The sequence below is a fragment of the Streptomyces sp. NPDC059866 genome (assembly GCF_042731325.1).
Taxonomy (GTDB): domain Bacteria; phylum Actinomycetota; class Actinomycetes; order Streptomycetales; family Streptomycetaceae; genus Streptomyces; species Streptomyces flavusporus.
Window position 1 is genome coordinate 1 of sequence record NZ_JBHWJT010000017.1, and the last position, 53353, is coordinate 53353.

The window sequence follows — 53353 nt, forward strand, 5'->3', positions numbered from 1 at the left end:
ACACGCGCGCCGAACCGAAGACCACCTTCGCCCCCGACTCACCGATCCGATCATGGACTCATTACCCGGCCAAGGCTGCGTGACGAGCCACTAGCACTGCCAGGCGCAGCGTCAGCTCGCGGCCGGGCAGCTGACCGTGCCGTATGGCGTTGGTGACGAGCTCCGAGACGACGAGCGCAGCGTTGTCCACGTCGCCAGCCCACCGCATGACCGTCAGCTGGCGGCGGGTGTGGATGCGGGCCAACCGCACCACGCCTGCCACCATCGAATAGTGCAGCGTCCACTCCTGCACGGCAGGGGCGGCTGTTAGCTCCTGCTGTGCCTCGACGTCCGTCGTGTTCACGGTCGCTGGTCCCCTCATCGGCGGCAAGTCCGGCGCCTGTGTCTGAGCAGCGGCGCATGTCGACCAGGTAACCGCCGCAAAGGGAGCGCAGCCAGGTAATCCCGGAAGCCGTCGTCTCGCCAACAACCGGTAATTTTTGCTCGCCTGATGAGTAGTCATCTCATGCAGCCGCTACCGTTGGGACATGGTGGACAACGTGTTACTCGCTGCCCGGATGGAGTCCGCGGGGCTCAAGCAGCACGAACTCGCCGAGGCCCTGAACCAGCGCATCGCGTCCTTCACCGGCACCCACGGCACACTCCAGGACCGTCACATCAGGAACTGGCTCACCGGAAAAACACGGTGGCCGCAGGCGCGACAACGACGCGCTCTCGAAGAAGAATTCGGATGCCCCGTGGAGGAGCTCGGGTTCATCAGACCCAAGCGCCGAACCACCGCCCCACCTGCACCATCGGAGGACCCCGTGCGGCGACGCACTTTTGCCAGCACCGCGGCCGGCCTGGTCGCAGCAGCTGCACTCCCTGCGGCTTCAGCCAGCGCCTACCGGCGCATCGGTATGTCGGATGCGGACCGTCTAGAGACCGCCTTCACCGAACTCGTTGCAGCCGACAATGCGCACGGCGGCACCATCAGTCTGGAGACCCGCGCGCTCGCCTTCGCCCACCATGCGATGGAACTCCAGTCCGTTGCCGCCGCCAGCCAACGCGTCCGAGCCCGCCTGTACTACCTGGCAGCTGCCTTCACTGGCACCGCCCTGTGGGCGGCCATCGACGACTACGCCCCCGATCGGGCCGCTCGACACCTCGACCGTGCCATGACCCTCGCTGGGCTTTCCGGGCACGCCGACATTATGCTGCGCCTGTGGGGGCACGCCGCGATCCTCACCCACCAACAGCAGCGCAACCACGATGCCCTGGCTGCCGTCCAGGCCGGGCGGGCCTCCGCCGCATGTCGTCGCGATCCGCTGTACCGCTCGCTCGCCGCCGCCCGTCTCGCGGGCATCCAGGCCATCGTCGGGGAGCGCAGCTCCGCGCTCCGCAGCGTCGAGCATGCCCGCTCCGCCTTTGACGCAGCTGACCCGGATGAGCGGCGCCCGGCGTGGACCGGGTTCTTCGACGCGGCGGAGCTCACCGGGCTCGCCGCCCTTACCTACAGCCGTCTGGGGATGCATGACGAGGCCGAGGCATGCCTGCACCGCACGCTGTCCCGGCTCCGGCCCGATTTCACCCGCAACGCCGTTTACTACCGCACGCACTTGGCTCTCGCCCAACTTCGCCAGGACGATGTCGAGCAGGCTTACACCACGGCCCTTTCTGTACTGCCAGCCAAAGCCAGTGGTTCACTGACCGGACGCACCGCCCGGCTGCTGGACGGCTTCACCCGAGAACTGCAAGCTGCCGCTCCAGCAACGCGGTGGACCGCTGATTGGACCGAACAGTACGTAGGAGGCACCCTGTCGTGACGGTCGAGATCAGGCACTACACCGCCGAGCAGCTGCCCGAGTTTCGGCAGACCCTCCTCGACATTCACGCCGAGGTCCGCCACCGTGACTTCGGGCTCATCGGGCCGTTCTATGAAGTCGAGCGCTTCGATGAGCGTTTGTCGTCCTACGCATCCCGGCCCGGCTGGAGTGCCGTCGTTGGCTACGAGAGTGGCGACGCCGTCGGTTTCGCGTTCGGTGTCCCCCTCGGCAGGGACACCCGCTGGTGGTCCGCCATGATCACCGAATTGCCGCAGGGGTACACCGAGGAGGACGGCAAGCGGACGGTGGCGCTCAACGAGATCGTGGTCCGCAAACCGTGGCGAGGGCGCGGCATCGCCTGGCAGATCCACGAGGAATGGCTCTCGCAGCGCACCGAGCAGCGGGTAACCCTTCTGGTGAACCCGACCGCCGGCAACGGCGCAGTGCAGGCGGTGTATGAGGCATGGGGCTACCGGGCCGTCGGCCGTCAGCAGCCGTTCCCCGACTCCCCGGTGTTCACATCGATGACCCGCGACCTGCGCTAGCCGGTCGGCCAGTCATCGCCCCCACCGGGGACTCACCCTGTCGCGCTGTCCCTGGCAGGCAGTACTCCCGTGGCGGCACCGCTCATGCACGATCAGCGCGTTCGCGGGCAGGCCCGATTCGTGGCGGGGCGGGTGGGAGGCGGCATCCGGACAGGGAAGCAGGGAATATGACGGAGTCGGTCAGGAACGTGTCGGTCTTCTCCCTCGGCGGCACGATCGCCATGACCACGGATCCCACCACCGGAGGCGTTGTACCCGCGCTCTCGGCCCACGAACTCATCGCCGCGGTACCCGCCCTGGCCACGAGCGGTATCGGCCTCAAGGTTCGGGACTTCCGGCGTCTGCCTGGCGCCTCCGTGACCTTCGAGGACCTCACCGCACTGTCGGCCGCGATCACGGCGGAGCTGGAGACCGGAGACGTCGACGGCGTCGTCATCACCCAAGGCACCGACACCATCGAAGAGACCGCCTTCTTCCTCGACCTCTACCACGGTCACGAGCAGCCGGTCGTCGTCACCGGCGCGACGCGGAACCCCACCCTGCCCGGTGCCGACGGTCCGGCCAACCTCTATGCCGCAGTCCTGGCCGCCGCCGCTCCCGGACTCAGCGGCGCCGGCTGCCTCGTCGTCCTTGGTGACGAGATCCACTCGGCCCGGACGGTCCGCAAGTCCCACACCACCAGCCCCGCCGCCTTCACCTCACCAGCAAGCGGCCCGATCGCGCGGATCGCGGAGAATCGGGTGCGGATGGTGGGCGGCCTGCCGTCCCGCGGACCGCTGGTCGGCGCCCCCGACCGTGAGGCGCGCGTCGGGCTCTACACCGTCACCCTCGACGACGACGGCACCCTGCTCGACCTGTGGGACGGCAACTGCGACGGACTCGTGGTCGCGGCCTTCGGCGTCGGTCACGTCCCGGAGCGCCTCGTCGAGGGGCTCACCAAGCTCGCGTCCCGCATCCCCGTGGTCCTCGCCTCCCGCATCGGCAACGGACCCGTCCTGTCCGACACGTACGGCTTCCCCGGCTCAGAGAAGGACCTCCTCGGACGAGGACTCATCGGCGCAGGAGACCTCGGCCCGTACCAGGCGCGGCTCCTCCTGCACGCTCTGCTCGCCCAGTAGGTGAGCGGCTTGTCCGGGCCGCGGCGGGTGCGGAAGACCGGCTCGTGCGGGGCGGGCATGCCCATCGCGTCGAGGTAAGCGGCCAGCACCACCAGAGCCTGCGGGCTCGCCGGGATCGGCTCGCGCAGTTTCGTGCCCTTGGAGACGACGTAGACGATCTGGGCCGGCCAGTCGACGTCGGCCGGGGTGACTCCGAGCAGCTCGGAGGCGCGGGCGCCGCTGGAGACGTAGAGCAGCACCGCGGCGCGGTCCCGGTCGTGGTTCATGGCCGCGAAGAACTCGCCCCACATCGCGTCCGGGATGGCCCTGGGCTCGGTGGCCGGGACACGCTGACGGAGACGGGAGCGGCGGAAGGCCGGCGTGGCCTCCGCCGGGCTGCGGTGGGCCAGAGCCCGGCGCCGTGCCTCTGAGACCGGCACCGGATTCATCAACGGTCCGTTGCCCAGGTCGCGGTGGAAGTCGTAGAAGCTGGCCACCACGGTCAGGGCGTGGTTGATCGTCGCTGGGGCGTAGCCGGCCTTGAGGTACCGCTTGCCGGTGCGGGGGTTGACCGAGCCGGGCTGCGGCGCGTCCGGTCGGGTGCGGCGGCGCTGCGGATTCGGTGCTGTACGAAGCCATCCCACTATCACTGCCACCTCCCCTTCCGTCGCCTTGTCCCAGGTTACGTTCAGCACCCACAGGAACCGGAACCACCGCAGCAGGTCATTGGCATAACTACGGCTGGTCGCTGGGCTGTTGTCGTTCAGAGCGAGATCCCGCAGGTAGGGCGTCACCGACTCGACCGGCTGTCCGTCAGGGCCAAGTACGGCGTACGGCGGGTGCTGGGTCTCCAGCTGAACGACCGAGCCGGTGCGGGGCAGGACGGCCCGCCCCTCCATCAGCTCGTTGCGTAGGTGTGCGGTCACACAGAACTCCTTGGGCAGTCGGACATCGCAATGCCCAACGACCGCAAGAAGGTGCAGTTAACTCACCATGCCTGTCACCAGGGACACGAGCCGACGGCGGACGTGGTTCACTCCGCCCCTGTGGAGCGGCAGTTCTCGAATGCCGGGGGACCGCCCTCCGCCGCTCGCCCCCGGCGTACCTCCTTGCCTTCCGGCGGGCCAGGCCCTCAGCCGGTAGGCGGGCGCACCTTGTTACGTGAAACAGGGCGTACATGGCATGCCCCGCCAGACACGATCACGTGCCTGGCGTGCGGGCGATGGCTGGTGCATGTCTCTGATGATGCCGGTGGACGACGTTGCCGGCGCTGGCCGGCGGCTCGTCGCCCCAGCCGGGGCAGAACAATGCCGTTGCGTACGTTCACGGCGCCTGGAAGAGGACAGTCACCGCCTGCAGCGCCGTCCGTCTCCCTGGAATGGGGTGTCATGACCGTCGGCGCGGACGGCACCGCGCGGCCATCGCCGGTTCCGGCGGGTGAGGGCCACGGGGGGGCATCGGGAGGCACTGGTCGAGCGTGCCCGTGCCGCCCTCGTCGAGCGCGCCTGGGCGGGTGTGAACGTGTGCTTGTCCGCCGGTGAGGGCCCTCGATCAAATTGTCGAGGTAGTTCGCTTGTCAAGGAGGTTGGTAGTGGGATATTTGTGTGCAGATTCTTCTTCGGTAATGTGTCAGGCTCGCAAACTCACCCACGACCCATGCGGGGCAATGCGCAGAAGCGATGACATCCCCGCTTCGTAGAAGGCCAGCTCGAGATCGGCGAGTCCCTCGGAAAAATGGGTCCAGCCGTCGTAGTGGGCGGGTACGACGATGTCCGCGTCCAACACCGCGGCCGCCGCGGCGGCCCGGCGGCTGTCCATGGACAGGGGCCGCCCGTCGAACTTCGCGGGTACGCGCGCCGCTCCGGCATGGAGCAGGGCGGCGCCGATGCCTGGGACGCGGCGGGACACCTCCGACACCGTACGGATGGAGGCGTTGTCACCGCTGATGTAGACCGTGGGCAGTCCGCTCCCGGACAGGACGAACCCGGTGACCTCGCAATTGACGTTGCCGTCGGCGTCCCGCTCCCCGTCCTCGGGACCGTGCACCGCCGGCACCGCGAGGACCGTGAGATCGCCGCCGCCGTCCCGGCGCGGGACGCGGTGGCTGGTCCAGGGAGACAGGCCGACGGCCGCTGCGCCGAGCCGCGCAGCGGAGAGCGGGCCGGTGACGACCACAGCGGCGGCCTGCGCGAACGCCCGTCCGCGGTCGTCCAGGTTGTCCGGGTGCTGGTCATGGCTGACCAGTACGACGTCGACGGGTCCCAGGGAACTCTCGGCGACGGCTGGACCTGCCGTCTTGGTCAGGTACCCGTGCGGGCCGGGCTCGTCGAAGGTCGGATCGCTCACGAGGCGGAGGCCACCGATGTCGATCACTGCCGTGGGGCCGCCCAGTACGGTGACCGCGCACTCCTGTCGCGCCAGCTCTGTGCTCGTCATTCGCCACCCTCGCTGATGCATTCCTTCATTTCGGACACGTCCACGCTAATGATGTGGGTCCGGTTCGGAGAAATGCCTTCGGCGAGGCATTCATGCCGAGTGCGCATCGGCACTGGTCACTCGTGCGAGAGCACGCATTCAGGCGGCACCGCCGCCACGGCGGCTTCCAGGAACCGGCGGATGAGCGTACGAGGACCATCCGGCAGGTGGATGAGGCTCACCGGGATCGGTGGCGCATTGGTGAGGTCGACGAATCGGAGAGCGGGGTGCGGGGTGCGGTGCCGCGCCACCTCCGGCACGATGCCGATTCCCCGGTTGGCGGCCACCGTCTCCACCCACTCGTCGAAGTTCGCGGTTTCGACGATCTGTTTCGGTCGCTGATCCGCCGTCCAGGAGTCGGGGCGGGTGGTGCCGCTCACGGTGTTGACGACCAACGGCCACTCTTTGACCTCGGTCCAGTCCAGCCGGTCGCGCTCGGCCAGGGCGCACTGCCGGGCACATACGGCGATGCGGGTTTCGTCGTACAGGTGGACGGTCCGTACGGGGCGAGGAGAGGTCACGTCGCCGCGGAGCACCGCGACGTCGACAGCACGCCCGAGCAGGGCCTGCACCGGATCGTCGCTGCGGACGAGAGTGACGGTTGTGTGCGTGGCCGTTTCGAAGCCGCTCACGGCCTGCTGCGCCCAGGGGTCCGGAAGCAGCCAGCTGAAGCCCAGCCGGAGTGTGACCGTCCGCCGCGCGGCGGCCAGGGCCTGGCCGAGGGTGGAAAGGACCCGCTCGGCGTGCGGCAGGAACTCCGCGCCGGCATCCGTCAGATCGACGCGGCGCGCCGTACGGTCGAGCAGACGGACGCTCAGCGCGCCTTCCAGCTGGGCGATCGTGCGGCTGAGGGCCGGCTGTGTGATCGACAGTTCCTGGGCGGCACGGGAGAAGGAGTGGAGACGGGCCACAGCGGAGAAGGCCCGCAGGTGACGCAGTTCGACCTCCATGTCTGCGCTATCCCTCGGCGGCCCATCGATGCCTGTTGTGCATAGATCCAGCCTAACCGGCATTTCACAGGCCTACGCGTATCGCCTAGCGTCTCTGCACGCCGTGACGAGGATGCCGGCGCTCGCCGAACGACGGGGGCGTTTGCGCCGTACGACAGGCCGGGGGACGGCACGTGACGGTTCGTTGCAGGAGCGGAAGAGGAGCTGAGCATGAGCCGACTGCTGTCCGACATCGGCGTCGAGTTGCCGGTACTGGCCGCGCCGATGGCCGGCGGCCCGAGCAATCCCGGACTCGTCACGACGGCGGCCCGTGCGGGCAGTTTGGGCTTTCTGGCCGGCGGCTACAAAACCGCGTCGGCCCTCGCTGAAGAGATACGCGCCGCCCGGGCACAGGACGTTCCCTTCGGCGTCAACCTGTTCGTGCCCGGTCCGATGCCCATCTCGTCCGAGGCCTACCGCCAGTACGCTCGCACGTTGCAGCCAGAGGCCGACCACTACGGGCTGACACTGAACGACGTCACGCCGGTGCAGGACGACGACGACTGGGCGGCGAAGATCGACGTAGTCACCGGGACGCCGGTCCCGTGGGTCTCGTTCACCTTCGGCATCCCCGACCGCACCGTCATCGAGGCACTGCGCCGATCCGGCACCGTGGTCCTGCAGACCGTCACATCGGCCGAAGAGGCCGACCGCGCGGCAGAGGCGGGAGCGGACGCGCTGGTCGTGCAGGCAGCCACGGCGGGTGGGCACTCGGCCACGCTCACCCCCGACCGCCCGCCGAGCTCCGCCTCGCTGCCCGACCTGGTCGCAAGCGTCCGGCGCACCACCGCACTTCCGCTCGTCGCCGCCGGCGGCATAGCGACCGCTGCCGACGTGACCGCCGCGTTGCGTGCGGGCGCGGATGCCACGATGGTCGGCACCGTCCTGCTACGCACGGAAGAGAGCGGAGCATCCGCCGCTCACCAGCGGGCCCTGGCGGACCCTGCCTTCGACACCACCGTTCTGACCCGCGCTTTCACCGGTCGGCCCGCCCGTGGGCTGCGCAACTACTTCACCGACCGCTACGACCCCGTGGCACCGGCCAGTTACCCGGCGGTCCACCACCTCACCGCCCCACTGCGCAAGGCCGCCAGTGCGGCGGGCGACACCAGGCTCATCCACCTGTGGGCCGGTACGGGGTACCGCCAGGCGAGGAAGGAGTCCGCCGCCCGGACTCTGCATCGACTCTCCGGTCTGTCGTGAGCCGGCGTGAGTGGCCCGCCGGAGCGCGGTGGGACGTCGGTGCCTCGGATCAACCGCGCACATACCCAGGGCACCGCACACTCGCGGCGCCCTGGGGACGTGGCCCTCAGTGGCCGGCGCTCTGCCCGCCGTCGACGTGGAGGATCTCGCCGGTGACGAACGGGGCCTTCTCCAGATAGAGAACCGCGTCCACGACATCCTGGATTTCGCCCATCCGGCCCATCGGGTGCATCGCCCCCAGCGTGTCGTGGTACTCCTGCGGGTGCATGGGCGTCTTGATGACACCGAGTGCGACCGCGTTGCTGCGGGTGCCGCGGCCGGCGTACTCGATGGCCAAGGACCTGGTCGCGGCCTGCAGGCCACCCTTGGTCAGCGAGGCCAGAACCGACGGGAGGGCCGAGCTGGCGTGGTCGACCAGGCTGGTCGTGATCTGGACCGTGTCGATGCGGCCGAAGCGCTCGATCGCGGCGCTTGTCACGCGTTCGGCGGTGGCGGTGTCGGCGATGTCGCCCTGAACGGTGATGACGTTGGGGTCCTGTGAGGGCGTGATGCTGCGTGAGGTGGCGACGACCGCGTAGCCGAATCGACGGTACGCGTCGACCAGGCCGGTGCCGATGCCCTGGGATGCACCGGTGATGACGGCGACCTTCTGATCAGGGGTGCTCATTGTGACCCTCCAAGGGGATGTCTGGTCCGGCGTTTCCGTCTGGTGAGAGCAGACCCCGCGGAGGCGTGTGTTCCGTTGAGCAGGCGGATGGCGAAGCTGGTACAGGCCGCGACGGGGAAGCTGAAGATCCACAGGCCGGGATGGAACGAGGGCTGGCGCAGCTCGGGGACAAGGAAGGCGACGAGGAGCAGGGTGAAGAGAAGGACACCGGCGAAGCCGTGGGCGACTGCGTCGACGGCTCCCTGGTGGGCTGGAATCCAGGCGATGCCTCCGGTTGCCGACGGGATGGTCAGCACGGTGAGCGCGGACCGGCCGGCTGGCAGCCCGGTGGTGACGAGGCTGCCGAGTATGACGCTGCCGAAGGCCGGCCAGTACAGCCGTCCGACGGCGAATGCGCGTAGTCGCCGACGGTGGGCACCCCGAGCGTCGAGGCGGTGGCGCCCGCGATGAACGGAGCGGAGGGGACGGGCGGCAGGTAGCCGGGGTGCAACACAGTCGTGGTGAGTCCGCCCGTGAGTCAATGGGCCTGCAGCCGGACGGCGATGAGGGCAGCGAGGAGGACCAGGACCGCGTATGCGCCACGAGCCGCACCGGTCCCGGCGCGGGAGAAGTGACCGGTGATCAGCATGCCGATGAGGGGAAGGTAGGCGAGGGCGAACCTCCGGCCGGGATGGCGGAGGTGGTGCCACCTGGCTTCGCCGTGCCGCAGGTACGGAAGCAGCAGCACCGGCCAGACAAGACCCCTGAGGGTGAAGAACGGGTCGCTGACCGGCAGCGCGGCCGGGTGCGTCGTCGCCGCTGCCTGCCATGCGCATCCCAGACCCGCCGTGCCGAGGGAGATGGACATCAGGCTCATCCGGGCCGCGCGGATCTCGTGACTGCCGGCGAGACCCGCCAGGTCGGTAGCGGCCTGGCGCGAACGCACGTCGTGTCGCGCCACGACGGTGCCCTCTTCGGGGACAGTCATGGTCGTGAAGTTCTGGGGGGCGTCGAGGAGCGGGATGAAGGTGGTGCGGGATGTGTCCCGTGTCGCGGACGGGCGGAGGGGCGGGCCTGACGCCGGTCCGCACGGCGGTGCCGGGTGGGTTGTGTCCCGCCCGGCACCGCCGTTGCCTCAGGCCGCTACGTCGAGCACCACACGGAAGCGGGCCTCGCCCGACAGCATGCGCTCGTAGGCCTCGGGCGCCTGGGAGAAGGGCATGACCTCGACGCTGGGGCGGATATCGTGGGCGAGGCTGAAGGCAAGGTTGTCCTCGTTCTCGATGGACGAACCGGTCAGGCTGCCGACGACGGAATGAGTGCCGAAGATCAGGTCGGGGGTCGAGATCGTCAGGGGGTCGGGCGCGGCACCCACCACGACGAGCTTGCCGTTCGGGGCGAGGCCGCGGACCAGCGGGTTCATGGAGGCACCGTTGGACGCCGTGGCGATGATGAGGGAAGCGCCGCCCAGGGCGCTCAGGGCGGCACCGGGATCGGTGCTGTTGCTGTCGATGTACTCGTGGGCGCCCAACTGCCGGGCGGACGCCTCCTTCTCCTTGCCCCGCGCCACGGCGACGACCCGGTAGCCGAGACTGCGCGCGTACTGCAGGGCCAGGTGTCCCAGACCGCCGATGCCCTGTACGGCGACCAGGGCGCCGGCCCGCGTCGGCCCCTGCTGGAGTGCGGTGAAGGTGGTCAGACCGGCGCACAGCAGCGGAGCGGCGTCGATCGCCGAGATGCCCTCAGGTATACGCACCAGCCCGCTGGCGCGGGCGTACGCCACCTCTGCATATCCACCGTCGATCGTGGTCCCTGTCTGCTGCTGGTTGCGGCAGTTCACGAAGTCGCCTCGGCGGCACGGCTCGCATTCCCAGCACTGGCCGTTCAGGAAGCCGACGCCGACGCGATCGCCGGGCTGCCAGGTGGTGACGCCGGCCCCGACGGCGTCGATGACGCCGACGATCTCATGCCCAGGGACGACGGGCTGCGAGGGGTCCTGGCGCAGGCCTTCCACGGCCAGTACATCGGTGTGGCAGACCCCGCAGGCTTCGACTCGCAACCGGACGTGTCCCGGTGCGGGATCGACCAGATCACGCTCGACAAGCTGCAGGTTGTGAACGCCGGTGGCCTCGAAGGCCTGGTACGTGGACATGACTGCTCCTGAGTGTGGTGCTGCCCATACAGGCAGTGGGCCCCTCCTGGGCGACCGCGGTTTGCGGCACACCGTGTCTGCGTGAGGCCCGCGTGGGTGAGGATGGCAACCGTAAAAATGACCGGTCGTCTTAACCGAGGTTAACCCATCGTGCTCCGCAGTTCTTCCACGGACGAGACGGCGCAGCTGACCGGCGAGCAACGTGTTGACGCGAGGTGGCATGGCGGAGGTGAGAGCGCCGGCGTGCGGACTGATCAGGACGCCCGGATCGGTCCACAGGGGATGCCCTTTCGACGGCGGTTCGGGATCGGTCACATCGAGGGCTGCGCGCGGTCGGCCCTCCTCCATGCCGGGGAGCAGTGACATGGGGGTCAGTGGCCGCAGCGCCACGGCGGCGTCCTTGGTGAGCGGGGGAGCCCAGAAGTCGACGAGGGCCGGATCCGTGGGACAGCCGTCGCGGCCGTCCTGTTCACTCCTTGCGATGGGGGCGCGCAGAACGACCTCGTCGCACGTCATCGAGGGGGCAACCGATGCGCGCAGCGGGCCACGTCTCAGCCAGGAGGGCTCATGCGGCTCTCGCGTCACCGGGCCGGGGAGGCCGCAGGACCTTATGCACCGGACTACAATATGGTCGGTCATTTCACTTCCGGAGCCAGTGCGTCCGTCACATGTCACTCGTCGATCTCCGCAACACGCGTCCGCGAAGGTCCGGCTGACTCGCCGCAAGGAGCCCGGGACATGTCGGACGGAGGGTGAGGGAGATGGGGCGAGCATCCAAGCGTGAGGACATCGCGCAGGCGGCTTTCCGGCAGTTCCACGCGCGGGGATTCAACGCCACCGGCATCAACGACATCACCCAGGCCGCGGGAGTCCCCAAGGGCTCGTTCTACAACCACTTCTCCAGTAAGGAGGAGAGTGCCGTGGAGGCGCTGAACCGGTACGCCGCCACGTTGCGCTTCGACATGCTCGCGGCGTCGGACAGGCCGCCGTTGGAGCGGCTTCGCGCGCACTTCGAGTTCTTGAGCAAGGACACGGTGGAGAACGGGTTCGTCCGCGGCTGCCTGGTGGGCAATTTCGGCGCGGAGGTGGCCGACCACAACGAGGAGATCCGGGCCGCGGTCAACCGTGGTTTCGGCCGGTGGGGCGAGGGTATCCAGCACGTGCTCGTCGAGGCGCAGGAGGCGGGTGACCTGGACGGTGAGCTCGATGCTGAGGCCACCGCGCTGTTCATCCTCAGCGCCTGGGAGGGGACACTGATCGCGGCGCGGGCCGGCAAGTCGGCGGCCCCCGTGGACGCGTTCTTCCGCACGGTGTTCGACGTGGTCCTCGGTTAGGGCCACTGTCGTTCGGATCACTTCGTTGTCGCGCCCGGACCAGGGCGACTGTGACGTACGGCATCCTTCAGTCGAGTCGAGTCGAGTCGAGTCGAGTCGAGTCGAGTCGAGTCGAGTCGAGCGACGCCGACCCGATCGGAGCGGCGCCTGGTTCGTGTAGCTGCACGCGGGGAGCGGGTCAGGGGGTGGGTCTGTGTCGCTCCCCACAACCGGATGCGTTGACGCTAGCCGACCGGTCACCTAATTTAGATGACCGGTCGGCTAGTCGCCACCGCCCATGTACTTCCCGCGAACGGAGCACTCCCATGGCCACCCCAATAAAGCTCGCCATCATCCACTACTCGTCCACCGGCACGATTGCGGAGATCGCCAAGGAGCTGCACGACGCGGGCGTCAAGGCCGGCGCCGAGGTCCGTCTCCTCAAGGTCGCCGAGCTCGCCCCGCAGGCAGCCATCGAGTCCAACCCCGCCTGGGCTGCCCACCACACGGCCAGCGCAGACATCCCGGAAGCCACCGCCGAGGACGTCGAATGGGCCGATGCCGTGCTCTTCGGCACGCCGACCCGCTTCGGCAACGTTTCGGCGCAGCTCAAGCAGTTCATCGACACGCTGGGCGGCCTGTGGGCCGAGGGGAAGCTCGTCAACAAGGTCTACAGCGGCTTCGTCTCCAGCGCCACGGCTCACGCCGGCCAGGAGTCGACTCTGCTCGCGCTCTACAACTCGATCCACCACTTCGGCGGTATCACCGTCACTCCCGGTTTCACCGACCCGCAGAAGTTTGTCGACGGCAACCCCTACGGCACCTCTCACGTCGACGGCCAGGGCACCACTCCCGTGGACGACGTCACGCGTGCCGCCGCCCGCATCCAGGCCGAGCGAGTCGTCCAGATCGCCGGCGCGCTGAAGACCGCGGCCTGACGACCGGCGGCGTCAGCCCACGCTCGTGAGGGCGACCCCCGTACCGATCCGAGAGAGGACAAGGCCATGAAGGAATTCCTGGTCGAGTTGGCCACCACAGTGCCCGAGGGCACCGACCAGGCAGAGGTCGACAGGCGCCGTGCCGCCGAAGCCGTCCGGGCCAAGGAACTTGCCGCCCAAGGACACTTGTTCCGGCTGTGGCGTCCGGTCGGAGAGCTGCGCAGCATCGGGGTGTGGCGTGCCGACGACGAGGTGGAGCTGCGTGAGAAGGTCCTCGGGAGTCTGCCGCTGTGGCCCTGGATGGTGGCCGTGGTCACCCCTCTGCAGTCGCATCCCAACGACCCCGGTCGAGCGAGCTGAGTTGCCGGTGTTGCACTGTGTTCGGGAGCGGTGACGCCCGCTCCCGAGTGCAGTGTGCAGCCCTCTCCCGCGAGATGAGGAACTCTTCATGGAGACTGCGGAAGCACAGCTGACCATCCTGCGCCGTGTCATGGACCGTTGGAAGACCGCCGTCGATGCACATGAGCCGCAGCAGGTGGCAGGGTGTTTCACGGAGGACGCGATCTTCCAGGGACTTCGGCCCTACAGCGTCGGACGCCCCGGGATTGCCGAGTACTACGACTCCCAGCCACTCGGGCTGGTGGCCGACTACGAGGTACTCGAAATCCGTACCCTCGCCGAAGATGTCCTGCTCGGTTACCTCAGCGTCGCTTTCCCCTTCACCGACCGGCCGGCCATTCCGGTCACTCTCACGGTCGTGCTCCGTCGTATGGACGGTGAGTGGTGCATCGGCCACTACCGGGTCAGCAGGCGTGACTGACCGGTTCCCGGACTGAGTGGGGGATGTGACGACGTCACCGCCGAGCATCTGGGTGGTCGGCACCACTGACCTGTGCTGTGGACGAGCGGAGTGATGTGGCCGTGCCCATGACTCCGCCCGATCCACCGACGGCCTGCTGCCTCCCGTGCGACGGGGAGGCAGCAGGCCGTCATGATGTGCGCGCCATCTCCGCGCGGCGCCGGGCTTCAGCGAGCGGCTGCCGCAGGAGCGGTCGCCTTGCGGGCGCGGTAGGCGGCTGCCTTGAACTTGTTCCCGCAGGAGGTCATGCCGCACCACTGCCGGCGCACACCACGTGAGCGGTCGACGTAGACGCGAGTGCACTCAGGATTGCCGCACTCCTTCATCAGGGGCACATCCGGACCGCTGAGCAGTTCAATGGCATGCCGGGCGACGGTGGACAGGGCTTGTTCGTGGGTCGCCTCGGTCCAGCGTCCGGTCGGTGTGAGCTGAGGCGCTGCCGAAGGTTTGCGCGCGGCGCCGTTCAGCAGGCGCAGGGCCTTCTCGTCGTACTCCTGACCGAAGCGGCGGGCCGTGCTCAGGTCGTAGATCGCCTCCTGCACATCCTTGGCGTGTTGGACGTCGGCGTCGTCGGCGGGGTCGATCCGGTCAACGAGTCCGGACTCCAGGTACCAGGCGTCCAGCCGGTCCGGCGTCGCGAACATCTCGAAGCGCACCGAGCGTCGCGCGCGCAGGGTCGCGGCGAAGTCGAGGGCGGGGTTGCCACAGACGAAGACATGAGCGTGATGCACGTCACCGTTTTGGCGGGTTACTTACATGGCGACAAGAGCCCCCATTCCCTGACGGCTGAGCCGACGGCCCGGTGTAGCTGTGCAGTTCATCCCGTCCAGACGCCTGTCGTTGACGCCGTCCGGAGGGCCATGCCAGTATCGTCACCACTTGAACCGGTGATATTCTCGGGGTCGGCGCAAGTCCAGGACTTGAGCAGCCTGTGCCGACACGACGCATCCGGAGCGAACGCTCCGGTCCCTGCCCGTAGTTGTCACCGGCCCATCCGTGCAGTCCCGGGCTTCCCGTCCCTCGCAGAGCAGACGCGGGCCGCGCGGTGGCGGACGACGTCTCCGTTACGGCGGACACCACCTTCGGCTGCATGAACGCGACCGTCATCAACGACGCGCGTGCCTGGAGCAGTTGCGACATCGCAGGAGGACGGAACATGGCAGAACAGCCGAGGCGGAACACCGACGGCGCACCGGTGGGGCGGCGCGCCATGCTGGGCATGCTCGCCGCGGGTGCCGCGGGCCTCGCCGCCGCTCCCTATCTGCAGCGGGGCTGGGAAGGGTTCCTGGGTGCCGCTTCCCAAGTCGACGCGACGGGTTTGACCGGGTTGCTGCCCAATCCGGGCGGCTTCCGGTACTACAGCGTCGTCGGCTCGGTACCGCGCAAGGACGAGACGAACTACGAACTCCGGATCGACGGCCTGGTCGACCGGCCGAAGACCTACACCCTGCCCGAGCTGCGCGCCATGCCCCAGACACGAGTCGTTGCCGACGTCCTCTGCACGGACGGATGGCGGGTGGACGACACGCCCTTCGAGGGCGTGAAGCTCGCGGACCTCCTCGACGCCGCCGGAGTGCGTTCCGAGGGCGCGGCCATCCGGTTCAAGTGTTTCGACGGCGTTTACACCGAAAGCCTCACCCTCGAGCAGGCACGTCGCTCGGACGTCCTGGTTGCACTGAACATGCAGGACAAGCCCATCACCCACGAGCACGGAGGGCCGGTGCGCCTCTACGTGGCTCCCATGTACTTCTACAAGTCGGCCAAGTGGCTGTCCGGCATCACGGTCACCAAGAAGGTCGTCCCCGGCTACTGGGAGGAGCGCGGTTATGCGGTCGACGGCTGGCTCGACGACGCCGACCGGGGCAATGCAACAGCCTGAGCGGAGCGGGCGCATGCGCCGGTTCAGCCCGGCCGAACGCATGGTCCACCGGGCGACCGGCTGGCTCATGCTGATCTGCCTGGTCACCGCGGCCTGCTTGTATCTCGGCCCGCTGGCCCAACTCGTCGGCCGCCGCCACCTCATGGCCACCGTCCACGAGTGGTCGGGCATCTGTCTGCCGATCCCCTTCCTGCTCGGGCTCTTCTCCCGGGACTTCCGCGCGGACCTGAGCCGGCTGAACCGCTTCGCGGTGTACGACCGACGGTGGCTGAGGGCTGCTCGCAGACGGCTCACGTCGCCGGAGGCCCGCCCAGCCGGGAAGTTCAACGCGGGTCAGAAGCTCTTTGCGGGTTGGATCGCCGGCGTGGTGCTGGTGATGATGTTCACCGGACTTCTTATGTGGTTCATGGACCTGCTGCCGTTCATCTCCCGCACGAGCGCCATCTTCATCCACGACTGCCTCGCCTGGGCGATCACGATCGTTCTGATCGGGCACATGCGCAAGGCGTACCAGGATCCCGAGGCGCGGCTCGGGATGCGTACGGGATACGTGAGCCGGTCCTGGGCGGCGCGGCACCACTCCAAGTGGGTGCGGCACGACGACGCGGATACTGCGGCCCACGAGAGGGACAGCGGCTGACATTGCGGTCGATCACCCAGTGGCTCCTGGCCCAGGTCCACCGTCCGCATGTGGGCACGTCGACGTGCACGTGCCACCGATGAGCCGGACATGTCCCGGCGCAGGGCGGGAACGAGGTGTGAAAGGGGCCGCACCTCCGCTCACATGCGCGGTGACCTGGCTGCCAGGACCGGTCCAATCCGTCGGCGCGGCCGGACCGGCGCCGCAGGTTGGTGACCGTTGCAGGAGCCGTCCTCCCGGACAGAGCCGGTGCGGTGATGGCCAGTCGTTCCGCTGTCCTGTGAGTGCGTCTCCGGCTAGTGCTCTGACCGCATAGGTTCGCCGGGTCGGTGGTCCGGGCGGTTGGATGTGCGGTGACGTTCGATCCGACTGCTGGGGGTGCGGTGGCTGAGCCTGTCCGTGTGCGCAGGTTGACCGACCAGGAGGGGCAGAAGCTGCAGCAGATCGTGCGCCGGGGAAGCACCAGTTCGGTGCGGTTTCGGCGCGCGATGATGCTGCTGGCTTCTGCGGGCGGGAACCGGGTGCCGGTGATCGCGAAGCTGGTACAGGCCGATGAGGACACCGTCCGCGATGTGATCCACCGGTTCAACGAGATCGGCCTGGCCTGTCTGGACCCTCGGTGGGCGGGAGGCCGTCCCCGCCTGCTCAGCCCTGACGACGAGGACTTCGTCGTCCAGACGGCCACCACCCGCCCGACCAAGCTCGGCCAGCCCTTCACCCGCTGGTCGATCCGCAAACTCGCCGCTTACCTGCGGAAAGTGCACGGCCGCGTGATCCGGATCGGCCGGGAGGCGTTACGGTGCATGCTCGCCCGCCGCGGCGTCACCTTCCAGCGCACCAAGACGTGGAAGGAGTTGCCCGACCCCGAGCGCGACGCCAAGCTCGACCGCATCGAGGAGGTGCTGGAGCGCTTCCCGGACCGCGTGTTCGCATTTGATGAGTTCGGTCCGCTCGGCATCCGGCCCACCGCCGGGTCGTGCTGGGCTGAGCAGGGCCGGCCCGAGCGGCACCCCGCGACCTACCACCGCACCCACGGAGTTCGCTATTTCCACGGCTGCTACTCGGTCGGCGACGACACCCTGTGGGGCGTCAACCGCCGCAAGAAGGGCGCTGCGAACACCCTGGCCGCGCTCAGATCAATCCGCGCGGCCCGCCCGGACGGCGCCCCGATCTACGTCATCCTGGACAACCTGTCCGCCCACAAGGGCGAGCAGATCCGGCGCTGGGCGAAGAAGAACCGGGTCGAGCTGTGCTTCACCCCGACCTATGCGTCCTGGGCCAACCCGATCGAGGCCCACTTCGGACCGCTGCGGCAATTCACCGTCGCCAACTCCCACCACCCCCACCACACCATCCAGACTCGGGCCCTGCATGCCTACCTGCGCTGGCGCAACACCAACGCCCGCCACCCGGACGTCCTCGCGGCCCAGCGCAAGGAACGTGCCCGGATCCGCAGCGAGAAGGGCATCCGCTGGGGCGGCAGACCCATCACCGCCGCGGCCTGAACGAACGAACAGCACAGCCGCACCACAACCTGCCTTGCGAGGAGCACTGCATGGACCACCAAGACGTTCAGGCCGCCGTGGCGGAGATGCTGGAGGTTCTGGGGCCTCGCACGGGCGAGGACTGGACGGTTTCGGCCGGCCCGCTGGAGTGGAGCTGCCAGCAGACGGCCGCGCACATCGGCCACGACCTGCTGGCCTACGCGGGCCAGCTCGCCGCGAGCCCGGCCGACGCCTACCTCCCCTTCGATCTGCGTGTGCGACCCACCGCCTCGCCTGCCGAGGTGCTGCAGGTGGCCGCCGCCTGCGGCGGGCTACTCGGCAGCGCGCTGGCCACCGCCGACCGGTCCCTGCGGGCCTGGCACTGGGGCCCGTGCGATCCGACGGGGTTCGCGGCGATGGGCGTCGCCGAGATCCTGCTGCACACCAACGACATCACCCGCGGATTGGGCGTGGACTGGCTGCCGCCGGCACCGCTATGCGCGGCCGTGCTCGACCGACTGTTCCCCGACGCCCCGCCCGGCGAGCCCGTCCGAGTGCTGCTGTGGTGCACCGGACGCGGGGACCTGGACGGTCTACCCCGCCGGACGTCGTGGGTGTGGAAGGCGGCACTGCTCGACTGAGCGCACTCAACTCGGTGAACCTATGCGGTCACAACACTAGATCCATACGGAGGTCGGGCTAATACTCCAGTTGCACTTCGCTATTGCCGCCGGTCAGGGGCCGGTTTCTGAGCATACTCAGCTGACGCCTCGTCATGTGGCGGGAGTTCGTGACCGGCGGTCCTCAATCACTGTTGTTCTGATCGTGCAAGATGATGTGTGCCCTGGCGTGTGGGCGGGAGAGCTGGACGAGGTGCTGTTGCGGGTTGGCCACCGGTTCGGCCGAGCCGATTCGGCTGGTGCGTTCGCCGAACGGGTGAGGGCGGCGCCTTCGGTGAGGCCGTCCGCGGTGTCTATTCGGCGAGGCGGCGGCCGAGGTCGAGTTCCACGCCGTCGGGGCGCTGGAGTCCGCGCTCGAACAGGGAGCGGACGCGGTGGGCGTTCTCAGGGCGTCCGGAGGTCTGGAAGAACGCCTGCAGGCCGGCGCCGTAGGACTCCTCGGTCGGCAGGGATTCGACGTCCACCAGGGCCTTGGTCCGGGCCACAGCGGTCTTGTCGAAGCCGGCGATGCGGCGGGCGAAGCCGTCGACGAACTGCTCCAGTCCGCTCTCCGGCACGACGCGGTTGACGTAGCCGTACGCCGCCGCCAGCTCGGCGGGGAAGTCGTCGGCGCCCAGCAGGATTTCGAGGGCTCGCCCTCGGCCCACGAGGCGGGGCAGTCGGCCGGTGGGATTGCCGCCGGGCACCGAACCGACGCCGACCTCGAACTGCCCGAGGACGGCGCCCGGTCCGGCGAAGCGGATGTCGGTGGCGAGGACGAACTCACTGCCGGCGCCACGGGCGCGGCCGTTGATTTCGCTGATGGTGGCGGCAGGTACCTTCCCGAGCCGGTACAGGTTGTCGGCGAACGGGTGGAGACCTGAGGGGGCCGGCTTCATCGCGGCCACGCGGGTCCGGTCGGCCAGCATGTCCCAGTGCGCCATGAAGAAGTCCGGGTTGGCGCTGCGGAAGACGACGACCGTCAGATCGGGGGCCTGCTCGATACGGGTGATCAGCTCCGCGAGCTGTTCGATGGTGTCGGGGTCGATCAGGTTGATCTCACCGTTGGAGAAGGTCACCCTCCAATAGGACGGGCTGACTTCTTCGACGGCGAACTGCTGGTGCGTGCTCATGGGAGTTCCTTCGGGTGCTGGTGCGCCGCTGTCCGGTGGAAGCGGTGTCGGGGAGTGGAGGTGGTCGGGGGGCGGTGGCCGTCACGCCCCGGACGGGTGGTCGAGACCGGGCAGGTACTGCCCCATGTGCATCTCGAAGTCGCCGGGCCGGCCCAGGCCCTGTTCCTGTGCGGCGTCGATCCGCTGCCGGCCGGCCGGGCGGCGGAGGCCCAGAACGCGCGGCTCGTGCAGGCCTGGAGGTCGTGGGCGGGGAGCGAGACCTCACCGACGAAGGCCTTCACCTCCGTGAGCGCGGCCTTGTCGAACGAGGCGATCCGCACCGCCATGTCGGCGACGAATCCGTCGAGGGCGGCGTCCGGGACCGACCGGTTGACATAGCCGTAGCGCTCGGCGAGGTCGGCGTCGTAGTCCTGGCCGGTGAGCATGATTTCCAGCGCCCGGCCGCGTCCGGTGAGGAAGGGCAGACGGTGGGTGGGGGCGCCGCCCGCCACCAGCCCTAGACCGATCTCAGGCTGGGACAGCACCGCGTGCTCCCGGCTGGCGAAGCGCATGTCGCAGGCCAGGGCGAACTCACTGCCCGCGCCCCGTGCACGCCCCCGGATCTTGGCGATCGACACGAACGGGCCCTCCGCGATCCGTGCCAGCACGTCGAGCCATGCCGACAGGCCCGTGGGCGCCGTCGACGTAGCGCTCCGGGACGGCGCCGCTGCGATGTCGTAATGCGCCAGGAAGAAGTCAGGAACCGCACTGTTGAAGACCACCACGCGTACCTCGGGGTCCTGCTCCAGTGCGCCAAGACGCTGCTGTGCGTTAACGGTGACCTCCGAGGAGCGGGTACCTGAAACCTGTCTGCCAATCTAGCACCTGGATTGGGAATGCCGTCTCAGCGGTAGGCTGGCGGCATGCCGAACAGAAGTCAGCAACCCGCCGCAGGTCAGACGCGTTGCTCGATCGGCCGCGCCCTGGAGATGGTCGGCGACCGGTGGAGTCTGCTGATACTGAGGGAGGCGCTGAACGGGGCGACGCGTTTCTCGGACTTCCGGGACCGTCTGCACGTGGCGAGCGACGTTCTCACGCAGCGGCTCGGCGTGCTGGTGGACGGTGGAGTACTGGACAAACGGCCCTACCGCGAGGCGGGCAGCCGGTCGCGGATGGCCTACCACCTGACTCCCGCAGGGCGGGATCTCGTCGTGGTCTTCGGCGCCCTGCAGCAGTGGGGCGACCGGTACTGCCCGCACCCCGACGGTCCGCTGGTACGCCGGGGCAGCAGGACGAGTGGCCGCGCCCTGCGGGTCGCCTTTGTCGACGAGGAAGGCAGGGAGACGCCGCTCGACGACGTCGACCTGGGCGCTCCGATGGATGCAGTGGAGGCGGGCGACCCGCCCCGTGGCATGGCAGAGTAAGGGGGCCGGACGCTACGCAGCGCAAGTTGCCGGCCCCGGATCCGACGGAGTCCGGTCGGAGCGCGTCAGGGTGAGAAACGTGTGCGGCATCGCGGTTCGGCGCACCGACCGCGCACATCCCCGTCCCTGTCGCCTGCGACGCCGCTCCCCTCCGGCTACCGCGGGAGGGGACCGGATCACGGCAAGGCCCTGCGGGCGAGGGCACGCCGGGCCCACCGCACGGGCCGGGAAACCGCAGCCGGCTATGTCGCGGTGAAGCCGTGGAACGCCTCGACGAAAGGTCAGATCAGACCGGCCCGGTAAACGAGCAGGGCGATCTGGACGCGGTTGTTCACGTCGGGCCTGCGGCCTCTGCCGGCCGCCGACCCCGCCGGAGAAACAGGCCTCGGTGGCATGCCAGGCGAAGGCCTCCCCGGAGTGGTCCAGACAGGGCAGCCTCGCCGGCGTCTGGAGCAACGCAGCCGCCTTCAAGTACAGGGACCCGTAGACGGCGCGTTCCAAGGCACGTGCGTTGACTCGAGCGACGGCGGCATAGAGGGGCTTCAGGCCGTCGACCTGGGGGTCGCCGTCGAGCAGTTCGGCGGCATGGAGCAGGAACGTGACGTCGAGCGGGTACGGCTCCGGACGGCTCACGCGGCGTGACCCCGTCCCCGTTCCTGACGTTCCAGCTGCAGCCGTGCCTCGTGCTCGGCCGCCCGCTGCTCGGCGTCGGGGTCCAGGCTGCTCGGCTCGACTGCGAAAGCCGCGCCGCTACGGGCCATCGACGTCTTGAACCCCTCCAGAAACCGCTGTTCCACGGCGGTAGCCCGAGTGTAGGCCGCCGACAGAATGTACTCCTGCATGCTGACGCCCTCCTGACGCGCGGCAGCCGCGATGGCAGCCAGTTGTTCGGGGTCGGGGAAGCGCAGGTTCATCGCCTTGGGCTCTGCAGACATGACACTCGTGGTGCCGGCGGTACCGCTCATCCTGTCCAGTGTTCAGTGCTCCCGCCCCTGGGGCGACCGGGCAAGGCGACGTGCGCACTCATCTCGTCCGGATGATCTCGGTGCAGGGGCCCGCCGCCACCCCTCGACAGCGCGGCGGGTGGAGTCAGTCGAAGGTCAGCTCGACCACCCGAGCGGCCTTGCACGGACCGGACCGGGGGCACTGCGGTGAGCAACGTTTCGGCGCTTCCGCGCCAGGAGAGGCGCCGGCACTGGCCCCTGTGGCAACCGCGACCGGTCGGCAGTCGCCTTCGCGGGTCGAGTGCGCATCGGCGCGCGCACCCCGTTGTTGCCGACGAGCACACGAATGCACCACAGGCGAGGACCGCATGCTGCATTCGGCATCTGGCGTTCGCCCCAATCGGGCAGTCACGACAGGGTATTCGGCGACCGGCTACCTACGCTCACCGACCCCCAGTCATCCTCACCCTGCCCCGGACCGTGCGGGACCATGAGCGTCACCAGTTTGGCAGGTGACGAAAGCATTGCCACACTCTCACTAGTTCAACCGGTGGCGCACCGAAGTGTGACGCCCTGTCATGAAGAGAAGGCAAAAATGGATCTGAAACTCGAAGTTGTCGTACTGCCCGTCGCCGACGTCGACCGGGCCAAAGCCTTCTACGAGAAGGCAGGATTCCGCCTGGACGTCGACTACGTCGGCGACGACAGCTACCGCGTGGTTCATCTGACGCCTCCGGGCTCGCAGTGCTCCATCCTCTTCGGCACCGGGGTCACCACGGCCGCACCGGGCTCGGTGCAGGGCCTGCACCTCATCGTCTCGGACATCGAGGCTGCCCACGCGGACCTCGTCGACCGGGGCATCGAGATGGGCGAGATCTTCCACGACGCGGGTGGGGTGTTCCACCGCGGCACGGAAGAGGGACGAGTCAGTGGCCCGCACCCCGAGCGCGCCAGCTACGGCTCGTTCGCCGCCTTCAGCGACCCGGACGGCAATGGGTGGGTGCTGCAAGAGGTGACGACCCGGCTTCCCGGCCGGTGATCACGCGTCCGCCCGTCGGGCACGGCCGCATACACACCAGCTCCGGCCGACTCGCCCCGGCGAAGGCCGGAGCACCGCACCGGTGACAAGAGCAGCCAAGGACGGCACGCGGGTAGGTGGACCGCTCCATGCGCCGAGCGGTCGCCGGTGATTCTCCACTCCAACCAGATGACCGATCATCTGGATTCCGTGACCCGAAGTGACAGATGCCACGCCTGAGGGGCGGACAGGCTGGGTGTCGGGCGACAGACGGCACCGGACTGCTATCCGCACATGCCCGAGGACCCATGTATCTCTTGGTCGTGCCCCGCCCGTCCCGTACGACTGGCCGCCCCGCGCGGCGACTTCGCCGCTCTGCGAGCCGAACCCTCGGACCGACCGCACCGCGGCACCGTTCTGCTGCTGCCCGGCCACACGGGCAGCAAGGAGGAGTTCGTTCCCCTGCTCCCGTACCTGGTCGACGTCGGCTACCGGGCGATCGCGGTGGACGCCCGCGGGCAGTACGAGACGGACGACCCGGACGACGAGGCCGCCTACCGGCAGAAGGCGTTGGCCATGGATGTGCTGGCCCAGGCGGAAACCCTCGGTGAACCGTGCACCTGCTGGGTCACTCGATGGGCGGTCATCTCGCCAGGGCGGCGGTACTGTCGGATCCCCGGCCATTCGTGTCCCTCACGCTGCTGTCCTCGGGGCCGGCCGAAGCGGGTCGACTTCGGCAGTCGGAGTTGAAGCTGCTCCTGCAGGCACTCGAGACCATGACGATGGCACAGGTATGGGAGGCGCTGGGGGAGAGGCGGCACATACATGCATCGGCCGAGGAGGCCGAACACCTGCGCTCGCGCTGGCTGCGCACACATGTTTCCCACCTGCGAGTGGTGGGACGGCAGCTCCTGACCGAACCGGACCGGACACCGGAACTGGCAGCCGTGGAGTCGCTGCCCAAACATGTCGTGTACGGCGATGCCGAGGACACCTGGACGCTGTGGCAACTGGAGGACATGGCCGCTCGGCTGAGGGCGCACCGGACGCTCCTGTCGGGTGCCGGACATTCGCCCAATCTCCAGCTCCCCGCCGAAACCGCGGCGGGCCTGATTGCCTTCTGGTCCCGACTTCCTCGAGCCTGAGCCCCGCCGCACGCGGGCACCGGGACCGGCCGGAAGCAGGCTCCGCCGGCCCGGGCATCGGCCGTGTGCCTGGCGGACGGCGCTGCCGAACGTGGTCACGTGCGCTGCGCCGACCGCTGGTCGGCGACTCTCAGTGCAGGGTGATGGGCAGGTCCAGCGAGACCGTTTTGCCCTGCCCGTTGGGGGAGCTGTTCCACTCTCCCACCAGTGACTCGACGATCAGCATGCCACGGCCGTGCTCTGCTCGGGCGTTCTCCTCCTCGGTCAGTGACAGGGGGGAGGGAATGGGTGGGTTGCTGTCCGAATCCCGCACCTCCAGCCGCAGGTGATCCGCGAAAGCGCGCAGACGAACGTCCACATCACTGCCGGCATGGATGAGCGCATTGGTGACGATCTCCGAGACGACCAGTTCGAGGGCGTCCGACATGTCCTGCAGGCCCCAGGAACCCAGATGCTCGTGCACGAACATGCGGGCCGTTCGCACCCCGCGCAGATCGCGGCGCTGAATGTGCAGTCCAGCCACCCGGGGCTCGCCTTCACCTCGCGCACCTTCGTACAGCGCCAGCAGCACGGCGGCGTCGTCGCGACGCTGCTGCGCTGGGCAGACCTCGGTGATGATCAGATCGGCCAGTTGCTCCAGATCGGGTGTGGACCCGCTGTCGCCGGAGCCGAGCAGCGTCTGGGCGCAGGCCTGCGGATCGGCTGAGTGCCAGTCGGCAAGCCCGTTCGTGTACAGCATGAGGACCGAACCGGACTCGAGAGTGTGCTCGCGTCCCTGGTAAGGATCCGCAGTGGAGACGCCCAGAGGTACGTTGGCCGGAGCGTTCAGGACACGAATGCTCCCGTCGGGTGCCCGCACCAGGGGAGCGGGGTGCCCGGCCAGGGCCACCTCGGCGGTGCCGTCCATGGTGTCCAGCGCGACGACGCAACAGGTCATCGTCAGATCGGTGCCCAGAGTGGCGAGGAGACCGCCGGTCCGGTCGATCACTGCGGAGGGACGGTGTCCCTCGGTGGCGTAGGAGGCCATCGCGGTGCGCACCTGTCCCATGACGGCGGCGCTCTCCATGGTGTGCCCTTCCACATCGCCTACGACCAGCACAGCGCGGTCACCGGGCAGCGTGATCACGTCGTACCAGTCACCCCCCACCTGAGAGGTGACGCCGGCGGGCCGGTACCGCGCCGTGATGGCCAGCCGCGGCGGGTTCGGGAGCTGGGACGGCAGGAGGAACCGCTGCAGACATTCGGCCACCGCCCGCTGTCGCGCGCTCAGTTCGACGCGCTCCACGGCCGCTCCCAGCAACCCCGACATCATGCCGAGCAGGGCCCTCTCCTCGGGTGGGAAATCACGCGTCCCGGAGAACGTCAGACAGCAGACCCCGACGACCTGCCTGCTGCCGGAGAGCGGCAGGTCGACGAACTGTCCGTCGCCGGTGAGCGGCAGGTAGGCCTCGGTTCGTGGTCGGTCCGGGTTGAGGAGGCCGGGACCCGACAGTTCGTCGTCGCAGATGAACAGCGGGCGTCCGCGGAAGGCCTCGGCTGCCGGAATCCGTTCGTCCAGCCCCGCACCGTGCAGGCCCCGGACCAGGTCCGAGGAGTCACCGCTGTGTCCGAGGACCCACAGTCGGCCCTCGCTCGCCGAGACCAGTACCAGGGCTCGGGCCCGCAGCGGGGACATGACCCAGTACTGGGCCGCGCCCACGACGTCGTCCATGGTCGTGGCCCGGTTGAGCAGGTCGGCCAGACGGCGCAGCGGGTACATCATGCTCGTACCCGCGGACCCGGGGACGCTGCGCACCCCCCAGCCAGGTGTGCGCACACTGGTGTCGACGTCGGCGTCCGGCGGGACCAGCATAGGCATCGGGCCGGCGGCGACGGTGACGCCGTCATCGACGAGCTTCCTCAGAGCCCTGGCGAGCTCGCCTCCGATGTCTTCCAGTGCCGCGCGATCGGCGGGCGAATAGGAGCCGCCGGTTTCCAGCCGGAGTACGGTGAGGGCGCCGAAACGCCGATCCCCGACGGTGACGGGGGCCGAGGCGGCGGCGTAGGGATAAGGAAGCGCGTGCTTCTGGGCAGGGTCGGCAGGATCCGGATCCATCAGAACGGCCGCTCTCCCCGACTTCCAGGCACGTGCTGTGGCGGCAGTCGAGTCCAATCCCATCCGTCCGGGAAACGTGAAGAACGAGGGCGGGCTGCCGCCGGCCAGGGCGAGCCGGAGTTCGCCGCGGCGCTCGTCCAGCAGGTACACCGCTGCTGCCACAGCCCTCAGCTGCTGCCTGGCCTTGCGAGCCGCGCGGTGGAGGACCTCCGCGAGTTCCGTGCCGTGGAGGCCCCCGGGCTCGCCGCTGCGGTGCCAGCCCGCCTCCGGATGGCTGCTCGTCACGAGACGGCTCCCTCCAGCGAAGCGCTGGGTCTTAAGAGGATTTATCGCACTTGAGTGCAAAGCAATTATTTGACGCACCGTGGCTCCACGCGAGCCCGGCACTCGCTTACGGAAGACCTCGGCGACCTATATCCCCCTCAAGATCAACCAGGCCGGCGTCGTCCCGGTCATTTTCGCCTCGTCGGTCCTCTACATTCCCGCGTTGATCGCCCAGTTCTCCCATTCGACCGCGGGCTGGGCGGCCTGGATCACCGGTAACTTCGTCAGGGGGGACCATCCCTATTACGTGGCCGCATACTTTCTGCTGATCGTGTTCTTCGCCTTCTTCTACGTGGCGATCACGTTCAACCCCGAGGACGTGGCGAACAACATCCGGCAGGCCGGAGGTTTCGTCCCGGGTATCCGGGCGGGCCGGCCCACCGCCGAGTACCTGAACTACGTCCTGAATCGGCTGACCTGGCCGGATCGCTGTACCTGGGGCTGATCACGGTGGTCCCCACCGTTGCCTTCGCGAGTTTCGGTGGCGCCAATCAGCTCACCGGGACGAGCATCCTGATCATCGTCAGCGTCGGGCTGGAGACGGTCAAGCAGATCAACAGTCAGATCGAGCAGCACAGCTACGAGGGGTTCCTGCGCTGATGTCCGTCGGCGGAACTGTCAGGTCCCCGATCGGACCCTGCTGATCGCCCGGCCCCGCTCCGACTCGGGGAAGCGGTCGATCATGGCGCGCAGTTCTGCGGCGCTGACGTCGGCTCCGAACGGTTCGGTTCCCGGTTCCAGCCGTACGCCGTCGGCGAGCGTTCCGGCGATCACGGGGTCGAAGCCCAAAGCGTTGACCAGGTGGGCGACCACAGCCCGGTCGTCGGGGTCGTCCCCGGCGATGGCGATCGCCTTGCGGCCGACCGCGCCGACGGGCCGGGCCTCGTCCTCGAGGTCGTGATAACCCATGTGGTTGAACGCCTTGACCACGCGCGAGTCCGGCAGGTGGTCCCGCACGATCTCGCTCGTGGAGGTACGCGGGTCGGTCAGGTCGTCGCGTACGCCGTCCGTCTCCCACCAGTAGTTCATCGCGTCGACGACCAGCTTGCCGCGCAGCGGCTCCACCGGGATGCTGCGGTACTTGCCCAAGGAGAGTGCCAGGATCGCGATGTCCGCCCCGTCCGCGGCCTCGGCCGCGGTGACCGCGACGGCGCCCGGGGTGAGGACCTCCACGGTGAGGGCGATGTCCGCCGCCGGTCCCGATCCGGCGATCAGCACGCGGAAACCGTTCGCGACGGCCAGCCGCGCCAGTACGGTGCCGACCTTTCCGGCGCCCAGGATGCCGATCGTGCGGATGCCTCTCGTGTCCATGCCGTTTCCTTTCGCGGCTCAGTCGGCCAGCATCTCGCGGACCATGGGGATCACCTTCGTGCCGTACAGCTCGACCGCCCGGAGGCGGGCGCTGATCGGCTGCGAGCCAGCGGTGTAGAGCAAGTCGAACCTGCGCGCACCGAGTGCGCGCATGGAGCGGGCCATCTTGCGCGCGACCGTCTCGGGCGAGCCGATGTACAGGGAGCCGCGCTCGATCTCGGACTCGAACTCGTGCCGCCGGATCGGCGGCCAGCCCCGCAGCGCCCCGATGCGGTCGCGGATCTCCCGGTAGTGCGGCCAGAACACCTCGCGGGCCTCCTCGTCGGTGTCGGCGACGAAGCCGGGTGAGTGCATACCCACCGGGTGGGCGGTGGTGCCGAACTTCGCCGCCGCACGCCGGTAGAGGTCCGTGTAGGGGGCGAACCGCTCGGGTGAGCCGCCGATGATGGCGAGCATGAGCGGGAAGCCGTAGTAGGCGGTGCGGACGACCGACTGGGGGGAACCGCCGACACCGACCCAGGTGGTCAGGTGCCCGGACTCGGTGGTGGGGAAGACCTCGGCGTTCTCCAGCGGTGCCCGCACGGTGCCCTGCCAGGTGACGGGCTTCTCCTTGAGCAGTCGCGCGAAGAGTTCGAGCTTCTCGTCGAACAGCGTGTCGTAGTCGCTCAGGTCGTAGCCGAACAGGGGGAACGACTCCGTGGAGGAGCCGCGGCCGAGGATGATCTCGGCCCGGCCGCCGGACAGCGCGTCGACCGTTGCGAAGCGCTGGAACACCCGGACCGGATCGTCGGAACTCAGCACCGTCACGCCGGAGGACAGACGGATGCGCCGGGTGCGCGTGGCGATGCCGGCGAGCACGGTCTCGGGGGTGGAGACCGCGTACTCCGGCCGATGGTGCTCGCCCAGTGCGAGGACGTCGACGCCCAGGTCGTCGGCGAGGACGGCTTCCTCGACCAGCTGCCGGATCGCCCTCGCGTGGGTGACCAGAACACCGGAGTCGTCCTCGGGCACCTCGCCGAAGGTGTCGAGACCGAAAACGAGATCAGACATGGGAGGGCTCCTTGGCGAGCAGTTCCCTGACCCGCGGGGCGACTTCGCGGCCCAGCAGTTCGATCGTGCGAGCGCGGGCCTGGCGGGGCAGGTGCAGGATGTCGTACTTGAGGTCGAAGCGGCTGAGGTGCAGATCGCGTGCCACCTGGACCATCTTGCGGGCCACGGTTTCCGGGGAGCCGACGAAGAGCGCGCCTCGGCCGAGTTCGTCCTCGTACCGCTTCCGGGTCGGCTTGTAGAAGCCCCGCTCCTCCGCGAGCGAGGCCACGAGCGGCCTCCAGTACTCCCACCAGGTCTCGATCGCCTCCTCGTCGGTGTCGGCGACGAGTCCCAGGGAGTGCTGGCCGACGGGCTGGGGGTCGTGTCCGAACTGCCGCAGTGCCCGGTGGTACAGATCGACGTGGCCGGCGAACCGCTGAGGCCGGCCACCGATGACGGCCATCATGAGAGGCAACCCGTAACGGGCCGCCCGCATGACGGAGTTGGGACTGCCGCCCACGCCGATCCAGGTGGGTATGCCACCTTCGCGCATCCGGGGGCGCAGCCGCTGTCCGACGAGCGGTGCCCGGTACGCGCCGGACCACGTCACCGTCTCCTCCCGCTGCAGCCGCATGAAAAGCTCCAACTTCTCCTCGAACAACTGCTCGTACTCCGCGAGGTCGTAGCCGAACAGCGGAAAGGACTCCGTGGCCGACGCGCGGCCGAGCACGAGCTGGGCCCGGCCGTTCGACACGGCGTCCAGCGTCGAGAAGTCGTGATAGAGCCGCACGGGGTCGTTGGTGCTCAGCACGGTCACCGAGGTGCCGAGGCGGATGCGTTCCGTGACCGTGGCCATGGCGGACAACAGGACGGGCGTGGCGCTGTCGAGGTGGTCGGGCCGGTAGTGCTCGCCGATGCTGAAGACGTCCAGCCCGGAGGCTTCGGCGAGCTTCGCCTCCTCGACGAGCAGCCGGACGGTCTCGGCGCCGTCCAGCGTCCGGCCGCCGTCCGTGGCGACCTCGCCGAACGAGTTCAGGCCGAATTCGAAGGCCGGGGCCTTCATGTCTCCTCCTCGGGCGGCTGCACGGGCGGCAGGGCCGACCGTAACTTGTTTGACGAGGCAAGCATCAAGCCCGGTGCTTGATATGTCAAATACATAGTTGCTTGACGTGGCAACTATATTTATACTTGCTTCGTCAATTAAGCGAGGTGGCCAACCGTGGAAGCCCACGCCATGAGCAAGCCTGGAGCCGCCGCCCCGGCGGCGTTCATTCGCGCGAAGAGCGGCCGTCGCCGCGACGTCCACGCGCAAGAGGCGCCCCTGCCCAGGATTCTGCGGCACGCGGCTACCGGGGCCGCAGCGGCCGCACTGCTCCACGCCGCACTTCTGGGGGTCTCCGGACCCGATCCTTACCCGAACCTCGCCTGGATGGACACGGCGGAGGCCATGTCCTCCCTCTACATCCTCGCTCCCTGGCCTTTGACGGCTCTGGTCCTGCTGTGGCTCGCGCATCAGCGGCCGGTGGTCTATGCCCGTGCCGCCCTCGCTTTGCTGCTGACCAGCGGGGCGGGGCTGGCCTACGCCTGCTGGGCTCCCCTGGAAAAGCTGCCGGCGCACGAGGGCAGTCTCATCCGGGAGTACCTGGCGCTGCCAGGCGCGCTCACGGGCTGGTACCTGGTCATGGCGCTGGCGGTCGTGACCGCCGTCCCGTCGGCCCGCACACGCATCACCGTCGGGGTGGCGGCGCTGAGCGCGGTCGTGATATCAGTCCTGGCCTCCTCCCACCCCTGGCTCGCCGCCGCGTCGGCCGCGGGGATACCCTTGTTGACCTGGTTCGTCGCGGGACGGCTCCCGGGACAGGACACTGGGCGCCGCCGCCCCGCGGACGCCTGGGATCCACAGTGGCGGGGGGGTTCCCGCGCGGTCTCGTGAATCCGGGACACCGGCCCGAGTCACCGCCCCCGTGCCCTCGCGGCAGGCGGGCTGACGACCGTGCACCTCAACGCCGTGATCGAGGCGGCCGGCTGGTGGTCGTACGTCGTGGTGTTCGTCCTGACGGCCGCCGAGACCAGCGCCTTCCTCGGACTGCTGGTGCCCGGGGAGACGGCCGTTCTCCTGGCAGCGGCCATCGCCGGGCAGGGCGGTCTGCACGCCCCGCTGCTCGCGGCCGCCGTCGTGGCGGGCGCCGTCACCGGCGACAACCTCGGCTTCGCCCTGGGCCGCCGGTGCGCACGCCGGCTCGGCCCGCGCCGGACAACGAAAATCGGCCACCGCCACCGCGACGGACGGGCCCGGGCCTTCTTCACCCACCACAGCGGGGCAGCGGTGTTCACGGGCACGTTCATCGGCTTCGCGCGTACCTTCCTGCCCTTCGTCGCCGGCTCGTCGGGCATGCCCTACCGACGCTTCGTCCTCTACAGCGCGGCGGCATCGCTGGTCTGGGGGGCGGCACGGTGCTGCTCGGCTACTTCGCCGGTGCGGCCGCGACCGAACTGCTGCACAAAGCCGGAGTGGTCGGCGTCGTCGCGCTCGCCGCCGTGACCGTTCCGGCCCTCGCCGTCATGACGATGCTCGCGGGTCGCCGCCCGCGGGCCACCAGGTCCACGGTCGTGGCGTCCGGCGGCCAGCGGCCCCGTGCCCGGCAGGACGCGGCAGACAACTTCACGCACACACAAGAGAGATGAGCCATGCGATTCGAGGTTACGGAGTGGGCCGTGCTGCCACTGGAGACTCCACCGGCCACGGACCCGTCCGTCACCGGCGCCAAGGCCGCCCGTCTGGCCCGCGCCGCCGTGGCCGGCCTGCCCGTGCTGCCGGGCTTCGTTCTGGTGCCCGCCTCGCGCGCACCTGGGGCCGTCACCGGGGAGCGGGCGCTGCGTGCCGCATGGGTGCAGTTGGTCGGCGGGCAGCGCGGTGAGCGAGCGGTCGTCGTACGGTCCTCCTCCGTCCACGAGGACACCGAGAACTCCTCCATGGCGGGCCGCTTCGACTCCGTGCTGGACGTGCGGGGCTGGGACGCCTTCGTCGCCGCGGTGCGCACGGTGCTGGCCTCCGCCCGGCGGGTCAGGCCACTGCGTTCGTCCGCACCCGGGCTGCCCGCCGACGGTATGGCGGTGCTGGTGCAGCCGATGCTCAAGTCGGCCGTCGGCGGCGTGATGTTCGGCGCCGACCCCGTCGAGGGCCGCACCGACCGGATCCTGGTGAGCGCCGTGCGCGGTGGTCCCGATCAACTCGTCGACGGCAGTACGCAAGGCGTGCGCTACCAGCTCACCCGGTGCGCCCGTCCGGTGGGCGGCGCCGCGGCCGGACGTCGCGGCGCCCGCCTGCTCACGCGCGGGCAGATGCGTGGGCTGGTGACGCTGGCCAAACGGACGGAGCGCCTCTTCGGCGGTCCCCAGGACATGGAGTTCGGGTTCGACCGCGAAAGGCGGCTGTGGCTCTTCCAGGCCCGGCCCATCACCGCCATGACCCCATGACCGCCGCGGGGCGCCCGCCTGCTGGGAACCGGACCGGTCGCCGAGACTCTGCCGGGTGTGCTGCAGCCGCTCGAGGAGGATCTGTGGGTGACTCCCATGTCCCACGGCCTGACCGTGGCACTGGACATCGCCGGGGCGGCCCCGCGGCGCCGGCTGCGCAAGCTGCCCGTGGTGACCACCGTGCGGGGGAGGGCCGTGGCCGACCTGAGGCTGCTGGGCACCGTGCCCCCGGCCCATCCTTTCCTCGACCGGGTCAACACCGCCAACGGGGCACGGCGCGCTGCGGCTGCCTGGCGGGTGGGCCGGCTGCGCTCCGCCCTGCCGCTCCTGGCGGTCGACCTCATGGCGGACGTCGACCGTGCCCTGGCCGGATTCCCTCCGACCGGTGACATGCTCAGCGGTCGGCTGCTGGACGCCGTCGCCTGGGGTCGGCAGGCGCTGTCGGCCCTGCACGCGCAGGAGTCCCTGGCAGGCGCGCTGCTCGGGGCGGGAAGCAGCGCCACCGCCGCCGGCGAGGCCCTGGCCGAACTGGCCGAGGAGCGCGGCCAGGGACTGAGCCACGAGGAACACGAGGAACTCGTCGCACGCCACCCGGTTCTGTTGGCCCTGCTGCCGCCCTCACTGGCCGGCCGTACGTCCCTTCCCGCCACGGACAACGTCACGGTGCTGCCGCGGGGCGTGGACTCGCTGCCGGTGCGTGAAGGCCTGCGGCTGCGCATCCGATGGGTGCAGGAAATGCAGGTCCGAATGCTCGCAGAACTGGCCCGCCGGCTCCGGGCCGGCCAGGAGGACGTGCCCCTGTCCCGTCTGGCATTGCTGCGCTGGGAGGAGCTCGTGCGGGCCGCCCGCGGCGGGGGACTGCCGGCCGACCTGGACGAGAGGATGCCGCGTCCGCAGATCGGTGCGCTGCCCGCCGCGTTCCGCCTCGCCGACGGCGAGCCCGTCGCCGAGAAGTCCTCCGCGTCGACCGCGCCGGACCAGGCGCAGGGGGCGGGCGGCGGATTCGGCGCCGGAACGGCCTGGCACGGACACGGGGAGCGCCCCGAGCGTCCGGTGCTGGTCGTCGCGTCCTTGGACCCTGCCCTGGCGCCCTTGCTGCCGGGCCTCGCCGGGCTGGTGGCGGAGACCGGAAGCCCGCTGTCGCACCTGGCCGTTCTGGCGCGCGAGTACCAGGTGCCCACCGCGGTCGGCGTCGTGGAGGCGACCGGGCGCTTCCCGGTCGGCACACCCCTGACCGTCGACGGTGGTAGGGGAACGGTGACCGTCCCCGCGCCGCCCTCCGTTCCGTCCGCACTGACCGCTTCACGACAGGAGACGGCGGCATGAAAGCCCTGAAACTGGTCGGCTACGCCTTCGGCGGGCTGTCCGGCGTCTACGCCGGCTACTACACGGTCCTCTATCTGACCCGGTGGGAATGGCAACGGGCGTTGATTTCGGCGATCTTCTTCCTGATCATCGAGGTGCTGCTCGCCACCGTTCTGCTCCTGACCCGGTTCTCGCGTCTGGAGGACCGGCTGGAGCAGTCCGCGGCCCGCATGGAGGATGTGCGCAACCGGCTGGAACAGACCAGGCCCCTGGCTCGCAACTGCTTCCCCTGGCTGGCACCGGCCGACCTGGAGGAGCTGAGCGGCACCCAGCGCACCTTCGTCTTCGTGCCCGTGCTGGTGGCGGGCGCGGCCCTCTCCGGCCTCGCGACGGTCCTGCAGAAGATCGCGGGAGCCAGTGTCGGACGAGGAGCGGAGCGGCGGCTGGCCGGCCGCCTGACAGCGCTGACTGTCCCGCCGGTCGGCGGCACGGATACTCTCGAGGACCTGCCGTCGGCGATACCGCGCACCCGGCCGGGGCGCCTGGCGTTCGCGGTGGCCGGGGCGGCGGGAGGCCTGCTGCTCGTCCCTCTTCTGTGGTCCGCGCTGGCGGACGCGACCCAGCCCCGGCCCGAGCCCCCCCCGCGCGGCGAGCACCACCATGGTGTTCGAAGTGCACACCAGCGGTGATCAGCACGTGCGCGACGCGCGGCTCGCGGCCGAAGACCTCTGGCAGACCTGCCGTCGCTCCACGGCCGCCCTCAACGAGGACGTCGGCCTCACGAGGCTGCGCGACAGCGTCTATGTCGCCGTCGTCCGCCCGGCCCTGCCCCCGCATGACGTGATGAGGTTGCGCGGTTGTATCGAGGACGCCAACACCAACCGGACGAGCGCGGTCGTGCTGCGCTGAGCGGACCGGCGGGCGAGAGGGCTCGGCGCACGACCCTGCGGCGACCGGGCCCTCGGCGCGCCGGCAGCAGTCCGCCGAGGCGCCGGCCCGGCCTCGACGAGTAGGCGAGGAACACCTCGGCGGCACCGCTCACGTCAGCTGCGCGGTGACCGTCTCCAGCAGCTCGTCCGAGAAGTCCTTGTCGGCCACGGCCCGCGCCATCAGTACGGCGCCGACCAGGGCGCTGAGGGTGAGCATCGCCTTGGCGCGGGCGTCCTCGGCGCCGTCGTCCAGGCCCGCGATCAGATCAAGGTACGTGCGGACCTGCTTCTCGTAGGCGTCCTTGAACTCCGCGTCGCCGCGTGCCGCGGGGCCGCCGAGGGAGACCAGCGCGCAGCCGGTGGCCGGTACGTCGCGGTGCTGCTTGGCCAGGTAGGCCTCGACGAGGCCGGCGCGCGGGTCCTCGTCGTTCTTCCGTGCCGAGCGCTCCATCTTCGCCGAGCCCTCGGCCAGTGCGGCGGCGGCGGCCTGGGCGATCAGATCGTCCCGGGAGGCGAAGTGCTTGTAGAAGCCACCGTGCGTCAGCCCTGCCTCTTTCATGAGGTCCGCGATGCCGAGGCTGCTGATGCCCTCGGAGCGGATCTTGCGGGACGCGATGCGCAGCACCCGTTCCCGGGTCGCCGCCTTCTCCGCCTGCGAGTGACCCATATCGGCCCTGCCTTTCGTGGGGCGGCGCAGTGCAACAACCGCGCAACTGGATGAGGTTCATCATACACACGTACCTGAAAAAGCGGGTTGATCAGGCGGTATTTGACTCTCAGGATGATGGGCGTAATCTGAGGTCTGGATGTTGGCAATCATCCAGATCGGAGCAGAACCGTGTCCCAGACCTACGACCCCCGTCACACGGCCGTCTTGATGGTCGACCCTTTCAACGACTTCCTCTCCGAGGGCGGCAAGATCTGGCCGCGCCTGGAGCCCATCGCCCAGGAGGTGGGACTGCTGGAGCACCTGCGCTCGGTGGTCGCCTCGGCCCGTGAGGCCGGCGTGCGCGTCGTGTTCGTTCCGCACCGTCGCTGGGAGCCGGGTGACTACGAGACGTGGCACCACCCCAACCCGACCCAGCTCGGCATCATGGAGCGCCACAGCTTCGCCCGCGGCACCTGGGGCGGGGAGTTCCACCCCGACTTCCAGCCGCAGCCCGGCGATGTCGTCGTCCAGGAGCACTGGGCGCAGAGCGGGTTCGCCAACACCGACCTGGACTTCCAGCTCAAGCAGCACGGCATCACCCACGTGGTGGTCGTCGGCCTGCTGGCAAACACCTGCATCGAGTCCACCGGCCGTTTCGCCATGGAACTCGGCTACCACGTGACCCTCGTGCGTGACGCCACCGCGGCGTTCCTCCCCGAGATGATGCACGCCGCGCACGAGCTGAACGGCCCCACCTACGCCCACGCCATCACCACCACCGACGAGCTCACCGTCGCTTTCAAGGGAGCACGCGCATGACACTGACCGGAGAACTGCTGATCGGGGCGGCCGAGGTGGCCGCCACCGCGGGGACCATGAAGGCGCTCGACCCCGCCACAGGAGAACTCCTCGAACCGGAGTTCGCCTTCGGCGGCGCGGCCGAGGTCGACCGCGCGCTCCGCCTCGCCGACGAGGCCTTCGACAGTTACAGCCACACCGGACTGGCCCAGCGTGCCGCGTTCCTCGACCTGATCGCGGACAAGCTGGAGGCGGCCAAGGACGAGCTCGCGGCACGTCTGGCCCTGGAGACCGGTCTGCCCGCCGTCCAGTTCGAGGGCGAGGCCGTACGGAGCGCGGGGGTGTTCCGCAAGTTCGCCACCGTCGTCCGTCAGGGACGCTTCCTCCAGGCCGCCGTCGACACCGCGCAGCCGGACCGGCAGCCCACCCCGCGGCTGGACCACCGGCTGCAGAAGGTGGCCCTCGGGCCCGTGGTGATATTCGGCGCCAGCAACTTCCCGATCTCCTACTCGGTGGCGGGCGGCGACACCGCCTCGGCCCTCGCCGCGGGCTGCACCGTCGTCGTCAAGGCCCACAACGCCCACCCCGGCGCATCCGAGATCGAAGGCCGGATCATCCGGCAGGCCGTCGCCGAGGCCGGGCTGCACGAAGGCGTCTTCTCCCTGCTGCGCGGCGCCGGCAACGAGATCGGCGAGGCGCTCGTGGACCACCCCCTGGTCCGGGCGGTCACCTTCACCGGCTCCGAGGGCGGCGGCATGGCCCTCTACCGCCGGGCCCAGCGGCGCCCCGACCCGATCCCGGTGTTCACCGAGATGACCAGCGTCAACCCGACCTTCGTCCTGCCGGCCGCGCTCGCCGCGCGCGGGGCGGAGATCGGCGCCGGACTGGTCCAGCGGGCGATGTACAACGTCGGGCAGGCCTGCCTGAAGCCCGCCATCCTCCTTGCCGTGGACGGGCCCGGCTATCGCGACCTGCGTGACGCGGCCGCCGCCGAGGTGGAGAAGGTGGACGCGCGGACCATGCTCACGCCCGGCATCCACGACGCCTACACCCGCAACGCCCAGCGGCTGGAGGACGAAGGCGCCACCCGGGTCGCCGCGGGAGCGGCCCCGGCCCGGGCCTGGGACGGCCAGTCGCTGCTGTACGAGGTCACCGGTGAGCGGCTGCTGGCCGAGCCCGCCCTGCGGGAGGAGGTCTTCGGCCCCGCCGTCCTGCTGGTCAGGCTGAGCAGCTCGGAGCAGCTGACCGAGGCGGCCCGCGCCTTCCGCGGGCAGCTGTCGGCGACGCTGCACGCCGACGCCGCCGACCGTGGCGCCGCCGCAGAGTTGCTGCCGATCCTGGAGCGCCGCACCGGCCGCATCGTGTTCAACGCCTTCTCCATTCCGCAGGAGGTCTCGTACGCGTCGACGCACGGCGGTCCGTTCCCGGCCACCTCCGACAGCCGCTTCACCTCGGTCGGCATGGGTGCCATCGAGCGGTTCGTGCGCCCGGTGACGTACCAGAACTTCCCGGACGAACTGCTGCCCGAGCCGCTGCGCGAGGCGAACCCGCTGCAGGTGTGGCGGCTTGTCGACGGCGAACTCACCCGGTCCTGATCCGCCACCGCGGGCCCCGTCCGCGTCACTGGACGGGGCCCGTTCGCTCCCGTGATAAGGAAGGAGTCCTTCCATGACCGTCACCGACCAGACCGCCGAGAACCGGGCCCGCGAGGAGGTGCGCAGGAGGCTGATCGGCGCGTGGCAGCTCGTGTCGTACACCGCCACGAGCGCGGACGGGGATGTCATCCACCCCTTCGGCCCCACTCCGTACGGACTGATCGTGTACACCCCCGAGGGACACATGTCCGCCCAGCTGGGCCGCGGCGAACGCGCGCCCATGCGGTCGGCCCGTCTCGAAGACGCCTCGCCCGGCGAACTGGCGGAGGCGGCGGCCGGGTACGTCGCCTACGGCGGGCCGTTCGAGGTCGTCGACCCGGGCACCGTCGAGCACCACGTGACCACCAGCCTGTTCCCGAACTGGGTCGGACGGTCCCAGGTGCGCACGGTGGAGTTCGCCGGTTCGTTCCTCCGGCTCGGTCTCGCCACTCCCACCCGGCTGTGGGGCGCGCAACGCACGGCCCAACTCATCTGGAACAGGCTGGCCTGACGGCGGGCGGCTCACCGGCGGGGCGCGCGTGGTGGGGGGATCCCCCCAACGCCGCCGTCAGGTCCGGCCGGCGCCTCCAGCCGGGCACTCCGGGTCACCTTCGCGTCACCGCCCGTCGCGCCACCCGTGAATCACGCACCTGAGGACCCCCATGACCAGCGCAGCCACCCGCCCGGGCGTCAAGCGGGGAACCATCCCCGTCTTCGCCACGGCGACTGCGATCACCGTCCAACATCTACTTCACCCAGCCACTCCTGGACGAGATCGCCCGGTACTTCCACACCTCGGCCTCCACCGCCGGGCTGGTGGCCACGACAGGGCAGATCGACTACGCGCTGGGCATCATCGCCATCGTGCCGCTCGCCGACGGCGCCCGGCTGCGCCGGTTGTCCACCCTGCTGCCGGCGATCACCGCCGCAGGGCTCCTCGCGGGCGCCTTCGCCCCCTCGATCGTCCTGCTGAGCATGGCGACCCTCGTCCTCTCCGCCACCACCGTGCTGCCGCAGGCCATCATGCCGACCGTGGTCTCGATGGCGACTCCCGGCAACGCCGGTCGCGTGCTGGGCGCCGTGGGGACAGGCCCGACCCTGGGCGCCCTGCTGTCGCGCACAGCCGCCGGCCTCATCGCCGAGACCGCCGACACCTGGCGCGCCGGATTCGCCGTCGCCGCCGCGGCCACCGGCGCTCTGTCGCTGATGCTTCCGCGCTACGTGCCGGCCGAGCGGCCGGCACGTGCCGACCGCAGCAGAGCTATCTCCGTCTGCTGGCATCGCTCCCCAAGCTGATCACCGAGCACGCGCCGCTGCGTCTTTCGGCCGCGCTGGGAGGAACGTTCTTCGCGGCCTTCTCCGCCTTCTGGTCCTCGGTCGCCTTCCACCTCACCGCCGCCCCGATCTCGCTGGGACCCGCGGTGATCGGGCAGCGACGCCTTGGCCACCTCGGCGTGCTTCGATGACGCGGTCGGTGCCACGAGGTCCGGCACGATGACGGCGACGCCGTACCCCTTGGCCGTCTGCATCAGGTCGCCGCCGTGCACGACCCGGTGTGACAGGCCGCAGCGCGATGTGCGTGCGTCCGGGAATACCCGGCTGCCGGCTCATCGGCCGTCCAGCAACCGCTCGAACGGCACCGGGTCGCTGTAGGGGTCCTCGATCTGCGGGGACTCCTGCCGGTTTACTTCACGGGCGAGCTCCCCGGCCGCGCGCTGGATACGCCGCAGCAGCGGTTCCTGGGAGTCGTCGCCCCCGCCCCACTCCTCCGTGGCGGCGAACACCGCGGTGGGCAGCACCACAGCGCGCAGATAGGCGAACATCGGCCGCAGGGCGTGCTCGAGGACGAGGGAGTGCCGTCCTGTGCCGCCGGTGGCGGCGATCAGTACCGGCTTGTCCACCAGGATGGTGTCGTCGAGACAGTCGAAGAACATCTTGAACAGGCCGTTGTACGAAGCGGTGAAGGTCGGGGTCACCGCGATCAGGCCGTCCGCCTTCGCGACCTCGTCGGACACGCGCCTGAGTTCGGCCGACGGGTAGCCCGTCGTGAGGTAGTTGACCAGGTCGTGTGCGTGGTCCCGCGCCTCGACGACGTTGACGTCGACCTGTGTGCCCTGCCCCTCCAGCTCCCGACGGGCGGCGTCGGCGAGCCGGTCGGCCAGCATCCGGGTGGACGAGGGCAGTCGCAGTCCCGCCGAGACGACGGTGAGGGTGCGCTTCATCGCCGGTCCTCCCCGGACTCGGTCCGCTCCTGGCGCGCCGCGGTGAGGGAGGCGTGCGTGGGGGCGTCCGGGACATGCGCCGGGCGGTCTTTGGCGAACTCCTTGCGCAGCACGGGCACGATCTCGCCCAGCATCTCGATCTGTTCGAGCACCGTCTTGTGCGGCACGCCGATGCCGTCCACGTTGAACAGCTGACGCTGGTAGTCGCCCCCCGCGTTCTCGCGGTAGGCCAGCACGTTCTCGATCACCTGCTGAGGGCTTCCCGCGATCACCGCGGTCTGCGCCATGGTCTCCTCCAGGGACGGGCCGTTCCCGTACGCCGGAGAGTGGTCGAAGTAGGGGCGGAACTCGCGTACGGCGTCCTGGGACTTCGGCCGCACGAACAGGTGCGCTGCCAGACCGACGACGGCCTGGTCTGCTCGGCCGTGACCGTAGTGCTCGAAGCGGCCGCGGTAGAGGTCGACCAGCCGTCGGACGTGTTCCTTGGGCCAGAAGAGGTTGTTGTGGAAGAAGCCGTCGCCGTAGTACGCGGCCTGTTTGGCGATCTCGGGGCTGCGGATGGAGGCGTGCCAGACGAACGGCGGTACACCGTCGAGTGGGCGAGGCGTCGAGGTGAACCCCTGGAGCGGTGTGCGGAACTTGCCCTCCCAGTCGACCACGTCCTCGCGCCACAGCCGCCGTAGCAGGGCGTAGTTCTCCACCGCGAGGGGGATGCCGTTGCGGATGTCCTGTCCGAACCAGGGGTAGACCGGGCCGGTGTTGCCGCGGCCCAGCATCAGGTCGACCCGGCCGTCGGCCAGGTGCTGGAGCGTCGCGAAGTCCTCGGCGATCTTCACCGGGTCGTTGGTGGTGATCAGAGTCGTCGACGTGGACAGTACGATTCGTTCGGTCCGTGCCGCGATGTACCCGAGAAGAGTGGTGGGCGAGGACGGTATGAAGGGCGGGTTATGGTGCTCGCCGATCGCGAAGACGTCCAGACCCACGTCCTCGGCGAGTTTCGCGTAGTCCGCGAGTGCCTTGATCCTTGCGTGTTCCGTGGGGGTCCGACCGGACACCGGGTCCCGCGCCACGTCTCCCACACCGAAGATCCCGAATTGCATCATGCTCGTCCTGTCTGTTGTCTTGGTGTTCTTCTCGCCGTCACCGCCGGTGGGTGTCGAGAGGTCGGCTGATCGTCCGAGGTGTTATGCGCTGATGCGACCCGGGCCCGCGCCGCGAGGACGTCTCGGGCGCAGCGAGTGCGTCCCACGGCGGTGGGCGATGGCAACGGTCACCTCCGGACGGACTGTGCTCGGGCCGGAGCGGCTGACGGCCTGCCTGAAACGTGGCTGACCAGTGCGTCCGGACGATCGTTGAGTGAGGTCGGCTGAGACGCTTTTCCGGGGCCCACTTGAGTGGTGCTCCGGCCGAAGCCCGCGCCTCAGTTCCGGACGAGCTGTCGTACCGGTTCGCTGCTGAGGACGTCGAAAGCCGCGGTCGGCAGGAGGAGGGGAGTACGTGCTGTTCGACGATGACGGCCGTGCCCCGCGGAATCGATTCCGGGCATGCACAGATCCTCGTCGGCGCGCCTGCCGCGATGCCGCCCGGTACCGGGTACGGCGAGGACACCCTCGGTCCACGAGCGGTCGGACTGGATGTCGGTGGCAGTGGGAGACATGTGTGTTTCCTTCCCCAAGTGGTATGGGCCGCTCGTCGATGGGAGAACGGTCGTGGGACTGGTGGCCCGTGAGCAACGGTGCCGCGGCGCCCGCCTTTCACCGCGGCGGAGCCTGCGATTAAGTTGCTGCGCGAAGCAAATATAGCCATGTGTGTCGCCCGGTACGTAACCGTTGACTGTGCCTTGTGTCACAGCGGACGGCGGTCGACAGTCCTGCGTTCACCGACGGAAGGGGCACCTGTGGTCCGACTGTGTCGATGAAACACAGCGCACGCGGAACCACTGGGCGCGACCCCGGGGCCACAAGGGCAACGGGGCGTTCAGGCCGCCGGAACGGTCGTGCGTGCAGAGACCGGTGAAACGGCTGCCCGCGCCCTGTCGCTGGATCAGTAGCGCGTCGAGACCCCTGCCCAAAAGGCGGAGAAGGGGTGCCGCAGCCGGTGCGTGCGGCGCTCAGCTCGCGATGTTCCGCAGGGCCGCGGCGAGCTTCGCGAGGTCCAGGCCCTCCAGATGGTCGAGGAAATGCCGGCGTACGGCGGCCAGGTTGGTCGACCATGCCTCTTCCAGACGGGCGAGGCCGGCGTCGGTGAGGGCGGCATGCCAGCTGCGGCCGTCCTGACTGCAGCGCACGCGCTCGATGAAACCCTCGCTCTCCAGGCGGTGCACGACTCGAGTCGTGCCACTGAGCGACATCTCACAGGCGCTGGCGAGATCACCCATCCGCATCTGGCGGTTCGGAGCCTCGGAGAGATGCATCAGGGCCAGGTATTCCGTGTTGGATAGCCGCTGCTCACGCATCATGTCGGCGTCAATGGCGCGCGGTAGGGCGTAGATGAGGCAGGGAAGGGACCGGACGACGGCCTCTTCGTCCGCATTGAGCGGTCGCAACCCTTGTGCGGCTGCTGCGGGCTTCGGTGTCATGGGGGCTCAACCTCACATGGGCGCAGTGAAAATTACGTCGGCCGACGGAGCGCCCGTGCGCGGTGCAGGTGCGCCCGTCGGACGAGTGGGGACGACTTCTGGCGAGTCAGCTCCTGTTCCCTGCGGTGGTGTCGGTCGATCCGGATGCCGCGCCTCTGGACTGCGGCGGGAGCGTCAAGCCGTGGACAACCGTGATGCGGCCGACTGAACATTCACTTGACGGATCAACTTCTTGCTGCATACGTTGCTTGTCGAAGCAAGTATATCCCCGGCTGGTTGCCGGGGCCACATCCGTTAAGGACTCTGGCATGACCAAGATCGGAATCATTCTCGGCAGCACGCGCCCCGGGCGCAATGGTGAGGCCGTGGCCCGTTGGGTGCTCGAGATCGCCTCGCAGCGCACTGATGCGGAGTTCGAGCTGATCGACCTGCTCGATTACAAGCTTCCGCACCTCGACGAGCTGGTCCCTCCGTCGCTCGGCCAGTACAGCCAGCCGCACACGCACGCATGGGCCGAGAAGATCGGGTCGCTCGACGGCTTCATCATGGTGACGCCCGAGTACAACCACTCGACCTCCGCCGCGCTGAAGAACGCGATCGACTTCCTGTACACGGAGTGGAACAACAAGGCGGTCGGCTTCGTCAGCTACGGCTCCCTGAGCGGCGCCCGTGCGGTCGAGCACCTGCGCCTGATCGCCGCTGAACTGCAGTTGGCCGACGTGCGTTCCCAGGTAGCACTTTCGCTGTTCCACGATTTCGAGAACTTCAGCGTGTTCAAACCCGGTGACTTCCAGGTCGAGGCGCTGAACACCACGATCGACCAGGTGCTGGCCTGGAGCAACGCCCTCGCTCACCTGCGCGCCGCCTGACGGACGCGCATCACCGGCATTGCCCAGAGCTGCTCCGGGGATTCTGGGAGTCACTGGCGATGCGGGCAGGACGGGGGACTCCCGAACAGGGGGACAACACTGCGGGAGTCCTCCGGTCGCACCCGCGCAGGCCGCGACACACGTGGAAGCCTGCCTCGGCCGGTGAGAGCGAGCCTCAAGGCATCCGCCACATCGCGCCGCCTGCCTGCATGCCTGTGGTTCTCAGTCAGATCCTTCGCGGAGCAAGTAGCTGGCGATCATGTCACGGGTCCCACGGCAGCCGGATCCTTCCGACCGGGAACCGCAGCCTCTGCCCGCGGACGGGAAGCCGTTGTGCGCTCGCTCCGTCGCGTCATCTCCGCCCTGCCTCGCGCCGCCGAGCCGACATGCTGCGGGAGCAGGGTCTTTCCCTCATCGAGTACCTGGCTCCAATGAACCTCTCCGAGACTCCGGACCGGCAATGCGTATGGATGATCTCGCCGCCGCGCTCGAGATGTCGGTCAGCGGTCTGACGCGCCTGGCTGGCCGGTCGGTGGATCAAGGGCTGTTCCATCGGGTCAGGTCGGGGCGGGACGCCCAGGGCTGGAACGCGACGCTCACCGACACGGGGTTCGCTCGCCTGGAAGCGGCCTGGCCGACAAACCTGGCTTCCGTGCGCCGGCACTTCCTCGATCACCTGGCCCGCGCGGCACCCTCGACAAGGGCCGCGTACCCGGTGCGTAACGTCCTGTTGCGCCTGCACGGCCCGGTCGGCCGGTGCGGCCACGCACACGCTCACATCTCATCGACAAGGACATTCGTGTACACCGCTGCTGTCATCCTCAGTGTTCTCCTGGCTCTCGTCCTCCTTGCCGCCGCCGCGCCGAAGGTCCAGCTCAAGGGCGATATCCCGGGCGGCCTTGTGGCGAGGGAACTCAGCGCCGGGCTGGTTCGTTTCATCGGCGTCTGCGAGCTGATCGCGGCGGTGGGGCTCGTTGCGGGTATCTGGTGGCAGCCGCTGGGCATCGCCGCAGCAACCGGCGTGGCCGTCCTGCTCCTTGGAGCCATCGGTCACCACCTGAAGTGGGGCGACTACCGGGACAGCGCGACCCGTAGCGCTGCCCTGAGCCCCGTACTGTTCCTTTGCGTCGCCGTGGCGGCGGCCATCACCCTGGCCGCCTCGTTGTAAGCGAGTTTCACGTGCTCGTCGCAGAGAGGTCACCACCCCTGCGCACACCCCCGAAACCCTAGATGTCGGACGCGGTGGTGGTGCCTGCCGCCCGTCGTTGACATGCTGAGGTGTCGCCGGGTCCCGCGGGCCTCTTCGTCCCCCACCCCGTGGCGTAATGACGCTGGTTGAGGGGGCGTGCGGCACACTGCGGGCCAGGTCGGAGAGCGACAGCGTGGCGAGCGGCTCGTCCGTCGCCTGCTCGACGATCCGTTTCGGCCGGTGCAGCCGATGAGCCGGCCGGTCTGGTCGGGTGCTCTCAACGACCCTCCTGGCCGACGACACGCGGTCAGCAGTCCTGAGCACTGCCTTTCCGCTGACGCTGTCATCCGATCCGGGACCTGGCGTGAGATCGGTCTGCAGGATCCGGTCGGAGCCTGCAGACCGGTGTTGCCGTACGGGGGTGGGCGTCGACGTCGATGCCTCCAGCCGAGGTCCTCCGTCGGCGTCGGTGCCAAGTGGAGGCGTAAGCGGAGGGAAGTTCGTGGAGAGATACCGCACCGGCGAGCGCGGAGACCCGATTGCCGACCGGATCGATGCGACTGTGCGTGCCCGTCGGCAGCCCAGGCTTCGCGAGCGACGCCGCAGGCAGGCGGGCCTTGTTTGAACCCGGCACCCTTCATCCGCCGTCGAACCAGAGGTGGCCCCGTTCACGGCGGCACCTGATCAAGGACACTCAGAACGAGCGTGAAGAAATGAGCTCATCATGGTCATGGCCACGACCACACGGCGGGTCGTCATCATCGGCGGGGGGTACGCAGGGGTACGCCTCGCGCGCGGACTGGACGCAGACGCCGACGTCACACTGATCGACCTGAAGGAGGCGTTCTTCCACCGTGTCGCATCGCTGCGGGCCAGTGCCGACGAGGACTGGACGTACGCCCCTTTCATTCCATATGACTCACTCCTGGCCAACGGCCGCGTCGTGCACAACAAGGCGGTCGGCATAGCCACCGTGGAGCGACAGGTGGTCCTCGCCACCGGGCATCGGGTGCCGTACGACGTACTGGTGATCGCGACCGGCGCCGACTACCAGGAGCCCGCGCGATTCACCGGCAACACCGTCGAAGAGGCGGCTGCGTCCTTCCGGGATCATCAGCGCCGCGTCACCAAGGCTCGCAGCATCCTCGTGATCGGCGGGGGGCCCTCCGGCGTGGAGCTGGCGGCGGAATTGCGGCGGATCAACGCCAGTGCCACGGTGACCCTCGCGCACTCCGGCCGGAACCTGCTCTCCCACAGTGGCAACGATCGGATGGCCGCCAGGCGCGCGCCTGGCTGGAGCAGCACGACGTGCGGATTTTGCTCAACACCTACGTCTCGTCCGCAGGCGGTGTCGGCGACCATCTGCGTGATCAGGCAGGTGGTCCCCTCGGCGCCGACGTCGTGTACTGGACGACGGGCACCACTCCGAACACACTGTGGCTCCGGCTCGCGGGACTCGGTGCATGGCTCGACGAGAGGAGCCACATCAAGGTGGACACGTATCTCAGGGTGCTGGGGCAGCGGGACATCTTCGCGATCGGTGACGTCAACGACGTGTCCGAGGCGAAGCTCAGCCCTTCGGCGGTCACGCAGGGAGAGGCCGCGGCCCGCAACATCCGCACACACATGGACCGCAGCAAACACGGAGACAGGCCGCGCCCCTACAAACCTGCGCCGGTACGGATCTTCTCCGTGCCGTTCGGACCCGAAGGAGGCACCACCCTGCTGCCGGCGCTCGGCCGCGACGTCCTTGTACTGGGCAACAAGGCGACATCTGCGCTGAAGAGCAAGACACTGGCGGTTCCGGCAATGCACAGGCTGCTGGGGCGCACCATGGCATGACGCGCCGCACCTCCGGCGGCAGATGCCTCGTCCAGCACGCCATGCCGCCGGGAACACCTGCGCCGACAAGACCTCCCGAACAAGAATCGGCCACTGCCGTGACGGATCCACCGTCCCGCGCGCGGACCGCGGTGACGACTGCCTCGTCATGCATGCGGATCACCGCTGTCATGCCGTCGCCGACGTAGTCCACGGGTCGTGGGCGGGACGTACGTCACTGCCGTGACGTGGGCGGCTCGCCCAGAACTTCGACGCGTGTCCGTGTACACCAGTGACCGGGACGCGGCTCGCATCCACTGGACGTGCTCGGGCAGCCGGGTCACGAGCGCGTCGTCCTCGCCGTGCACCGTGGTGATCCTCGCTGCCCATACCGTTCGGCCGTGCTCCCGCTGCTTCGAGGCTCGTCACCGGCGGCTCCTTTGCATCTCTCCAGCATTCCGGCACCGGGGCGGGCTGTCAGGTGCAGTGCGGCAAGCGGGCGCCCCGGCAGTACGCCGCCCGCTACAGCGACCGCCAGGAGCGGTCCCTGGTCACGTCTCCGACGCCGAGCACACCCTCGCGCCTCCCACTACGACCGGGCGACCGACATCGCCGTCCGCCTGACCCGCACCCCCATCGTCACCGGCCCGGCAGCCGCTCGGTGATTTCTTGGACTGTCCAGCCGTTGCCGTCCGGGTCGCTGAACGAGACGAAGGAACTGTAACTGCGCCGCTCGGGATCCGGGCCGGGTACCCGCTGCTTCGTGCCCGCGTGGTGGAACACCCCGCCGGCGTCGTGGAACACCTCACTGACGTCGACCCCGTTCCCGCTCAGCTCCGCCCGCGCCGCCTCGATGTCCGTCACCACGAGGTGCAGGCCCTCGGCGGATCCCGGCGCGGCGGAGCTGACCTCGTCCCCGAAGATGACCGAGCACGCGGATCCCGGCGGTGTCAGTTGCACCACCCGAAGGCCGTCACCGGTGGCGAAGTCCGCGTCCAGCCGCCACCCCAGCGCCTTGTAGAAGCCCAGCGACCGGTCGACGTCCGCGACCGGGATCACCACCACTTCGAGTTTCATGTCCACGGTGGAACCCTCCTGTTCTTCTGGTGGCACATGTTGGTGAGTCGCCTCGATCAGTGGGGCAGCAGCTGTTGACCGCCGTCGACGTCATAAGTGGCCCCCGTCAGCGCGTCGTTGCACATGATGTGTACGGCCAGCGCGGCGACGTCGTCCGGGCCGACCACCCGTCGTATGGGGAGCGTGGCGCGCAGTTCCTCCCGCCGCGCCTCGAGCTGATCGCCCAGGAGCGAGGCTGACAGAGGAGTGTCGACGAAGCCGGCGGCGATGAGATTGACCCGGACCGGCGCCAGTTCGAGCGCAAGGTTGGCGGTGAGAGCGGGAAGCGCCGCTGTGAGTGCCGAGGTGATGCTTCTGCCGACGCCGGGGCGCCGACTGCCGGTGCCGCCGATGAAGAGCAGCGTCCCCCCGTCCCGCACCCTGCCTCGGCTGTACTTGGCGATGCCGAGCGTCATGGCGATGCGGTCGCCGAAGTGGTGGCGCGCCTCCGCGAGGTCCATGTCGGCCAACGGCAGGTACGACGGGGAGCCGGCTGTCGAGATGACGTGGTCGACCGTGCCGGGCAGGTCGTGGAAGAACTGCTGGAGGCTGTCGGTGTCGGTGGCGTCGAGGGCCGCGGTGCTCAGCGGCCGGATCTCGGCCGCCGCCTGCTGAAGCCGCTGCGGGCTGCGCGCGACCATGACGATCTGTCCGCCGAGAGCGCGGACCAGACGCGCGGTGGCGAGTCCGATCCCCGAGCTGGCGCCGATCACCACCACGGTCTGTTCATTGAGGTCGCGGTGCTGGTTCGACGGGCTGCCCGTCATCAGCGTCTCCGGTGATCAGTGGGCGGCGACGGCTCGGAGGGCCGGAGGTTCGTCCCCGGGCGTCAGACGAGCGATCGGCCACCGCGCAGTTGGGGATACAGCACGTCCGGTCCTTCGGACAGCGCGGCCTGGACCTGCTTGCTGACCTCGTCGCCGAGCACCTGGAGCTGCCCTGCCTCGACTCCGTCGAGGGTGGCGCGGGCCACCGTGCCGGGATCGGACTTCGGGCCCGGCACGGCGGCAGCCATGTCGGTCGCGAGGTAGCCGACGTGCAGCGCCGTCACCTGGGTGCCCTGTTCGGCGAGGGCGACGCGCAAGGCGTTGGTCACCGACCAAGCGGCGGACTTGGCCGCGGCGTATCCGGCGCTGACCGGGATCGACACCCAGGACAGCACGGAGAGGACGTTGACGATGGCGCCGCCGCCGTTGCGTCCGAGCACGGGGGCGAAGGCCCTGCTCATGGCGAGCGTTCCGAGCACATGGGTCTCGAACTCGAGCCGAAACGACTCCAGGTCGGCCGTGAGGATGCCCGCGCGTGTGGTCGACCCCGCGTTGTTGACGAGGAGTGTCACGTCCTGGGCCAGGTCGGCCGCCGCCGCGACGGACTCGTGGTCGGTGATGTCCACGGCGACCGGTACGGCCCTCGGTACGGAGACTTTCGCGGGATCACGCGCGCCGGCGTAGACCTTGGCTGCTCCGGCGTCGAAGAGGGCCCGTACGAACTGCTCCCCGAGCCCTCGATTGGCGCCCGTGACGAACGCGACGGACCCTTCGACCTTCATGGGAGCCTCCCGGCGAGGGGATACGCGCGCCGCAAGCCGCCTATCGACACCACGACGGCGTGGCTGGCTCTTCCGAACGTACCGCGCTCGGCCACCCGCCACCACACGAGGCGGCGGGCAGCCCTCCCAGCCGAGGTGCTGCCACGGCAGCACATCCCGTCACGCAGGCGAACCCGGCGTACCCGGATCGTTGGGGTGGGGCTGCAACTCCGTGACGGCCGCGGTCATCCAGGGCCACAACGGCAAAGTGCCCAGCACCCTTTCCCGGAGCCCGGTCTCGTCGTCGGCACGCCACAGGCCGATGCTGCGCAACTCCCCGACCGGACGCCACAGGCGTACGAGGTGTCCCTCGGCCGCCAGCTCCCCGGCGCGTACGGCCTCCGCCGCGCGGACACGGTCGACCTCAGCGGGGTCGGTGCCTTCCGGGAAGGTCGTGGTGAGTTCTACGAGGAACTCCCGCATGGTTTCTCGCTTTCGGTGAAGGCGTCACGGACGCCGAGTACAAGGGGCGTGCGGTCATGGGCTCAGGCCACCGTGCCGGCGCGGTCCCGGTACGTCTCCAGGATGCGCAGCCAGACCTCACTGATCGTCGGGAAGGCGGGGACGGCATGCCACAGCCGGTCCACCTGCACCTCACTGGCGACGACGACGGTCGCGGAGTACAGGAGTTCCTGTGTCCCGGGGCCGACGAACGTCACACCGACGACAGTGCGGCGATCGGCGTCGATGAGCACACGCGCCTTGCCCTGGTATCCGTCGACGTACTGGGCCGCGCCGGCGACGCGGCCGATCTCGTAGTCCACGACGTCGACGCGGAGCCCGGCGCGCTCCGCCTCCTGAGTCGTCAGCCCCACGCTCGCCACCTCCGGCTCGGAGAAGACCACCTGAGGTACGGCGGCGCTGTCGGCCGTCGAGGCATGGGCGCCCCACCGGCTGTCGTCGAGTGGTTCTCCCTTGGCGCGCGCTCCGATCACGGCGCCCGCGATGCGCGCCTGGTACTTGCCCTGGTGTGTCATCAGTGCGCGGTGGTTGACGTCGCCGACCGCGTAGAGCCATCCGTCGGCGACGTCCGTCACCCGGTACGAGTCGTCCACGGCGAGCCAGGCGCCCGGGGTCAGGCCGACGGTCTCCAGGCCGATGTCCGCGGTGTGGGGCGAGCGGCCGGTTGCGAACAGGATCTCGTCCGCGACCAGTGTGTCCCCGTCGTCCAGCTCGACCTGTACCGGGCTCCCGTCGCGGTCCTCCCGGGCGACGCCGGTCACCGAGGTGCCGAAGCGCAACTCCGCGCCGGCGGCGCGCAGGGCGTCGGCCACCATCTCTCCGGCGAACGGCTCCATCCGGTTGAGCAGGCCCTTGTGTCCGCGCACCAGCATGGTCACCTGCGATCCGAGCGCCTGGAACGCCGTGGCCATCTCGACGGCCACCACACCGCCGCCCACCACGGCGAGGCGGTCCGGCACGTGCTTGGCGGCGGTCGCGTCACGATTCGTCCAGGGACGGACCTGTTCCAGGCCCGGCAGATCGGGGAAGGCGGTGACCGTTCCGGTGGACACTCCGACGGCGTGCCGGGCCGTGAGGCGTACGGTCTCACCCTCGGGCGTCTCCACCACGACCTGGCGCGGCCCGTCCAGCCGGCCGTGACCTCGGACCAGGTCCACGGACACGGAACGAAGCCAGTCGACCTGGTCCTCGTCCTGCCAGTAGGCGGCCATCTTGTCGCGGTGCGCGAAGACCGCGGGCACGTCCAGCGGTCCCTCGACCGCTCGCCTCAGCCCCGGTACCCGGCGGGCGTCGGCGCGCGCGATCACGGGACGCAGCAGCGCCTTACTGGGTTCGCACGCCCAGAACGAGCACTCACCGCCGAGCAGCTCGTTCTCCACGATCACCGATGTGAGCCCGGCCGCCCTCGTACGATCAGCCAGGTTCTCGCCCGCGGGACCGGCACCGAGAACCACCACGTCGTAGGCGCGAGAAGTGCCGTTCATGTCTGCTCCCGTCCGTCATCCGATGGTCGGCTGCTGCACGGCGCACACAGGGGAGAAGGTCACTGCGTGACGGTGGCGCTCGTCCGACGTCGCAGCAGCGTTTCTCCATCTTCCTCTCGTGGGGGCGACATCTCCTGGTGGGGCGGCCTGCCTCACTCCGGGCCGGCCCGTCCGGGAGACGTGGTACTGCCGGATCTGCCAGTCGTCGCCGTCGCATTGCAGGACGAGGGACATGTGCACGTTCGCCTCCCATCCTGCCGGGTCGCTGAAGGTGACGTCCGCGAATCCGCCGGCGACCCGGTCACCGAGGGAGTAGGTGTGCAGGACCGTGACATCGGCACGTCGATCGTCCGCGACCGCCTCGTAGTAGGCCCGTACGGCGTCGCGGCCTGCGACGACCACCGGCCCGAAGCCCTGGAAAAGGGCGTCGGAGGTGAACAGCTCCGCCATCACGTCCGGCTGGTGGCTGTCGAAGGCGGCTTTCCAGCGGGCGAGGACCTCGTGCATCGGGTGGCTCATGACCCTGTTCCTTGTCGGTTTCGGTGAGTGCTGTCGTGGAGTCTTCTGTCCCTGACCCCCCGGTGCGGGCCACAGGCGCGAGCCGGTCTGCGGAGTCCCAGCCGCGGGGTGGCCGACGGGCGCGAGCCGGTGCAGCGGTCGGTGAAGTGGCTGCGCAGAGCCCGCGCCGGCTTGCCGACGAAGGTCCGGCCTGGTCAGTGCCCGGCCGTCTGCCCACCGTCGACGGGCAGGATCGCCCCGGTGACGAAGGGGGCGTTCTCCAGATAGATCACCGCGTCCGTGATGTCGTCGATCTCGCCCATGCGACCCACCGGGTGCAGCTCGGCGAGGGTCGCGTGGTACTCCTCGGGGTGCATCGGAGTCTTGATCGTCCCGAGGGCGACCGCGTTGGCCCGGATGCCCCGCGAGGCGTACTCGATGGCGAGGGCCTTGGTGGCGGCCTGCAGGCCGCCCTTGGACAGGGACGCGAGCACGGAGGGCACGGCGGAGTTCGGGTGCTCGACCAGGCTGGTGGTGATCTGGACGATGTGCCCGCCGCCCTGCTTGAGCATCTGCTCGATCGCGAGCTGGCTGATGCGGAAGAAGCCGTCGACGTTCACCCCCATCACCGCGGCGTAGTCCTCCTCGGTGAAGTCGGTGAACGGCTTGGAGACGAAGATGCCCGCGTTGTTGACCAGCGTGTCGATGCGGCCGAACCGCTCCACGCCGGCCGCGATGACGCGCTCGGCGGTGGCCCGGTCGGCGATGTCTCCCTGGACGGTGAGAACGTCCGCGTCATACGACTCGCCGATGCTGCGCGACGTCGCGACGACGGCGTAGCCCAGCTTGCGGTAGGCGGTGACGAGCCCGGCGCCGATGCCCTGCGAAGCGCCGGTGATGACGGCGACCTTCTGATCCTGGATGCTCATGATGATCCTCCGGTGTGTCGGTGAACTGTGCCGACCAAGGTACTAGCCGACCGGTCGCCTAAAAGTAGACGACCGGTCGATAATAGTCAAAGGCTGCCCTCCATACGCGCACCTGAAGGCTGCCCTGCGCGCGCACCCAGAGGCTGGCGTCCGTGCGTACATGGAGCTGGTAGTCGAATGGTCGTATACTTCACCCATGGGCCGAACCAGCGATGCAAGGCAGAAGATCCTCACGGCGGCGCAGACTCTGATCGAGCTGCGCGGCTACTCGGCACTGGGCGTCGCCGAGATCTGCAAGACGGCAGGGGTCCCCAAGGGCAGCTTCTACTACTTCTTCGAGTCGAAGGAGTCCCTGGCGCTGGCCGTGATCGACGAGCACTGGGCCGCCCAGCAGCGTGACTGGGTCCGCGTCCTGCGCAGCGACCAGGAGCCCTTGCAGCGGCTCAGGCAGCTGTTCGAGGAGACCGAGGCCGCTCAGCGTGCCGGCCAGGCCACCTGCGGCACCGTGTCCGGGTGCATGTTCGGCAATCTCACCCTGGAGATGAGCAACCAGACGGATGCGATTCGTGAGCGTCTGCAGCAGATCTTCGACGCGCAGGTGGACATGGTCGAGGACGTGATCTCCGCGGCGCTGGAGCGCGGGGACGTCACGGTCGCCGACACCCGCGCCGCCGCCCGTTCCGTGGTGGCGCAGTTGGAGGGGCAGGTGCTGTTCGCCA

Annotated in this window: 57 protein-coding genes and 4 pseudogenes (1 of these 61 cut by a window edge); 33 read left to right on the plus strand and 28 right to left on the minus strand. The window is 69.3% G+C overall.

Annotated elements, in window-relative coordinates:
* Nucleotides 1-61: 61 nt before the first annotated feature.
* Nucleotides 62-343, minus strand: a complete 282-nt coding sequence (locus ACFV7R_RS25535; RefSeq protein ID WP_385267346.1) for a hypothetical protein — start codon at nt 341-343, stop codon at nt 62-64.
* Nucleotides 344-527: 184 nt separating this feature from the next.
* Here ACFV7R_RS25535 and ACFV7R_RS25540 point away from each other — a divergent pair, with 184 nt between their 5' ends.
* The 3 genes from ACFV7R_RS25540 to ACFV7R_RS25550 all read left to right on the plus strand — a co-directional run bounded on the left by ACFV7R_RS25540 (nt 528) and on the right by ACFV7R_RS25550 (nt 3468).
* Nucleotides 528-1805, plus strand: a complete 1278-nt coding sequence (locus ACFV7R_RS25540) for a Tat pathway signal protein (RefSeq protein WP_385267349.1) — start codon at nt 528-530, stop codon at nt 1803-1805.
* The gene (locus ACFV7R_RS25545; RefSeq protein WP_385267351.1) at nt 1802-2350 is read left to right on the plus strand and encodes a GNAT family N-acetyltransferase; all 549 of its coding nucleotides are present in this window, start codon (nt 1802-1804) and stop codon (nt 2348-2350) included. Before ACFV7R_RS25540 ends, ACFV7R_RS25545 begins: the two co-directional genes overlap by 4 nt.
* 167 nt (nt 2351-2517) lie before the next feature.
* Nucleotides 2518-3468, plus strand: coding sequence for an asparaginase (locus tag ACFV7R_RS25550; protein WP_385267354.1), 951 nt, complete (start codon nt 2518-2520; stop codon nt 3466-3468).
* 1608 nt (nt 3469-5076) lie between these two features.
* Here the strand turns inward: ACFV7R_RS25550 and ACFV7R_RS25555 are convergent.
* Together ACFV7R_RS25555 and ACFV7R_RS25560 are read right to left on the minus strand one after the other, a co-directional pair.
* The gene (locus tag ACFV7R_RS25555) at nt 5077-5883 is read right to left on the minus strand and encodes an MBL fold metallo-hydrolase (protein WP_385267356.1); all 807 of its coding nucleotides are present in this window, start codon (nt 5881-5883) and stop codon (nt 5077-5079) included.
* A 116-nt stretch (nt 5884-5999) separates the two neighbouring features.
* Nucleotides 6000-6872 (minus strand): LysR family transcriptional regulator, encoded by an 873-nt coding sequence (locus ACFV7R_RS25560; RefSeq protein ID WP_385267358.1) that lies wholly within the window; start codon nt 6870-6872, stop codon nt 6000-6002.
* 210 nt (nt 6873-7082) lie between these two features.
* Here ACFV7R_RS25560 and ACFV7R_RS25565 point away from each other — a divergent pair, with 210 nt between their 5' ends.
* Nucleotides 7083-8114, plus strand: a complete 1032-nt coding sequence (locus ACFV7R_RS25565) for a nitronate monooxygenase (protein WP_385267361.1) — start codon at nt 7083-7085, stop codon at nt 8112-8114.
* Between the two features lie 106 nt (nt 8115-8220).
* Here the strand turns inward: ACFV7R_RS25565 and ACFV7R_RS25570 are convergent, their stop codons facing one another.
* Nucleotides 8221-8781, minus strand: a complete 561-nt coding sequence (locus ACFV7R_RS25570) for an SDR family NAD(P)-dependent oxidoreductase (RefSeq protein WP_385267363.1) — start codon at nt 8779-8781, stop codon at nt 8221-8223.
* Between the two features lie 140 nt (nt 8782-8921).
* Here ACFV7R_RS25570 and ACFV7R_RS25575 point away from each other — a divergent pair, with 140 nt between their 5' ends.
* Nucleotides 8922-9182, plus strand: coding sequence for a hypothetical protein (locus ACFV7R_RS25575; protein WP_385267366.1), 261 nt, complete (start codon nt 8922-8924; stop codon nt 9180-9182).
* A 116-nt stretch (nt 9183-9298) separates the two neighbouring features.
* Here the strand turns inward: ACFV7R_RS25575 and ACFV7R_RS25580 are convergent, their stop codons facing one another.
* The 3 genes and pseudogenes from ACFV7R_RS25580 to ACFV7R_RS25590 all read right to left on the minus strand — a co-directional run.
* Entirely contained in the window at nt 9299-9748 is a 450-nt protein-coding gene (locus ACFV7R_RS25580) for a hypothetical protein (RefSeq protein WP_385267368.1), read from the minus strand.
* A gap of 147 nt (nt 9749-9895) precedes the next feature.
* Nucleotides 9896-10912, minus strand: coding sequence for an alcohol dehydrogenase (locus ACFV7R_RS25585; RefSeq protein WP_385267770.1), 1017 nt, complete (start codon nt 10910-10912; stop codon nt 9896-9898).
* Nucleotides 10913-11161: 249 nt separating this feature from the next.
* Nucleotides 11162-11686, minus strand: a pseudogene (locus tag ACFV7R_RS25590) (hypothetical protein); the annotation flags it as partial.
* On the opposite strand from ACFV7R_RS25590, the gene ACFV7R_RS25595 reads away from it, so the two are divergent.
* From ACFV7R_RS25595 to ACFV7R_RS25610, 4 genes are all read left to right on the plus strand, one after another.
* On the plus strand, nt 11674-12246 hold the full coding sequence (locus tag ACFV7R_RS25595) for a TetR family transcriptional regulator C-terminal domain-containing protein (RefSeq protein ID WP_385267370.1): 573 nt from the start codon (nt 11674-11676) through the stop codon (nt 12244-12246). The pseudogene ACFV7R_RS25590 and the gene ACFV7R_RS25595 overlap by 13 nt on opposite strands.
* A 305-nt stretch (nt 12247-12551) precedes the next feature.
* A complete protein-coding gene (gene wrbA, locus ACFV7R_RS25600; RefSeq protein WP_385267373.1) occupies nt 12552-13163 on the plus strand; it encodes an NAD(P)H:quinone oxidoreductase type IV in 612 nt (203 codons plus the stop codon).
* A 66-nt stretch (nt 13164-13229) separates the two neighbouring features.
* A complete protein-coding gene (locus ACFV7R_RS25605; RefSeq protein WP_385267375.1) occupies nt 13230-13523 on the plus strand; it encodes a muconolactone Delta-isomerase family protein in 294 nt (97 codons plus the stop codon).
* Between the two features lie 88 nt (nt 13524-13611).
* Nucleotides 13612-13983 carry an SgcJ/EcaC family oxidoreductase gene (locus ACFV7R_RS25610; protein ID WP_385267377.1) on the plus strand — a complete coding sequence of 124 codons (372 nt, stop codon included), beginning with the start codon at nt 13612-13614 and terminating at the stop codon, nt 13981-13983.
* Nucleotides 13984-14189: 206 nt separating this feature from the next.
* Here the strand turns inward: ACFV7R_RS25610 and ACFV7R_RS25615 are convergent, their stop codons facing one another.
* Entirely contained in the window at nt 14190-14753 is a 564-nt protein-coding gene (locus ACFV7R_RS25615; RefSeq protein WP_385267379.1) for a CGNR zinc finger domain-containing protein, read from the minus strand.
* Nucleotides 14754-15232: 479 nt separating this feature from the next.
* On the opposite strand from ACFV7R_RS25615, the gene ACFV7R_RS25620 reads away from it, so the two are divergent.
* The 4 genes from ACFV7R_RS25620 to ACFV7R_RS25635 all read left to right on the plus strand — a co-directional run bounded on the left by ACFV7R_RS25620 (nt 15233) and on the right by ACFV7R_RS25635 (nt 18666).
* The gene (locus tag ACFV7R_RS25620; RefSeq protein ID WP_385267772.1) at nt 15233-15901 is read left to right on the plus strand and encodes a molybdopterin-dependent oxidoreductase; all 669 of its coding nucleotides are present in this window, start codon (nt 15233-15235) and stop codon (nt 15899-15901) included.
* Nucleotides 15849-16541 carry a cytochrome b/b6 domain-containing protein gene (locus ACFV7R_RS25625; RefSeq protein ID WP_385267381.1) on the plus strand — a complete coding sequence of 231 codons (693 nt, stop codon included), beginning with the start codon at nt 15849-15851 and terminating at the stop codon, nt 16539-16541. The genes ACFV7R_RS25620 and ACFV7R_RS25625 overlap by 53 nt, the downstream gene beginning before the upstream one ends.
* A 383-nt stretch (nt 16542-16924) precedes the next feature.
* Complete coding sequence (locus tag ACFV7R_RS25630; protein WP_385267384.1) at nt 16925-18046, plus strand: IS630 family transposase; 1122 nt, start codon at nt 16925-16927, stop codon at nt 18044-18046.
* 50 nt (nt 18047-18096) lie between these two features.
* Nucleotides 18097-18666 carry a hypothetical protein gene (locus tag ACFV7R_RS25635; protein WP_385267387.1) on the plus strand — a complete coding sequence of 190 codons (570 nt, stop codon included), beginning with the start codon at nt 18097-18099 and terminating at the stop codon, nt 18664-18666.
* 332 nt (nt 18667-18998) lie between these two features.
* Here the strand turns inward: ACFV7R_RS25635 and ACFV7R_RS25640 are convergent, their stop codons facing one another.
* The gene (locus ACFV7R_RS25640) at nt 18999-19817 is read right to left on the minus strand and encodes an enoyl-CoA hydratase/isomerase family protein (protein ID WP_385267389.1); all 819 of its coding nucleotides are present in this window, start codon (nt 19815-19817) and stop codon (nt 18999-19001) included.
* Nucleotides 19814-20674, minus strand: coding sequence for an enoyl-CoA hydratase/isomerase family protein (locus ACFV7R_RS25645; RefSeq protein ID WP_385267774.1), 861 nt, complete (start codon nt 20672-20674; stop codon nt 19814-19816). The genes ACFV7R_RS25640 and ACFV7R_RS25645 overlap by 4 nt, the downstream gene beginning before the upstream one ends.
* Before the next feature lie 45 nt (nt 20675-20719).
* On the opposite strand from ACFV7R_RS25645, the gene ACFV7R_RS25650 reads away from it, so the two are divergent.
* Entirely contained in the window at nt 20720-21220 is a 501-nt protein-coding gene (locus ACFV7R_RS25650) for a winged helix-turn-helix transcriptional regulator (protein WP_385267391.1), read from the plus strand.
* Nucleotides 21221-21601: 381 nt separating this feature from the next.
* On the opposite strand, the pseudogene ACFV7R_RS25655 reads toward ACFV7R_RS25650, so the two are convergent.
* Together ACFV7R_RS25655 and ACFV7R_RS25660 are read right to left on the minus strand one after the other, a co-directional pair.
* Nucleotides 21602-21853, minus strand: a pseudogene (locus tag ACFV7R_RS25655) (fic family toxin-antitoxin system, toxin component); the annotation flags it as partial.
* The gene (locus tag ACFV7R_RS25660; protein WP_385267394.1) at nt 21850-22155 is read right to left on the minus strand and encodes a hypothetical protein; all 306 of its coding nucleotides are present in this window, start codon (nt 22153-22155) and stop codon (nt 21850-21852) included. The gene ACFV7R_RS25660 and the pseudogene ACFV7R_RS25655, both read right to left, overlap by 4 nt.
* A gap of 604 nt (nt 22156-22759) precedes the next feature.
* Here ACFV7R_RS25660 and ACFV7R_RS25665 point away from each other — a divergent pair.
* The 3 genes from ACFV7R_RS25665 (at nt 22760) to ACFV7R_RS25675 (ending at nt 24327) form a co-directional block, all read left to right on the plus strand.
* Nucleotides 22760-23203, plus strand: a complete 444-nt coding sequence (locus tag ACFV7R_RS25665; RefSeq protein WP_385267397.1) for a VOC family protein — start codon at nt 22760-22762, stop codon at nt 23201-23203.
* A 273-nt stretch (nt 23204-23476) separates the two neighbouring features.
* The gene (locus ACFV7R_RS25670) at nt 23477-23932 is read left to right on the plus strand and encodes an alpha/beta fold hydrolase (protein WP_385267804.1); all 456 of its coding nucleotides are present in this window, start codon (nt 23477-23479) and stop codon (nt 23930-23932) included.
* Nucleotides 23818-24327: an alpha/beta fold hydrolase gene (locus ACFV7R_RS25675; protein WP_385267776.1), complete on the plus strand. Its 510-nt coding sequence runs from the start codon at nt 23818-23820 to the stop codon at nt 24325-24327. The genes ACFV7R_RS25670 and ACFV7R_RS25675 overlap by 115 nt, the downstream gene beginning before the upstream one ends.
* A gap of 130 nt (nt 24328-24457) precedes the next feature.
* Here ACFV7R_RS25675 and ACFV7R_RS25680 read toward each other — a convergent pair whose 3' ends face one another.
* Nucleotides 24458-26707 (minus strand): SpoIIE family protein phosphatase, encoded by a 2250-nt coding sequence (locus tag ACFV7R_RS25680; RefSeq protein WP_385267399.1) that lies wholly within the window; start codon nt 26705-26707, stop codon nt 24458-24460.
* 82 nt (nt 26708-26789) lie between these two features.
* On the opposite strand from ACFV7R_RS25680, the pseudogene ACFV7R_RS25685 reads away from it, so the two are divergent.
* Nucleotides 26790-27346: pseudogene (locus tag ACFV7R_RS25685) on the plus strand (preprotein translocase subunit SecY); the annotation flags it as partial.
* An 18-nt stretch (nt 27347-27364) separates the two neighbouring features.
* Here ACFV7R_RS25685 and ACFV7R_RS25690 read toward each other — a convergent pair.
* Genes ACFV7R_RS25690 through ACFV7R_RS25700 form a run of 3 tightly spaced genes read right to left on the minus strand, consistent with a single transcriptional unit; the run spans nt 27365 to nt 30149 of the window.
* Nucleotides 27365-28057 (minus strand): NADPH-dependent F420 reductase, encoded by a 693-nt coding sequence (locus ACFV7R_RS25690; RefSeq protein ID WP_385267402.1) that lies wholly within the window; start codon nt 28055-28057, stop codon nt 27365-27367.
* Nucleotides 28058-28075: 18 nt separating this feature from the next.
* Nucleotides 28076-29107 (minus strand): LLM class flavin-dependent oxidoreductase, encoded by a 1032-nt coding sequence (locus ACFV7R_RS25695; RefSeq protein ID WP_385267405.1) that lies wholly within the window; start codon nt 29105-29107, stop codon nt 28076-28078.
* On the minus strand, nt 29100-30149 hold the full coding sequence (locus ACFV7R_RS25700) for an LLM class flavin-dependent oxidoreductase (protein WP_385267407.1): 1050 nt from the start codon (nt 30147-30149) through the stop codon (nt 29100-29102). The genes ACFV7R_RS25695 and ACFV7R_RS25700 overlap by 8 nt, the downstream gene beginning before the upstream one ends.
* A 171-nt stretch (nt 30150-30320) precedes the next feature.
* Between ACFV7R_RS25700 and ACFV7R_RS25705 the strand changes: the two genes are divergently transcribed.
* The 6 genes from ACFV7R_RS25705 to ACFV7R_RS25730 all read left to right on the plus strand — a co-directional run bounded on the left by ACFV7R_RS25705 (nt 30321) and on the right by ACFV7R_RS25730 (nt 34777).
* Complete coding sequence (locus ACFV7R_RS25705) at nt 30321-31019, plus strand: hypothetical protein (protein WP_385267409.1); 699 nt, start codon at nt 30321-30323, stop codon at nt 31017-31019.
* Nucleotides 31020-31079: 60 nt separating this feature from the next.
* Nucleotides 31080-31628: a DedA family protein gene (locus tag ACFV7R_RS25710; RefSeq protein ID WP_385267412.1), complete on the plus strand. Its 549-nt coding sequence runs from the start codon at nt 31080-31082 to the stop codon at nt 31626-31628.
* Between the two features lie 146 nt (nt 31629-31774).
* Nucleotides 31775-32563 carry a PEP/pyruvate-binding domain-containing protein gene (locus tag ACFV7R_RS25715; RefSeq protein ID WP_385267415.1) on the plus strand — a complete coding sequence of 263 codons (789 nt, stop codon included), beginning with the start codon at nt 31775-31777 and terminating at the stop codon, nt 32561-32563.
* A gap of 96 nt (nt 32564-32659) precedes the next feature.
* Nucleotides 32660-33889, plus strand: coding sequence for a PEP-utilizing enzyme (locus ACFV7R_RS25720; RefSeq protein WP_385267778.1), 1230 nt, complete (start codon nt 32660-32662; stop codon nt 33887-33889).
* Entirely contained in the window at nt 33886-34557 is a 672-nt protein-coding gene (locus ACFV7R_RS25725) for a hypothetical protein (RefSeq protein ID WP_385267418.1), read from the plus strand. Before ACFV7R_RS25720 ends, ACFV7R_RS25725 begins: the two co-directional genes overlap by 4 nt.
* Nucleotides 34529-34777 (plus strand): hypothetical protein, encoded by a 249-nt coding sequence (locus ACFV7R_RS25730; protein ID WP_385267420.1) that lies wholly within the window; start codon nt 34529-34531, stop codon nt 34775-34777. Before ACFV7R_RS25725 ends, ACFV7R_RS25730 begins: the two co-directional genes overlap by 29 nt.
* Nucleotides 34778-34906: 129 nt before the next feature.
* Here ACFV7R_RS25730 and ACFV7R_RS25735 read toward each other — a convergent pair whose 3' ends face one another.
* Nucleotides 34907-35464 carry a TetR/AcrR family transcriptional regulator gene (locus ACFV7R_RS25735; protein WP_385267423.1) on the minus strand — a complete coding sequence of 186 codons (558 nt, stop codon included), beginning with the start codon at nt 35462-35464 and terminating at the stop codon, nt 34907-34909.
* A gap of 210 nt (nt 35465-35674) precedes the next feature.
* Between ACFV7R_RS25735 and ACFV7R_RS25740 the strand changes: the two genes are divergently transcribed.
* The 4 genes from ACFV7R_RS25740 (at nt 35675) to ACFV7R_RS25755 (ending at nt 39174) form a co-directional block, all read left to right on the plus strand.
* Nucleotides 35675-36265, plus strand: a complete 591-nt coding sequence (locus ACFV7R_RS25740; protein WP_385267426.1) for an isochorismatase family cysteine hydrolase — start codon at nt 35675-35677, stop codon at nt 36263-36265.
* Complete coding sequence (locus tag ACFV7R_RS25745) at nt 36262-37839, plus strand: aldehyde dehydrogenase (NADP(+)) (protein ID WP_385267429.1); 1578 nt, start codon at nt 36262-36264, stop codon at nt 37837-37839. The genes ACFV7R_RS25740 and ACFV7R_RS25745 overlap by 4 nt, the downstream gene beginning before the upstream one ends.
* 73 nt (nt 37840-37912) lie before the next feature.
* Nucleotides 37913-38389, plus strand: a complete 477-nt coding sequence (locus ACFV7R_RS25750) for a lipocalin-like domain-containing protein (RefSeq protein ID WP_385267432.1) — start codon at nt 37913-37915, stop codon at nt 38387-38389.
* A gap of 263 nt (nt 38390-38652) precedes the next feature.
* Nucleotides 38653-39174 carry an MFS transporter gene (locus ACFV7R_RS25755; protein ID WP_385267780.1) on the plus strand — a complete coding sequence of 174 codons (522 nt, stop codon included), beginning with the start codon at nt 38653-38655 and terminating at the stop codon, nt 39172-39174.
* Nucleotides 39175-39485: 311 nt separating this feature from the next.
* Here ACFV7R_RS25755 and ACFV7R_RS25760 read toward each other — a convergent pair whose 3' ends face one another.
* From ACFV7R_RS25760 to ACFV7R_RS25775, 4 genes are all read right to left on the minus strand, one after another.
* Nucleotides 39486-40100, minus strand: a complete 615-nt coding sequence (locus ACFV7R_RS25760; protein WP_385267435.1) for an FMN reductase — start codon at nt 40098-40100, stop codon at nt 39486-39488.
* Nucleotides 40097-41200: a CE1758 family FMN-dependent luciferase-like monooxygenase gene (locus tag ACFV7R_RS25765; protein ID WP_385267782.1), complete on the minus strand. Its 1104-nt coding sequence runs from the start codon at nt 41198-41200 to the stop codon at nt 40097-40099. Before ACFV7R_RS25765 ends, ACFV7R_RS25760 begins: the two co-directional genes overlap by 4 nt.
* Nucleotides 41201-41520: 320 nt before the next feature.
* A complete protein-coding gene (locus ACFV7R_RS25770) occupies nt 41521-41757 on the minus strand; it encodes a hypothetical protein (protein WP_385267437.1) in 237 nt (78 codons plus the stop codon).
* Between the two features lie 453 nt (nt 41758-42210).
* The gene (locus ACFV7R_RS25775) at nt 42211-42678 is read right to left on the minus strand and encodes a MarR family winged helix-turn-helix transcriptional regulator (RefSeq protein WP_385267440.1); all 468 of its coding nucleotides are present in this window, start codon (nt 42676-42678) and stop codon (nt 42211-42213) included.
* Nucleotides 42679-42986: 308 nt separating this feature from the next.
* Here ACFV7R_RS25775 and ACFV7R_RS25780 point away from each other — a divergent pair, with 308 nt between their 5' ends.
* The 4 genes and pseudogenes from ACFV7R_RS25780 to ACFV7R_RS25795 all read left to right on the plus strand — a co-directional run bounded on the left by ACFV7R_RS25780 (nt 42987) and on the right by ACFV7R_RS25795 (nt 46578).
* The gene (locus ACFV7R_RS25780) at nt 42987-43547 is read left to right on the plus strand and encodes an NADPH-dependent FMN reductase (protein ID WP_385267443.1); all 561 of its coding nucleotides are present in this window, start codon (nt 42987-42989) and stop codon (nt 43545-43547) included.
* Between the two features lie 466 nt (nt 43548-44013).
* Entirely contained in the window at nt 44014-44715 is a 702-nt protein-coding gene (locus ACFV7R_RS25785; protein ID WP_385267445.1) for a DoxX family protein, read from the plus strand.
* A 751-nt stretch (nt 44716-45466) separates the two neighbouring features.
* A pseudogene (locus tag ACFV7R_RS25790) lies at nt 45467-45955 on the plus strand (FAD-dependent oxidoreductase); the annotation flags it as partial.
* 89 nt (nt 45956-46044) lie between these two features.
* Nucleotides 46045-46578 (plus strand): FAD-dependent oxidoreductase, encoded by a 534-nt coding sequence (locus tag ACFV7R_RS25795; protein ID WP_385267448.1) that lies wholly within the window; start codon nt 46045-46047, stop codon nt 46576-46578.
* 618 nt (nt 46579-47196) lie between these two features.
* Here ACFV7R_RS25795 and ACFV7R_RS25800 read toward each other — a convergent pair.
* The 7 genes from ACFV7R_RS25800 to ACFV7R_RS25830 form a co-directional block, all read right to left on the minus strand.
* Nucleotides 47197-47640 carry a VOC family protein gene (locus ACFV7R_RS25800; protein ID WP_385267450.1) on the minus strand — a complete coding sequence of 148 codons (444 nt, stop codon included), beginning with the start codon at nt 47638-47640 and terminating at the stop codon, nt 47197-47199.
* Between the two features lie 50 nt (nt 47641-47690).
* Nucleotides 47691-48440: an SDR family oxidoreductase gene (locus ACFV7R_RS25805; protein ID WP_385267453.1), complete on the minus strand. Its 750-nt coding sequence runs from the start codon at nt 48438-48440 to the stop codon at nt 47691-47693.
* A 62-nt stretch (nt 48441-48502) separates the two neighbouring features.
* Nucleotides 48503-49222: an SDR family oxidoreductase gene (locus tag ACFV7R_RS25810; protein ID WP_385267455.1), complete on the minus strand. Its 720-nt coding sequence runs from the start codon at nt 49220-49222 to the stop codon at nt 48503-48505.
* Between the two features lie 159 nt (nt 49223-49381).
* Nucleotides 49382-49684, minus strand: coding sequence for a muconolactone Delta-isomerase family protein (locus ACFV7R_RS25815; RefSeq protein WP_385267457.1), 303 nt, complete (start codon nt 49682-49684; stop codon nt 49382-49384).
* Nucleotides 49685-49746: 62 nt separating this feature from the next.
* The gene (locus ACFV7R_RS25820) at nt 49747-51207 is read right to left on the minus strand and encodes a dihydrolipoyl dehydrogenase family protein (protein WP_385267460.1); all 1461 of its coding nucleotides are present in this window, start codon (nt 51205-51207) and stop codon (nt 49747-49749) included.
* Nucleotides 51208-51222: 15 nt separating this feature from the next.
* Nucleotides 51223-51726, minus strand: a complete 504-nt coding sequence (locus tag ACFV7R_RS25825) for a YybH family protein (protein WP_385267462.1) — start codon at nt 51724-51726, stop codon at nt 51223-51225.
* 194 nt (nt 51727-51920) lie between these two features.
* Nucleotides 51921-52634 carry an SDR family NAD(P)-dependent oxidoreductase gene (locus ACFV7R_RS25830; RefSeq protein ID WP_385267465.1) on the minus strand — a complete coding sequence of 238 codons (714 nt, stop codon included), beginning with the start codon at nt 52632-52634 and terminating at the stop codon, nt 51921-51923.
* Between the two features lie 196 nt (nt 52635-52830).
* On the opposite strand from ACFV7R_RS25830, the gene ACFV7R_RS25835 reads away from it, so the two are divergent.
* On the plus strand, nt 52831-53353 hold the 5' portion of the coding sequence (locus tag ACFV7R_RS25835; RefSeq protein ID WP_385267468.1) for a TetR/AcrR family transcriptional regulator. The gene runs 113 nt beyond the window's last position; the window shows 523 of its 636 coding nt (coding positions 1-523); it begins with the start codon at nt 52831-52833; its stop codon lies beyond the right edge, outside the window.

Coding starts and splice junctions, on each gene's coding strand:
- ACFV7R_RS25540 (WP_385267349.1), top strand. CDS start 528: ATGGTGGACAACGTGTTACTCGCTGCCCGGATGGAGTCCGCGGGGCTC.
- ACFV7R_RS25550 (WP_385267354.1), top strand. CDS start 2,518: ATGACGGAGTCGGTCAGGAACGTGTCGGTCTTCTCCCTCGGCGGCACG.
- ACFV7R_RS25555 (WP_385267356.1), bottom strand. CDS start 5,883: ATGACGAGCACAGAGCTGGCGCGACAGGAGTGCGCGGTCACCGTACTG.
- ACFV7R_RS25560 (WP_385267358.1), bottom strand. CDS start 6,872: ATGGAGGTCGAACTGCGTCACCTGCGGGCCTTCTCCGCTGTGGCCCGT.
- ACFV7R_RS25565 (WP_385267361.1), top strand. CDS start 7,083: ATGAGCCGACTGCTGTCCGACATCGGCGTCGAGTTGCCGGTACTGGCC.
- ACFV7R_RS25570 (WP_385267363.1), bottom strand. CDS start 8,781: ATGAGCACCCCTGATCAGAAGGTCGCCGTCATCACCGGTGCATCCCAG.
- ACFV7R_RS25575 (WP_385267366.1), top strand. CDS start 8,922: ATGGAACGAGGGCTGGCGCAGCTCGGGGACAAGGAAGGCGACGAGGAG.
- ACFV7R_RS25580 (WP_385267368.1), bottom strand. CDS start 9,748: ATGACTGTCCCCGAAGAGGGCACCGTCGTGGCGCGACACGACGTGCGT.
- ACFV7R_RS25585 (WP_385267770.1), bottom strand. CDS start 10,912: ATGTCCACGTACCAGGCCTTCGAGGCCACCGGCGTTCACAACCTGCAG.
- ACFV7R_RS25595 (WP_385267370.1), top strand. CDS start 11,674: ATGGGGCGAGCATCCAAGCGTGAGGACATCGCGCAGGCGGCTTTCCGG.
- wrbA (WP_385267373.1), top strand. CDS start 12,552: ATGGCCACCCCAATAAAGCTCGCCATCATCCACTACTCGTCCACCGGC.
- ACFV7R_RS25605 (WP_385267375.1), top strand. CDS start 13,230: ATGAAGGAATTCCTGGTCGAGTTGGCCACCACAGTGCCCGAGGGCACC.
- ACFV7R_RS25610 (WP_385267377.1), top strand. CDS start 13,612: ATGGAGACTGCGGAAGCACAGCTGACCATCCTGCGCCGTGTCATGGAC.
- ACFV7R_RS25620 (WP_385267772.1), top strand. CDS start 15,233: ATGCTGGGCATGCTCGCCGCGGGTGCCGCGGGCCTCGCCGCCGCTCCC.
- ACFV7R_RS25625 (WP_385267381.1), top strand. CDS start 15,849: ATGCGGTCGACGGCTGGCTCGACGACGCCGACCGGGGCAATGCAACAG.
- ACFV7R_RS25635 (WP_385267387.1), top strand. CDS start 18,097: ATGGACCACCAAGACGTTCAGGCCGCCGTGGCGGAGATGCTGGAGGTT.
- ACFV7R_RS25640 (WP_385267389.1), bottom strand. CDS start 19,817: ATGAGCACGCACCAGCAGTTCGCCGTCGAAGAAGTCAGCCCGTCCTAT.
- ACFV7R_RS25650 (WP_385267391.1), top strand. CDS start 20,720: ATGCCGAACAGAAGTCAGCAACCCGCCGCAGGTCAGACGCGTTGCTCG.
- ACFV7R_RS25660 (WP_385267394.1), bottom strand. CDS start 22,155: ATGTCTGCAGAGCCCAAGGCGATGAACCTGCGCTTCCCCGACCCCGAA.
- ACFV7R_RS25665 (WP_385267397.1), top strand. CDS start 22,760: ATGGATCTGAAACTCGAAGTTGTCGTACTGCCCGTCGCCGACGTCGAC.
- ACFV7R_RS25670 (WP_385267804.1), top strand. CDS start 23,477: ATGCCCGAGGACCCATGTATCTCTTGGTCGTGCCCCGCCCGTCCCGTA.
- ACFV7R_RS25675 (WP_385267776.1), top strand. CDS start 23,818: ATGGGCGGTCATCTCGCCAGGGCGGCGGTACTGTCGGATCCCCGGCCA.
- ACFV7R_RS25690 (WP_385267402.1), bottom strand. CDS start 28,057: ATGGACACGAGAGGCATCCGCACGATCGGCATCCTGGGCGCCGGAAAG.
- ACFV7R_RS25695 (WP_385267405.1), bottom strand. CDS start 29,107: ATGTCTGATCTCGTTTTCGGTCTCGACACCTTCGGCGAGGTGCCCGAG.
- ACFV7R_RS25700 (WP_385267407.1), bottom strand. CDS start 30,149: ATGAAGGCCCCGGCCTTCGAATTCGGCCTGAACTCGTTCGGCGAGGTC.
- ACFV7R_RS25705 (WP_385267409.1), top strand. CDS start 30,321: ATGAGCAAGCCTGGAGCCGCCGCCCCGGCGGCGTTCATTCGCGCGAAG.
- ACFV7R_RS25715 (WP_385267415.1), top strand. CDS start 31,775: ATGCGATTCGAGGTTACGGAGTGGGCCGTGCTGCCACTGGAGACTCCA.
- ACFV7R_RS25720 (WP_385267778.1), top strand. CDS start 32,660: ATGTCCCACGGCCTGACCGTGGCACTGGACATCGCCGGGGCGGCCCCG.
- ACFV7R_RS25725 (WP_385267418.1), top strand. CDS start 33,886: ATGAAAGCCCTGAAACTGGTCGGCTACGCCTTCGGCGGGCTGTCCGGC.
- ACFV7R_RS25730 (WP_385267420.1), top strand. CDS start 34,529: ATGGTGTTCGAAGTGCACACCAGCGGTGATCAGCACGTGCGCGACGCG.
- ACFV7R_RS25735 (WP_385267423.1), bottom strand. CDS start 35,464: ATGGGTCACTCGCAGGCGGAGAAGGCGGCGACCCGGGAACGGGTGCTG.
- ACFV7R_RS25740 (WP_385267426.1), top strand. CDS start 35,675: ATGGTCGACCCTTTCAACGACTTCCTCTCCGAGGGCGGCAAGATCTGG.
- ACFV7R_RS25745 (WP_385267429.1), top strand. CDS start 36,262: ATGACACTGACCGGAGAACTGCTGATCGGGGCGGCCGAGGTGGCCGCC.
- ACFV7R_RS25750 (WP_385267432.1), top strand. CDS start 37,913: ATGACCGTCACCGACCAGACCGCCGAGAACCGGGCCCGCGAGGAGGTG.
- ACFV7R_RS25760 (WP_385267435.1), bottom strand. CDS start 40,100: ATGAAGCGCACCCTCACCGTCGTCTCGGCGGGACTGCGACTGCCCTCG.
- ACFV7R_RS25765 (WP_385267782.1), bottom strand. CDS start 41,200: ATGCAATTCGGGATCTTCGGTGTGGGAGACGTGGCGCGGGACCCGGTG.
- ACFV7R_RS25770 (WP_385267437.1), bottom strand. CDS start 41,757: ATGTCTCCCACTGCCACCGACATCCAGTCCGACCGCTCGTGGACCGAG.
- ACFV7R_RS25775 (WP_385267440.1), bottom strand. CDS start 42,678: ATGACACCGAAGCCCGCAGCAGCCGCACAAGGGTTGCGACCGCTCAAT.
- ACFV7R_RS25780 (WP_385267443.1), top strand. CDS start 42,987: ATGACCAAGATCGGAATCATTCTCGGCAGCACGCGCCCCGGGCGCAAT.
- ACFV7R_RS25785 (WP_385267445.1), top strand. CDS start 44,014: ATGGATGATCTCGCCGCCGCGCTCGAGATGTCGGTCAGCGGTCTGACG.
- ACFV7R_RS25805 (WP_385267453.1), bottom strand. CDS start 48,440: ATGACGGGCAGCCCGTCGAACCAGCACCGCGACCTCAATGAACAGACC.
- ACFV7R_RS25810 (WP_385267455.1), bottom strand. CDS start 49,222: ATGAAGGTCGAAGGGTCCGTCGCGTTCGTCACGGGCGCCAATCGAGGG.
- ACFV7R_RS25815 (WP_385267457.1), bottom strand. CDS start 49,684: ATGCGGGAGTTCCTCGTAGAACTCACCACGACCTTCCCGGAAGGCACC.
- ACFV7R_RS25820 (WP_385267460.1), bottom strand. CDS start 51,207: ATGAACGGCACTTCTCGCGCCTACGACGTGGTGGTTCTCGGTGCCGGT.
- ACFV7R_RS25825 (WP_385267462.1), bottom strand. CDS start 51,726: ATGAGCCACCCGATGCACGAGGTCCTCGCCCGCTGGAAAGCCGCCTTC.
- ACFV7R_RS25830 (WP_385267465.1), bottom strand. CDS start 52,634: ATGAGCATCCAGGATCAGAAGGTCGCCGTCATCACCGGCGCTTCGCAG.